This is a genomic window from Marinibaculum pumilum, from assembly GCF_042646425.1.
In the GTDB taxonomy this organism is placed as follows: Bacteria; Pseudomonadota; Alphaproteobacteria; order Ferrovibrionales; family Ferrovibrionaceae; genus Marinibaculum; species Marinibaculum pumilum.
This window is the reverse complement of sequence record NZ_JBHRTR010000025.1, coordinates 47,990-97,160: the sequence shown is the minus strand read 5'-3', so window position 1 is coordinate 97,160 and position 49,171 is coordinate 47,990. Positions and strand designations below refer to the sequence as shown.

The 49,171-nt window shown below is 70.0% G+C and carries 46 protein-coding genes and 1 tRNA gene; 20 read left to right on the top strand and 27 right to left on the bottom strand.

What is annotated here, in order from left to right:
• From ACFOGJ_RS11020 to ACFOGJ_RS10960, 13 genes are all read right to left on the bottom strand, one after another.
• The coding region (locus ACFOGJ_RS11020; protein ID WP_379900219.1) for a hypothetical protein at nucleotides 1-405 on the bottom strand (405 nt) is incomplete at its 3' end.
• A gap of 56 nt (nucleotides 406-461) precedes the next feature.
• The gene (locus ACFOGJ_RS11015; RefSeq protein WP_379900217.1) at nucleotides 462-1,367 is read right to left on the bottom strand and encodes a MinD/ParA family protein; all 906 of its coding nucleotides are present in this window, start codon (nucleotides 1,365-1,367) and stop codon (nucleotides 462-464) included.
• A 137-nt stretch (nucleotides 1,368-1,504) separates the two neighbouring features.
• On the bottom strand, nucleotides 1,505-2,629 hold the full coding sequence (locus ACFOGJ_RS11010) for a flagellar biosynthesis protein FlhF (RefSeq protein WP_379900215.1): 1,125 nt from the start codon (nucleotides 2,627-2,629) through the stop codon (nucleotides 1,505-1,507).
• A gap of 19 nt (nucleotides 2,630-2,648) precedes the next feature.
• A complete protein-coding gene (gene flhA, locus ACFOGJ_RS11005) occupies nucleotides 2,649-4,781 on the bottom strand; it encodes a flagellar biosynthesis protein FlhA (RefSeq protein ID WP_379900213.1) in 2,133 nt (710 codons plus the stop codon).
• Nucleotides 4,782-4,951: 170 nt separating this feature from the next.
• Nucleotides 4,952-6,397: a sigma-54-dependent transcriptional regulator FlbD gene (gene flbD / locus ACFOGJ_RS11000; RefSeq protein WP_379900211.1), complete on the bottom strand. Its 1,446-nt coding sequence runs from the start codon at nucleotides 6,395-6,397 to the stop codon at nucleotides 4,952-4,954.
• A 74-nt stretch (nucleotides 6,398-6,471) separates the two neighbouring features.
• Nucleotides 6,472-7,305: a motility protein A gene (locus ACFOGJ_RS10995; protein ID WP_379900209.1), complete on the bottom strand. Its 834-nt coding sequence runs from the start codon at nucleotides 7,303-7,305 to the stop codon at nucleotides 6,472-6,474.
• Between the two features lie 58 nt (nucleotides 7,306-7,363).
• Nucleotides 7,364-7,723, bottom strand: a complete 360-nt coding sequence (gene fliN, locus ACFOGJ_RS10990) for a flagellar motor switch protein FliN (RefSeq protein ID WP_379900207.1) — start codon at nucleotides 7,721-7,723, stop codon at nucleotides 7,364-7,366.
• A 113-nt stretch (nucleotides 7,724-7,836) separates the two neighbouring features.
• Nucleotides 7,837-8,571: a hypothetical protein gene (locus tag ACFOGJ_RS10985; RefSeq protein ID WP_379900205.1), complete on the bottom strand. Its 735-nt coding sequence runs from the start codon at nucleotides 8,569-8,571 to the stop codon at nucleotides 7,837-7,839.
• A 74-nt stretch (nucleotides 8,572-8,645) separates the two neighbouring features.
• Nucleotides 8,646-9,686, bottom strand: coding sequence for a flagellar motor switch protein FliG (gene fliG / locus ACFOGJ_RS10980; protein ID WP_379900203.1), 1,041 nt, complete (start codon nucleotides 9,684-9,686; stop codon nucleotides 8,646-8,648).
• Between the two features lie 155 nt (nucleotides 9,687-9,841).
• Nucleotides 9,842-11,506 (bottom strand): flagellar basal-body MS-ring/collar protein FliF, encoded by a 1,665-nt coding sequence (gene fliF, locus ACFOGJ_RS10975; protein WP_379900201.1) that lies wholly within the window; start codon nucleotides 11,504-11,506, stop codon nucleotides 9,842-9,844.
• A gap of 481 nt (nucleotides 11,507-11,987) precedes the next feature.
• A complete protein-coding gene (gene flgE / locus ACFOGJ_RS10970; RefSeq protein WP_379900199.1) occupies nucleotides 11,988-13,253 on the bottom strand; it encodes a flagellar hook protein FlgE in 1,266 nt (421 codons plus the stop codon).
• 51 nt (nucleotides 13,254-13,304) lie between these two features.
• Nucleotides 13,305-13,988 (bottom strand): flagellar hook assembly protein FlgD, encoded by a 684-nt coding sequence (locus ACFOGJ_RS10965; protein ID WP_379900197.1) that lies wholly within the window; start codon nucleotides 13,986-13,988, stop codon nucleotides 13,305-13,307.
• A gap of 34 nt (nucleotides 13,989-14,022) precedes the next feature.
• The gene (locus tag ACFOGJ_RS10960; RefSeq protein WP_379900195.1) at nucleotides 14,023-15,528 is read right to left on the bottom strand and encodes a flagellar hook-length control protein FliK; all 1,506 of its coding nucleotides are present in this window, start codon (nucleotides 15,526-15,528) and stop codon (nucleotides 14,023-14,025) included.
• Between the two features lie 355 nt (nucleotides 15,529-15,883).
• Here ACFOGJ_RS10960 and mnmA point away from each other — a divergent pair, with 355 nt between their 5' ends.
• Complete coding sequence (gene mnmA, locus ACFOGJ_RS10955) at nucleotides 15,884-17,056, top strand: tRNA 2-thiouridine(34) synthase MnmA (protein ID WP_379900193.1); 1,173 nt, start codon at nucleotides 15,884-15,886, stop codon at nucleotides 17,054-17,056.
• Between the two features lie 7 nt (nucleotides 17,057-17,063).
• Here mnmA and ACFOGJ_RS10950 read toward each other — a convergent pair whose 3' ends face one another.
• Nucleotides 17,064-17,597, bottom strand: coding sequence for a DUF3016 domain-containing protein (locus tag ACFOGJ_RS10950; RefSeq protein ID WP_379900191.1), 534 nt, complete (start codon nucleotides 17,595-17,597; stop codon nucleotides 17,064-17,066).
• Nucleotides 17,598-17,864: 267 nt separating this feature from the next.
• On the opposite strand from ACFOGJ_RS10950, the gene ACFOGJ_RS10945 reads away from it, so the two are divergent.
• Nucleotides 17,865-19,127: an LLM class flavin-dependent oxidoreductase gene (locus tag ACFOGJ_RS10945; protein WP_379900189.1), complete on the top strand. Its 1,263-nt coding sequence runs from the start codon at nucleotides 17,865-17,867 to the stop codon at nucleotides 19,125-19,127.
• Between the two features lie 11 nt (nucleotides 19,128-19,138).
• Complete coding sequence (locus tag ACFOGJ_RS10940) at nucleotides 19,139-19,924, top strand: alpha/beta fold hydrolase (RefSeq protein WP_379900187.1); 786 nt, start codon at nucleotides 19,139-19,141, stop codon at nucleotides 19,922-19,924.
• Nucleotides 19,925-19,967: 43 nt separating this feature from the next.
• Here ACFOGJ_RS10940 and ACFOGJ_RS10935 read toward each other — a convergent pair whose 3' ends face one another.
• Both ACFOGJ_RS10935 and ACFOGJ_RS10930 read right to left on the bottom strand, forming a co-directional pair.
• Nucleotides 19,968-20,378, bottom strand: coding sequence for a type II toxin-antitoxin system VapC family toxin (locus ACFOGJ_RS10935; RefSeq protein WP_379900460.1), 411 nt, complete (start codon nucleotides 20,376-20,378; stop codon nucleotides 19,968-19,970).
• A complete protein-coding gene (locus ACFOGJ_RS10930; protein WP_379900185.1) occupies nucleotides 20,378-20,626 on the bottom strand; it encodes a type II toxin-antitoxin system VapB family antitoxin in 249 nt (82 codons plus the stop codon). Before ACFOGJ_RS10930 ends, ACFOGJ_RS10935 begins: the two co-directional genes overlap by 1 nt.
• Before the next feature lie 214 nt (nucleotides 20,627-20,840).
• Between ACFOGJ_RS10930 and ACFOGJ_RS10925 the strand changes: the two genes are divergently transcribed.
• Nucleotides 20,841-20,917: transfer RNA gene (locus ACFOGJ_RS10925), tRNA-Met, on the top strand.
• 31 nt (nucleotides 20,918-20,948) lie between these two features.
• Nucleotides 20,949-21,314, top strand: a complete 366-nt coding sequence (locus tag ACFOGJ_RS10920) for a nucleotidyltransferase family protein (protein ID WP_379900183.1) — start codon at nucleotides 20,949-20,951, stop codon at nucleotides 21,312-21,314.
• Between the two features lie 104 nt (nucleotides 21,315-21,418).
• Here the strand turns inward: ACFOGJ_RS10920 and ACFOGJ_RS10915 are convergent, their stop codons facing one another.
• Together ACFOGJ_RS10915 and ACFOGJ_RS10910 are read right to left on the bottom strand one after the other, a co-directional pair.
• Nucleotides 21,419-23,785, bottom strand: coding sequence for a YbcC family protein (locus ACFOGJ_RS10915; RefSeq protein ID WP_379900181.1), 2,367 nt, complete (start codon nucleotides 23,783-23,785; stop codon nucleotides 21,419-21,421).
• Between the two features lie 16 nt (nucleotides 23,786-23,801).
• The gene (locus tag ACFOGJ_RS10910) at nucleotides 23,802-25,379 is read right to left on the bottom strand and encodes a proton-conducting transporter transmembrane domain-containing protein (RefSeq protein ID WP_379900179.1); all 1,578 of its coding nucleotides are present in this window, start codon (nucleotides 25,377-25,379) and stop codon (nucleotides 23,802-23,804) included.
• A gap of 104 nt (nucleotides 25,380-25,483) precedes the next feature.
• Between ACFOGJ_RS10910 and ACFOGJ_RS10905 the strand changes: the two genes are divergently transcribed.
• Both ACFOGJ_RS10905 and ACFOGJ_RS10900 read left to right on the top strand, forming a co-directional pair.
• Nucleotides 25,484-26,377 carry a LysR family transcriptional regulator gene (locus tag ACFOGJ_RS10905; RefSeq protein ID WP_379900177.1) on the top strand — a complete coding sequence of 298 codons (894 nt, stop codon included), beginning with the start codon at nucleotides 25,484-25,486 and terminating at the stop codon, nucleotides 26,375-26,377.
• A 99-nt stretch (nucleotides 26,378-26,476) separates the two neighbouring features.
• Entirely contained in the window at nucleotides 26,477-26,761 is a 285-nt protein-coding gene (locus tag ACFOGJ_RS10900) for a DUF1330 domain-containing protein (RefSeq protein ID WP_379900175.1), read from the top strand.
• Between the two features lie 170 nt (nucleotides 26,762-26,931).
• On the opposite strand, the gene ACFOGJ_RS10895 is transcribed toward ACFOGJ_RS10900, so the two are convergent.
• A complete protein-coding gene (locus ACFOGJ_RS10895; protein WP_379900173.1) occupies nucleotides 26,932-28,833 on the bottom strand; it encodes a hypothetical protein in 1,902 nt (633 codons plus the stop codon).
• Between the two features lie 173 nt (nucleotides 28,834-29,006).
• A complete protein-coding gene (locus tag ACFOGJ_RS10890) occupies nucleotides 29,007-29,600 on the bottom strand; it encodes a vWA domain-containing protein (RefSeq protein ID WP_379900171.1) in 594 nt (197 codons plus the stop codon).
• Between the two features lie 139 nt (nucleotides 29,601-29,739).
• Between ACFOGJ_RS10890 and ACFOGJ_RS10885 the strand changes: the two genes are divergently transcribed.
• The 6 genes from ACFOGJ_RS10885 (at nucleotide 29,740) to ACFOGJ_RS10860 (ending at nucleotide 34,970) form a co-directional block, all read left to right on the top strand.
• The gene (locus ACFOGJ_RS10885) at nucleotides 29,740-30,447 is read left to right on the top strand and encodes an SDR family oxidoreductase (RefSeq protein ID WP_379900169.1); all 708 of its coding nucleotides are present in this window, start codon (nucleotides 29,740-29,742) and stop codon (nucleotides 30,445-30,447) included.
• A 27-nt stretch (nucleotides 30,448-30,474) separates the two neighbouring features.
• Nucleotides 30,475-31,416, top strand: coding sequence for a Gfo/Idh/MocA family protein (locus tag ACFOGJ_RS10880; protein WP_379900167.1), 942 nt, complete (start codon nucleotides 30,475-30,477; stop codon nucleotides 31,414-31,416).
• A 95-nt stretch (nucleotides 31,417-31,511) separates the two neighbouring features.
• Nucleotides 31,512-32,504: an AraD1 family protein gene (gene araD1, locus ACFOGJ_RS10875; RefSeq protein WP_379900165.1), complete on the top strand. Its 993-nt coding sequence runs from the start codon at nucleotides 31,512-31,514 to the stop codon at nucleotides 32,502-32,504.
• 9 nt (nucleotides 32,505-32,513) lie between these two features.
• A complete protein-coding gene (locus tag ACFOGJ_RS10870; RefSeq protein WP_379900163.1) occupies nucleotides 32,514-33,380 on the top strand; it encodes an SMP-30/gluconolactonase/LRE family protein in 867 nt (288 codons plus the stop codon).
• Entirely contained in the window at nucleotides 33,377-34,384 is a 1,008-nt protein-coding gene (locus ACFOGJ_RS10865) for an aldose epimerase family protein (RefSeq protein ID WP_379900161.1), read from the top strand. The genes ACFOGJ_RS10870 and ACFOGJ_RS10865 overlap by 4 nt, the downstream gene beginning before the upstream one ends.
• A gap of 19 nt (nucleotides 34,385-34,403) precedes the next feature.
• Complete coding sequence (locus ACFOGJ_RS10860; protein ID WP_379900159.1) at nucleotides 34,404-34,970, top strand: alpha-ketoglutarate-dependent dioxygenase AlkB; 567 nt, start codon at nucleotides 34,404-34,406, stop codon at nucleotides 34,968-34,970.
• Nucleotides 34,971-34,980: 10 nt separating this feature from the next.
• Here the strand turns inward: ACFOGJ_RS10860 and ACFOGJ_RS10855 are convergent, their stop codons facing one another.
• The 4 genes from ACFOGJ_RS10855 to ACFOGJ_RS10840 all read right to left on the bottom strand — a co-directional run bounded on the left by ACFOGJ_RS10855 (nucleotide 34,981) and on the right by ACFOGJ_RS10840 (nucleotide 37,875).
• Entirely contained in the window at nucleotides 34,981-35,448 is a 468-nt protein-coding gene (locus ACFOGJ_RS10855; RefSeq protein WP_379900157.1) for a DUF3237 domain-containing protein, read from the bottom strand.
• A 13-nt stretch (nucleotides 35,449-35,461) separates the two neighbouring features.
• Complete coding sequence (locus ACFOGJ_RS10850) at nucleotides 35,462-36,184, bottom strand: aspartate/glutamate racemase family protein (RefSeq protein ID WP_379900155.1); 723 nt, start codon at nucleotides 36,182-36,184, stop codon at nucleotides 35,462-35,464.
• Nucleotides 36,185-36,271: 87 nt separating this feature from the next.
• Nucleotides 36,272-37,210, bottom strand: a complete 939-nt coding sequence (locus tag ACFOGJ_RS10845; protein ID WP_379900154.1) for an alpha/beta hydrolase — start codon at nucleotides 37,208-37,210, stop codon at nucleotides 36,272-36,274.
• Nucleotides 37,207-37,875 carry a TetR/AcrR family transcriptional regulator gene (locus ACFOGJ_RS10840; protein WP_379900152.1) on the bottom strand — a complete coding sequence of 223 codons (669 nt, stop codon included), beginning with the start codon at nucleotides 37,873-37,875 and terminating at the stop codon, nucleotides 37,207-37,209. Before ACFOGJ_RS10840 ends, ACFOGJ_RS10845 begins: the two co-directional genes overlap by 4 nt.
• Before the next feature lie 168 nt (nucleotides 37,876-38,043).
• Between ACFOGJ_RS10840 and ACFOGJ_RS10835 the strand changes: the two genes are divergently transcribed.
• The 6 genes from ACFOGJ_RS10835 (at nucleotide 38,044) to ACFOGJ_RS10810 (ending at nucleotide 44,292) form a co-directional block, all read left to right on the top strand.
• Nucleotides 38,044-38,943, top strand: coding sequence for a shikimate dehydrogenase (locus ACFOGJ_RS10835; protein WP_379900150.1), 900 nt, complete (start codon nucleotides 38,044-38,046; stop codon nucleotides 38,941-38,943).
• A gap of 47 nt (nucleotides 38,944-38,990) precedes the next feature.
• Nucleotides 38,991-39,983 (top strand): TRAP transporter substrate-binding protein DctP, encoded by a 993-nt coding sequence (gene dctP / locus ACFOGJ_RS10830; protein WP_379900148.1) that lies wholly within the window; start codon nucleotides 38,991-38,993, stop codon nucleotides 39,981-39,983.
• 63 nt (nucleotides 39,984-40,046) lie between these two features.
• A complete protein-coding gene (locus tag ACFOGJ_RS10825) occupies nucleotides 40,047-40,562 on the top strand; it encodes a TRAP transporter small permease (RefSeq protein WP_379900146.1) in 516 nt (171 codons plus the stop codon).
• A complete protein-coding gene (locus tag ACFOGJ_RS10820) occupies nucleotides 40,555-41,850 on the top strand; it encodes a TRAP transporter large permease (RefSeq protein WP_379900144.1) in 1,296 nt (431 codons plus the stop codon). The genes ACFOGJ_RS10825 and ACFOGJ_RS10820 overlap by 8 nt, the downstream gene beginning before the upstream one ends.
• Before the next feature lie 19 nt (nucleotides 41,851-41,869).
• Nucleotides 41,870-43,756: a bifunctional sugar phosphate isomerase/epimerase/4-hydroxyphenylpyruvate dioxygenase family protein gene (locus ACFOGJ_RS10815; RefSeq protein ID WP_379900142.1), complete on the top strand. Its 1,887-nt coding sequence runs from the start codon at nucleotides 41,870-41,872 to the stop codon at nucleotides 43,754-43,756.
• A 98-nt stretch (nucleotides 43,757-43,854) separates the two neighbouring features.
• The gene (locus tag ACFOGJ_RS10810) at nucleotides 43,855-44,292 is read left to right on the top strand and encodes a hypothetical protein (RefSeq protein WP_379900140.1); all 438 of its coding nucleotides are present in this window, start codon (nucleotides 43,855-43,857) and stop codon (nucleotides 44,290-44,292) included.
• A 10-nt stretch (nucleotides 44,293-44,302) separates the two neighbouring features.
• Here ACFOGJ_RS10810 and ACFOGJ_RS10805 read toward each other — a convergent pair whose 3' ends face one another.
• From ACFOGJ_RS10805 to ACFOGJ_RS10795, 3 genes are read right to left on the bottom strand one after another with little or no spacing between them, the layout of a single operon-like run.
• The gene (locus tag ACFOGJ_RS10805; protein ID WP_379900138.1) at nucleotides 44,303-45,646 is read right to left on the bottom strand and encodes an FAD-dependent oxidoreductase; all 1,344 of its coding nucleotides are present in this window, start codon (nucleotides 45,644-45,646) and stop codon (nucleotides 44,303-44,305) included.
• A gap of 28 nt (nucleotides 45,647-45,674) precedes the next feature.
• On the bottom strand, nucleotides 45,675-46,667 hold the full coding sequence (locus ACFOGJ_RS10800) for an alpha/beta fold hydrolase (RefSeq protein ID WP_379900136.1): 993 nt from the start codon (nucleotides 46,665-46,667) through the stop codon (nucleotides 45,675-45,677).
• Nucleotides 46,664-47,905 (bottom strand): ROK family transcriptional regulator, encoded by a 1,242-nt coding sequence (locus tag ACFOGJ_RS10795; RefSeq protein WP_379900134.1) that lies wholly within the window; start codon nucleotides 47,903-47,905, stop codon nucleotides 46,664-46,666. Before ACFOGJ_RS10795 ends, ACFOGJ_RS10800 begins: the two co-directional genes overlap by 4 nt.
• 182 nt (nucleotides 47,906-48,087) lie before the next feature.
• Between ACFOGJ_RS10795 and ACFOGJ_RS10790 the strand changes: the two genes are divergently transcribed.
• The gene (locus ACFOGJ_RS10790) at nucleotides 48,088-49,152 is read left to right on the top strand and encodes an ABC transporter substrate-binding protein (RefSeq protein ID WP_379900131.1); all 1,065 of its coding nucleotides are present in this window, start codon (nucleotides 48,088-48,090) and stop codon (nucleotides 49,150-49,152) included.
• The last annotated feature ends 19 nt before the right edge of the window (nucleotides 49,153-49,171 follow it).

Below are 49,171 nucleotides of genomic sequence, written 5' to 3'. Positions count from 1 at the left end.
TTTGCCGCCGGCGGCAGCCTGGCCGGCGCGGGCGGCCTGGGCGGATTCTGGACGGGCAGAGGAATCGGTGCGGCCGCTGCGGCTGCTCTGGGCCGCCTTCTGACTGGCGGCGGCCTGGGCGCCCTGGTTCTGCGACTGGGTCTGTGCCTGCTGGGCGGCGCCCTGCTGGGCGGCCGCCTGGCTGCCGGACGGCGCACTGGCCGGGGGCTGGCTGGTGACCGGCTGGCCGGCCCCGGCCCCGGCGCCGCCGCCCGGTTGGCCCTGGCCGGGCTGTCCCTGGCCGGGCTGTCCCTGGCCGGGCCCGGTCCCGCCGCGTCCGCCTGCGCCCTGGCTGCCGCTTCCCTGGCTGCGACCGCTTCCGGGTGGCGGGGCAGGGGGCAGGGCGCCGCCGTCGATCCCGCTCATGACCGGCCGTGCTCCTGCCTGCCGCCCGTCATCTGCCGCCCGTCATCCGGCGCCTGTCAGCCGCCGCTGTCGGGCAGCGGCAGGGGCGGGCTGCCCGCCGGGGTGCGCACCAGCGCGCTGCGCAGCACCTCGATGTCCAGGGTGGCGACGCTGTTGGGATGCCGCGCCAGGATCGGCTGCTGGTGGCGGATCGATTCCGCCACATGCGGGTCGTCGTGCACGATGCCGGCCAGCCGCGGCGAGATCTTCAGGAACGAGGCGCAGGCCCGGTTCAGCTTGTCGTAGGTGCGCCGCCCCTCCTGCTGGTTCTTTGCCTGGTTGATCACCAGCCGGATGTCGATCTTCGGATCCTTCGCCGTGGCCAGCTTGATGTAGGCATAGGCGTCGGTCATGGAGGTCGGCTCGTCGGTGGTCACCACAAGGTTCAGTCCTGCCATCGCCGACAGCAGGCGCACCGGCATGTCCAGGCCGGCCCCCAGGTCCAGAATCACCCGGTCGTAGTGGGTGGACAGTTCCGCGATCTCGTCCCGCAGCGATTCCAGCCGGTTGCGCGGCAGGCCCGCCAGGGAGCCGGAACCGGACTTGCCGGCGACCACGTCGAAGCCGCCCTCCTCGTAGGGGGTGATCGCCTCGTTCAGGCGGCGCCGCCCCTGTAGCACCTCGCCGAGGTCGCGGCGCGGCATCAGGCCCAGCTGGATGTCGACATTCGCCAGGCCGATATCGCCGTCGAACAGCAGCACCTTCTCGCCCTTCTTGGCAAAGGTCAGTGCCAGGGTGACGGACAGCCAGGTCTTGCCGACACCACCCTTGCCGGAGGCGACCGAGATCACGTTGGTCAGCCGTGCCAGGCTGGCAGCGTGGCGCGCCGGCCGGACGCCACGCGGGTCCTTTGCCGCGGCCCCGGTTGCTGGTCCGGTTGCCGCGCCAGTCGCGGATGGTGCCGCGGTCCGCTTCTGCGGCACCTGACCGCCTTCTCCGCCCTGTGCCGGGCTGCCCGGCCTCGGGGTGTCCTGTTTGGGGGCAGTCGGCTTCCTGGCTGCGGGCTTTGCCTGGCCGTCGGTGGCACGCTGCGGCCGGCCGGTGCCAGCTCGGGACTCGTTCATGCAATTGCCTTCTCGAATGCGGCCTGGATCTCCCGGTCCTCGGGATCGCGCAGCAAGAGTCGCGCCAGGGCGCGCGCCGTGGCCGGTTCCAGGCCATCGGCGACATAGGGATGGACGGACAGGTTGGCCAGCCGCAGCCGGCCATCCTCGGCGGCGGCCAGCAGCCCGCCATAGCGGCGGGAGCCGTCCAGCCGGGTGCCGATCAGCTGCCGTGCGCCGGCCTCGGCAAAGACCGACGCGATCTCTCCGGCTTCCGCCGGATCGCCGCCGGCGGACATCACCAGCACCGCGTCGCCATGGGCGGCGGCCACCAGTTCGCTCATCGACGCGACTTCCGCCGCATCGAACGGGTTGATGCCCGGCGTGTCGATGAAGACCGGCCCGCTGTCGCGCGCGGTATCGACCGCGCGGGCCAGCTCATGCGGCGATTCCACTGTCACCATGGGCTGACGCAGCAGGTCGACGAAGGTCGACAGCTGCGCCACCGCGCCGGAGCGGACCGTATCGGCGGAGATCACCGTGACCTTGATGCCGGCGAGGACCGCCCGCGCCGCCAGCTTGGCACAGGCCAGGGTCTTGCCCGCGCCCTGCATGCCGACAAGCACGACCGGCCGTTTGGGTGCCGGCGGCAGCGGCACGAAGCGGAAGCATTCGTCCAGCGCCCGGGCCAGCGCGCCCTGGGGGTCGCCCAGGCCGTGGCCGGCCGCCGACAGGGTCAGCCGTTCATTCAGGCGGACCGGCACGCCATGCCATGCCAGGATGCGGGCCATCTCTTCGGCAGCCGCGACCAGCTGGTCCTGACTGAGGCCGGCGGTGCCGGCCACCGCAGGTGCCTGGTCCAGAGCCGCATTGAGCACCTGGTCGAAGGCAAGCGGATCCGGCATCTCGTCGGGGGAGGCCGGGCGCCCGTCGCTGGCCGCCGGTCCGGGGCGCACCGGCAGGGTGCGGGGGGGCGGGGTCTGCGGGTCGGCGGCCAGCGGGTCGCGCTCGAAGGCCGCGGTGACCTGCACGCCGCCGCCGGTGCCGCGCTGCAGGCTGGAAATGATGATCGCATCCTCGCCGAATTCGTCGCGGACCTTGCGGATCGCCTCCGACATGTTCGGCGCGGTGAAGTTGCGCATGCGCATGATCGGGCCGCGGTCAGATCTGCGCCAGGGTGCGCAGACGCACCTTCGGGTGCACCTCGTTCTGCGACATCACCGCGGTGGCGGGGCGGAAGCGCTCGATGATCGAGCGCACGAAGGGACGCACGGCCGGGCTGGTCAGCAGCACCGGCATATGGCCCTCCTGGGCCATGCGGTCATAGACGTCGCGCACCCGGTGGATGAACTCCTGCAGCATCGACGGCGGCATTGCCAGCTGCCGGTCGTCGCCCTGGCCGACGAGGGATTCCGCGAAGTTCTGCTCCCATTCCGGCGACAGGGTGACGAGCGGGATATAGCCGTCGAAATTCACGAAGGAATGGCTGATCTGCCGCGCCAGGCGGGAGCGCACATGCTCGGTGATCTGGGTGATGTTGTGGGTATAGCCGCAGGCTTCCGAGATCGCCTCCAGGATCGACGGCAGGTCGCGTATCGACACCCGCTCCGCCAGCAGGTTCTGGAGCACCCGCTGCACGCCGTTCACCGAGATCCGGCTGGGGATCAGGTCGCCGACCAGCTTCTGGTTCAGGTCCGGCAGTTCGTCCAGCAGCTTCTGCGTCTCCGCATAGGAGAGCAGGTCCGCCATATTGTCCTTCAGCACCTCCGTCAGGTGCGTGGTGATCACCGTGCCCGGGTCGACGACGGTATAGCCGCGGAACATCGCCTCCTCGCGCAGGCTCTCGTCCACCCACATCGCCGGCAGGCCGAAGGTGGGCTCCACCGTCTCCTCGCCCGGCAGGTCGATCTTCGAACCGTTCGGGTCCATCACCAGCAGGTGGTTGACCTTCAGCTCGCCACGGCCGGCCTCCACCTCCTTCACCCGGATCGTGTAGCCGTTCGACGACAGCTGCATATTGTCCAGGATCCGCACGCTGGGCATGATGAAGCCCATGTCCGTCGCCAGCTGGCGGCGCAGCGCCTTGATCTGGTCGGTCAGGCGCACCCCCTGCACCGCATTGATCAGCGGCAGCAGGCCATAGCCGAGTTCCAGTCGCAGATCGTCGATCTGCAGCGCGGTGGAGATCGGCTCCTCCGCCGGCACGGCGGTCTTCTGCGCCTCCTGCTCGGCGACCTCCTCGACCGCCGCCCGCTGGTGCTTCTTGCTTGTGTACCAGGCCAGCCCGCCTGTCGCCGCCGCCAGCAGCAGGAACGGGATCATCGGGATGCCCGGCAGCACCGCCAGGGCCAGCATCAGGAAGGAGGTGACCCCCAGCGCCTTGGGATAGCCGCCGAGCTGGCCGAACAGGGCCTTCTCCGTCGACCCTTCGACACCGCCTTTGGAGACCATCAGGCCCGCCGCGGTGGAGACGATCAGTGCCGGGATCTGCGAAACCAGGCCGTCGCCCACCGTCAGCACAGTGTAGTTGTTCAGCGCATCGGAGAAGCTCATGTCCTTCTGCGCGACGCCGATGATCATGCCGCCAATGATGTTGATGAAGGTGATCAGCAGGCCGGCGACGGCGTCGCCGCGCACGAACTTCGCGGCGCCGTCCATGGCGCCGAAGAAGTTGCTCTCCTCCTCCAGGGTCTTGCGTCGCTTGCGCGCCTCGGTCTCGTCGATCAGGCCGGAGGACAGGTCGGCGTCGATCGCCATCTGCTTGCCGGGCATGGAATCCAGGGTGAAGCGGGCAGCGACCTCCGCAATGCGGCCCGAACCCTTGGTGATCACGACGAAGTTCACGATCACCAGGATGCCGAAGACGATCAGGCCGATGACGAAATTGCCGCCCATGACGAAGTCGCCGAAGGCCTGGATCACCTGCCCGGCAGCGTCGGTGCCCTTGTCGCCCTCGCCCAGGATCAGGCGGGTGGAGGCGAGGTTCAGCGACAGCCGCAGCATCGTCGCGATCAGCAGCACCGTCGGAAAGGAGTTGAATTCCAGCGGCTTCTGGATGAACAGGCAGGTCATCAGCACGATGACCGAGAAGGTGATGGAGATCGCCAGGCTGATGTCGAGCAGCCAGGTCGGCATCGGCAGGATCAGCACCACCAGGATGGCGACGACGCCGAGCGCCAGGCCGACATCCGCCGTCAGGCCCAGGCTGCGCATGCGCGCGACAAGCGCGTCGACGCCGAGCTGTCCGCCCGACGGGCCGCCGCCGCCCGAACCCTGACCTTGCGCCTCGCTCATCCCGTCACGCTTTCCCGGCGGCTCTCGCCACGCCGGCCTTGTCCTGCGGCCGCCGGCTCACCGGCAGCCAGAATCCACATCAAAAGGGACCCCACACCAACAGCGACGATGGGGCCTGTCCATGGCCTGGCGGCCGTGGCGGCCCGGCCGTCGCATCCGGTTCCCGGCAATCAGTAGGCGGCGCGCTGACCCTCGCCCGGCATCGGCACCTGCACGCCTTCGTCGGAATACTGCTTCAGCTTGTTGCGCAGGGTCCGGATCGAGATCCCGAGAATGTTGGCGGCATGGGTGCGATTGCCCAGGCAATGGTTCAGGGTGTCGATGATCAGGGTCCGTTCCACATCGGCGACCGTCTGGCCGACCAGCCTGGCGCCCGTCGTTTCCGTCCCCGGCTCCAGCGGGCCCGCCTCGCCGCCGGCCGATTCTGCCGGCTTCGCGGCGGGCGGCGCCTCGCCTGCGGGAGCGGCGGTGCCGGGGCCGGGCGAAGCGGCCGGCCGCGCAGAGGCCGCCAGCGGCGAGCCGTCCGGCAGGCGCATCGCCGCCTCGCCGATCTCCGGCCCCTGCGCCAGCAGCACTGCGCGGTGCATGGTGTTCTCCAGCTCCCGCACATTTCCCTGCCAGCGATAGGCCTGGGCCATCTTCAGGGCGCCGGCCGACAGCGGCCGCGGCGGCAGGCCGTTGGCCTTGGCATATTTGTCGGCGAAATGCTTCGCCAGGACCTCGATATCCTCCGGCCGCTCGCGCAGCGGCGGCAGCTTCAGGTTCACCACGTTGAGGCGGAAGAACAGGTCCTCGCGGAACTGGCCCTCCGCCACCGCCTTGGCCAGGTCGCGGTTTGAGGTGGCGATCACCCGCAGGTCGACCTGCACCGGCCGCCCGCCGCCGACCCGGTCGATTTCCCGTTCCTGGATCGCGCGCAGCAGCTTCGCCTGCAGGCGCACGTCCATCTCGGTGACCTCGTCCAGCAGCAGGGTGCCGCCATGGGCCTCTTCGAACTTGCCGATGCGCCGGGCCACGGCACCTGTGAAGGCGCCCTTCTCATGACCGAACAGCTCCGATTCCAGCAGGTTGTCCGGGATCGCCGCGCAGTTGACCGAGATGAAGGCATTGCCCGACCGGTCGCTCTTGCCGTGGATGTAGCGCGCCAGCACCTCCTTGCCGGTGCCGCTCTCGCCGGTGATCAGGATCGATGCCGTCGACTTCGCCACCTGGTCGGCCAGTTCCAGCACCTGCCGGATCGCCGGGTCGCGGTAGATCAGCTGGTGGCTTTCCTCGGCGACCGCCTCAAGCACCGCGGCGATCAGTTCCGCCTCCGGCGGCAGCGGCAGGTATTCCTTCGCACCGGCGCGGATCGCGTCCACCGCGGCGCGACTGTCATTGCCGATGCCGCAGGCCACCACCGGCAGGGAGAAGCGCTCCTGCGCCAGCTGCCCGACCAGGCGTCGGATATCCTCGTGCACGTCGACCAGCGCCAGGTCGGCGCCCTGACCGCGGCGGAGCTGCTCCATCGCCGCGTCGATCGTGTCCACCTGGGTCACCTTGGCGCCCCGGTCCATCGCGATCTTGCTGGCGGCGCCGATCTGCCCGTTCAGTGTGCCGATGATGATCAAACGCATGATGACATCCTCAGATCGTCAATTGGGTCCCGCCCGCGCGCCACCCGGCAGCGCCGACGGTCGTTCTTGCCGGCTCAGCCGTACAGGCTCACCCGCTCCGCCGGCGGCAGCAGCGTGTTCAACAGCGTCTCCAGCCGGCGCGGATTCTCCTGCCGGGCGATCGAGACCGCCGCGATCAGGATGATGTTGTGCAGGAGCATCAGCTCCTCCGCGTTGCGCTCCAGCTTCGATGCGATCGGCGCGAAGAACACGTTCGCCATGATCGCGCCGTAGAAGGTGGTCAGCAGGGCGACCGCCATGCCCGGGCCGATCGATTCCGGCGTCGACAGGTTGCCCAGCATCTGTACCAGGCCCACCAGGGTGCCGATCAGGCCCATCGCCGGCGCGACCTCGGAGGCCCGCCGCAGCACCGCGACCGACTTCATCGTCCGCTGGCTGATCGAGTTCATCTCCCGTCGCAGGACCCGCTCGATCTCGTCCGGCGGCACCGTGTCGACCACCATCTGCAGGGCCTGGAACAGGTATTCCTCCTCGTCCAGCTGGTCGAGGATCGACTGCAGCGACAGCGGGCTGTCGCGCCGTGCCTTGTCGGACAGCCGCAGCATCATCAGGGTCATGTCCGACGGCTGTTCCAGCCGCCGGAAGAAAGCCTGCGCGACCACCCGCTGTGCAGCAAACACGTCGCGGGCCGAAAAGCTGACCATCGTGACGGCATAGGTGCCCAGGATCACGATCATGATCGCGGGCACGTCGAAGAACGAGCCCGGCGAGCCGCCCAGGACGATCGCCGCGACGATCAGGAAGACCGCGCCGGTCAGGCCCAGGACGGTCGCAAGGTCGAGCCCGCGGAACCGCGGTTCCGCTTCCTCCTCCGCTACACCCTGTCCGGCCTCTTCATACTCCGCCACGCGGCTCTCCTGCCCGGCCGGGACCGGGCGCAGGCCCGGACCCAGGTCGTTCCCGCCCTCAGTGCTGGGCGCTCTTGATGATTTCCGTCATGGTGATGCCCAGGCGATCCTCGACCACCACGACCTCGCCGCGGGCGACCAGCCGGTTGTTGACGTAGATGTCGATCGCCTCGCCCACCTTGCGGTCCAGCTCCACCACCGCGCCGCGGCCGAGCTTCAGCAACTGGCTGACCTGCATGCTGGATTTCCCCAGCACCGCGGAGACCTGCACCGGGATGTCGAACACCGCCTCCAGGTCGCCGGCGGTGCGCGCCTGCGGTTCCTCGATCGCCGGGCCCTCGTCGCCGCCATCGCCGGCATCGGCCATCGGCTGGCTCTTGTCCAGTTCGTCCAGCTTGAACTCGTTGTCGTCAGCCATGTCCTACATTCCCGCCGGCGACCGGCCTGTCCCGGTCTCCGGCTTCCAGGTGACGATCCCGCCGGCGGTCCCCGCCGGCGGCCATGCCGCGGTCGTGCCGGTGCCCGTCCGCCTCATTCCGCCGCCGCCAGGCCGCGGCCCTGCAGATAGCGCCCGACCGCGGCGTCGATCTCCTGCATGACCTCGCTCTCGCTGCGCATGGCCTCGCCCTCGGACCAGACCAGGCGGGCGTCCGTCGGCTGCAGCCCCGGCTCCGGCTTCACGATCAGCTTGCCGGCGAAGCCGCGCGCGGTCGCCAGCTCCTGCAGGCGGTCCTGTACAGCCTCCGCGATCTCGGGCGCCAGGCTCACCACGACCTGCGGCTCGTCGCGCAGCTGGCCGATACAGTCGGCAACCAGCGCCTCCACCTCCGCCTCGGGCTGGCTCTCCATCAGCCGTGCCGCCAGCTGGCCGCCGACGGCGCGGGCGATGCCGATCGACTGCCGTGTCAGCATATGGCCTGTGGCCTGCTCCGACGGGCCGAGCTCCGCCAGACCGGCGCCGATCCGGTCCAGCGCCTCGGCGATGGCGGCGTTGATCTCCGCCCGCGCCTCCGCCAGCCCGGCCTCGTGCCCGGCGGCGTAGCCCTGTTCGCGCACCTCCGCCATCTCGGCCTGTCGCCGCCGCTCGGTCTCGTCGCGCTGCGGCGAGCGATAGGCCTCCACCGCTTCCGCCGAGGGGTCGAACTGCTCGCCGAAGGTGAACTTGCGGACATTGGCCGCCTTCTTCCCGCCGGGCGCCACGACCTGCGGGCCGTCGGGCGGCGGCCGGCGCGTGCCCGGCGCGGTGTTGCCCGATTCATTGGCCATGGCGGACCCCTCCGGTCAGACGCACCACTCTGGTCGGGGCCGGCGATGCGGCGGACGGGCAGGCGATCGGCGCCTCAGTAGACCAGCTCATCCTCGCCCTTGTTGTCGGCCAGGATGATCTCGCCCTTGGTGGCCAGGTCCTTGGCGATGTTGACCATCGCCATCTGCGCCTCGTCGACGTCACGCAGGCGGACAGGGCCCATCGCCTCCATGTCCTCGCGCAGGATCTTGCCCGCGCGCTCCGACATGTTGGAGAAGAACAGGTCGCGCAGCGCGTCGGAGGCGCCCTTCAGCGCCAGCGCCAGCTTGTCCTTGTCGACCGCGCGCAGCAGGGTCTGCACACCCGACGGGTCGAGCTTGATCAGGTCCTCGAAGGTGAACATCAGCGCCTTGATGCGCTCCGCGGCGTCGCGGTTGCGCTCCTCCAGGGAGGCGATGAAGCGGTTCTCCGTGTTGCGGTCCAGGTTGTTGAAAATCTCCGCCATCATTTCGTGGCTGTCGCGCCGGGCGGTGCGCGCCAGGTTCGACATGAACTCCACGCGCAGAGTCTGCTCGACCTTGTCCAGGACCTCTTTCTGGACGGATTCCATGCGCAGCATGCGCATGATGACTTCCATCGCGAATTCTTCCGGCAGCGCGGCGAGCACCCGGCTGGCATGGTCGGAGCGGATCTTCGACAGCACCACGGCGACGGTCTGCGGATATTCGTTCTTCAGGTAGTTGGCGAGCACCGTCTCGTTCACGTTGCCCAGCTTGTCCCACATGGTGCGGCCGGCGGGACCGCGGATCTCCTCCATGATCAGGTCGACCCGGTCCTGCGGCAGGGCCTTGGCCAGCAGGCGCTCGGTGCTCTCGAACGTGCCCATCAGCGAGCCGGTGGTGGAGAACTGGTTGGCGAACTCCACGAACAGCTTCTCGACCGCCTCGGAGGAGACATTGCCCAGATTGGCCATCTCCTGGGAGATCTCCTTGATCTCCTCGTCGTCCAGCAGCGGCCACAGGTGCTGGCCGAACTCCTCGCCCAATGCCAGCATCATCAGCGCGGCCTTCTGCGGCCCGCGCATCGAGCTGGTGGTCATCATCGTCCGCCGACCGGGACCGTCACGTCCGGACATCGATGCTCTCCTTCGTCACTCCGGACCGGCAGGCGGTCCCCCCGGACATCCTGTTCCGGACCGTCCGCCGCATCGCCTCGATGGGCCGCAGCGGGCGCATTGTCTCATGCCGCGGGGGGCGGAAGCCAGACGCCCCGGAACAGGTCATGCGCCTATCAGCCGCCCTGGTAGAGCCAGTTGCGCATGATCGCGACCGCCTCGTTCGGATTGCGCTCCACGATCTCGCCGATCTTGCTCAGGGACGACGCCTTCACCTGGCCCTCGATGCGGGCGATGTCGATCATCTCCTCGATGCCGGAGCGCGGCCGCGCGAGCTGTGCCAGGTCCGCGCCCTGTGGCAGGTCGCCGCCATCGCCGCGCGGCTGCGCCGCGATCACGTCGGGCCCGGTCAGGCGGCCGGCGGTCCCGGCCGCCGCCAGGGCATGGCCGCCGGACGGCGCGCCGCGCACGATGCGGTTGACGATCGGGCGGACCACGAACAGCATCGCCAGCAGGCCGAGGATCGCCAGGATGCCGATCTCGCCGATGCGGAACAGCTCCGCCCGGCTCATGCCCAGCAGCAGGCCTTCCTCTGGCGGCGGACCCAGCTGCTCGTTCACCGTGAAGGGCAGGCTGACCAGCTGCAGCTCGTCGCCGCGCGTCTCGTCGAAGCCCATCGCCGTGCGCACCAGCTGTTCCAACTGCTGCAGCTGCTCGGGTGGGCGCGGCTGGAAGGTCACTTCGCCGTCGGTACCGGTCACCGGCACCTGGTTCACCAGGACCGCGACCGACAGCCGGCGCACCTGACCCGCCTCGCGGATCTGGGTGGTGACGGTGCGCGAGATCTCGAAGTTCGTGGTTTCCTCGGAGCGCTGGCTGGCCTGCTGGTTGCGGGCGCCGCCGGTCTGCTCCTCCTGCGGGATGTTGTTGGCGATGCTGACATTGTCGGCATTGCCCTGGCTGGAATTCTCGTTCTCCGTCACGCTCTGGACGGAGCGGGCGACCTGGCCGTCGGGGTCGTACTGCTCGATGTTCGAGGTGACCCGGTCGAAATCCATGTCGGCATTGACCTCGGCCCGGACATTGCCGATGCCGACGGAGCGCTCCAGCAGTCCCTCGATGGAGGCGCGCAGCCGCTCCTCGTAGTTGCGTCTTGCGTCGATGGATTCCGAGCCGGCTGCCGCCTTGGTCGGGTCGTCGGAGCCGCTGGCCAGCAGCTCGCCCTTGTCGTCGACGATGGAGATGCGGCCGGTCTGCAGATCGGGCACCGCGGCTGCGACCAGGTTCTGGATCGCGCGCACCTGCTCGCGGTCCAGGGTGCGGGTCAGCCGCAGGATGATCGAGGCGGAGGCTTCCTGCGTCTGGTTCTCGAAGACGCCGCGCCGCGGCAGCACCAGGTGGACGCGGGCGTTGCTGACGCCGTTGATGGTGCGGATCGACCGTGCCAGCTCGCCTTCCAGCGCGCGGGTGCGGTTCAGGTTCTGCACGAAGCTGGTGGCGCCGAAATTGTCGGTGCGGTCGAAAAGCTCGTAGCCCAGCGAGCCGCCGGACGGCAGGCCCTGCTGCGCCAGCGACATGCGGGCGCGCAGCACCTCGTCCTGGGGGACGTAGATCTGGCTGCCGTCGCCGCGCAGCTCGTAAGGCATGTTCATCGCCTCGAGCTGGCTGGTGATCGCGCCGGCCTCCGTGATGTTCAGGTCGCTGTACAGCAGCCCCATCGCGGGCTGCGACACGCGCATGATCAGGAAGGCAAAGAACGCGATCAGGCCGGCGGTGACGCCGAGGATCATCGCGATACGTGCGACCCCCAGGCCGCGGAGGGTATTCAGTAAGTTTTCCACAACAGAACGCCCTGTCTGACCCCGCCTCCGGTCACCCTGACCCCGCCTCCGGTCACCCTGACCCCGCCTCCGTCAGTCCCGGTCTTCCGGAGGTGGTGACTGTCCTACGCCGAAAGTATGAACAACGCCTCAACGCCGCTGCGCCTGTGGACCGCTGCGCCTGTGGACCGCTGCGCCAGAAGCCCCGTTCTCCGGTCCCCGCAGCCGCAGTCGGTGCCGGTTTCCGCACGCAATATCGCCCGCGTCGACTGCCCTTCAATATCTGCGGGGCGGGACCGGGCAAAAATTACCTAGTCGGACGATACATGAAAATCGCCGGAATGAACACGGGAATTCAAGGTTGGCCGGTCAAGCATCTGATATCGCAGGCGAAAGGGCAGGCGGGGGTCGCCCGGCCGAAACGCGAACGGCGCCCCGGGGGAAGCCGGGGCGCCGTGGCGAAGCAGGGGGCGCAGGATGCGCTGCCGGAACCGGCTCAGGATCACCGCTTCAGGCGGATGATCTCCTCCAGCATCTCGTCGCTGGTGGTGATGATCTTGCCGGAGGCCGAATAGGCCCGCTGGGTGACGATCATGTCGGCGAACTCGGTGGCCAGATCGGTGGTCGACTGTTCCAGGGAGTTCGGCGAGACATTGCCGGAGCGGCCGGTGCCCGCCCAGTTCTCCAGGGCATTGCCGGAGGCCACGGTTTCGCGGAACACGTTGCCGGTTTCCGACGACAGGCCGTTGGCGTTCTGGAAGGCGACGATCGGCACGCGGTAGATCTTCTGCGTCTGGCCGTTGTCGAACTGGGCGGAGACGACGCCGTCGGTGCCGATCGCCATGCCGGTGAAGTTGCCCGACTTGTAGCCGTCCTGGGTATAGGCGGAAACGGAGAAGCTCTCGCCGTAGTTGGTCAGGCCGTCGGTATCGCCGACTGTGCCGATGTCCAGGTCGACGGTGCTGTCGGTGGTCGAGTTGTCCCAGTCGATCGCCAGTGCGGAGAAATCGGGCAGGGCCGACGGCGCGCCGGTCGCCGCAAACGTCGCGGTGCCGGTGTTCGGCGTGATCGTACCGTTGGCCGTGCCGTCGGACGCCAGGGTCGGGTTGCCGATATCGATCGTCCACTCGTTGGCGGTCGCCGTCTTGGTGAAGGTCAGCTGCATGTTGTTGGCCAGCCCCTTCTGGTCGAACACCTGGATCGTGGTGGTGTAGGTGTCGCCGTTCACGGCATTGGCCGGCAGGTTGGCATTCAGGTCGGCGGTGGTCGTCGCCTGCGCGGTGCCGGTGAAGTTGGAAATCCGGACCGGGGTCAGGTTCGCCACCTCGGGTACGCTCAGTGCGTTGATCTGCGCGTCCGTCAGGCCCTGGCTGAGCTGCAGGCCCAGCAGGTTGTAGCCGGCGGTGTTCTTCAGATAGCCGTCGGCGTCCAGCTTGAACTCGCCCGCCCGGGTGAACAGCCGGTCGTTGGACGTTGCCGTCGGCGCCACCGGGAAGAAGCCCTGGCCGTTGATGCCGATGTCTGTTGCCGAGGTGGAGGCCTGCAGCAGGCCCTGCTCGTCGATATTGGCGATCGGCTTCACCCGCACGCCGCCGGCCGAATAGGCGTCGCTGCGTCCGGCATTGGTCACCAGTGTCTGGAAGGCCGAGGAACTGGTCTTGTAGCCCACCGTCTGCACGTTGGTGATGTTGTCGGAGATGATCGCCATCGCCGTGCTCTGTGAGTTCATTCCGGTCACGCCGGAGAACAGGGCGGAGAAAAGGCTCATCTCGGGGCTCTCCTCATGTCATAGGGCTGCAGCGGGGCGGGCGGCCCGGGCTCAGCTCTCGCTCTTCGTTGCGGGCGCGCGCACGCCCAGAATGTCGTCGACGCTGATCAGCACATTGCCCATCGCCAGGCTGGTGACGCCTTCGACCGTCTCCACGCCGGTCACCTTGCCGGTCACCGTCATGCCGACGTCGATCGGCTTGTCGGTCTTGTCGAAGGCGGAGACGACCAGGGTGTAGGCGCCGTCCGGCAGCTCGACCCCGGAATTGCTCTTGCCGTCCCAGGTCAGCGCATGGTTGCCGGCGTCGCGCACCGCTTCGCCGAAGGCGACCACCTTGCCGGCGGAATCGGCGATCGCGTATTCGGCCCGCTCCGCCGAGACCGGCAGGGTGTAATTCCAGCGCGCCTGGCCATCCGACAGCATCGTCGTGGACCCGGAGGCTTCCACGTCCTCGCCCAGATAGTTGAGGTAGGTGGCGTTCTGGCCGCGGCGGACATCGGCGATCAGGGTGTCGAAGTTCTTGTTCGCGAGGATCGACTGCTCGACCTGGCTGAACTGCACCAGCTGCTGGGTGAATTGCGCGGAATCCAGCGGGTCCAGCGGATCCTGGTTGCGCAGCTGCGTGGTCAGCAGGGTCAGGAAGGTGTCGAAATTCTCCGCCAGCTTCGCCTCGGCCTTGTCCGGGCTGGTCAGCTGGCCGTTCGACGCGCCTGCAAGTGCGGTTTCCCCGATCATCGGTTCAGGTCCTCAAGCTCTCGTGCCGGCACGATCACGCCACGATGTCGAGCGCGCGGTCGCTCTTCCACTGCTGCGCCTCGACCGCAGCGGCCTCTGCGCTCAGCAGGCCCTCGCCATCCTCGCCGCCCTTGTCGCGGCCGGCGAAGTCGCGCCCGCCATTGCCGTCATCTGTGGGCGCGCCGCGTCCATCGTCGCGCAGGCTGAAGTTCAGCCCGTCGCTGTTGGTCTTCAGGCCGGCATCCTGAAGCGCCTGCTGCAGGGAACGGCTGTCGCGCTGCAGCAGGTCCAGGGTGTCCTGGTTGTCCGCCATCACGGTCGCGGTGACGGCACCGTCCTGCATGTGCAGCCGGACATCGACCCGGCCCAGATCGGCGGGTTCGAGCTGGATGCGGATCTGGTCCATGCCGTCCTTCGCCATGCTGGCGATGCGGACGGCGACCTGGTCCACCGGCGGCTGCGGCAGCGGCGCGCGGGACTGCTGCGGCGCCTGCTGTGCCTGGGTCTGCGCCGATTTGTGCGCCTGGTCGGCCTGCTGCGCGAGCTGCGTTGCTGTCGGCTGGCCGTTGGTCGCCTGCGCGGACTGCGCCGCGCTCTGGCCCGATGCCTGTGAGGCGGTGCCGGCGGCTTCCGCACGCAGCGCCTCGGCCCCGGCCGCCTGGCCGGCACGGCCCGCCATCTCGCGGCCGGTTGCCTGGCCTGCACCCTGGCCGTTGAGGGCGGCGGCGAACTGTTCCGCGCGTGCCTGCATGGCGGCGGGATCGGCCTGCGCCTGCAGCGGCTGGGTGGGCAATTGGGTCGGGGACTGGCCGTTCTGGCCCCCCAGGTTGGACTGAGAGCCGGAGTTCCCGTTCTGGCCCTGTCCGCCGACCTGCCCGCCGGCTGCGAGAATGAGGCTGCCCGGGTTGGTGCCCTTGCCGAACACCGCGCCCAGGGATGTCGCGCCGGCCGCGGCCGGCTGCACCAGGGCCTCGCGCTTGTCGCCGCGGCGCACGGCGGCTTCCGCCATCGCGTCCTGGCGCCAGGCGGCCCGGTTGTTGATGGTGGCGAGGCCGGCCTGCAGCTCGGCACCCGGGACCATGTCGCCCTGCGGCACTGCGGCCTGCTGCGGGGCGGCCTGGGCCTGGGCCGGTCCGGCCACCGCCTGCGCGGCGGTGGAGGCCAGCAGCTGCTGCTGCAGCTCGCCCTGGCCCTGGCCGCCTTCGCCCTGCAGCTGCGGACGGAACTGGAAGGGGAGGAACTCGGTGACCGTTGCGCGCCCGTCCTGCGCCGGCCTGTCGCTCTCCGCCCGTTCCTTCTCTTCCTCCGCCTCGCGGAGCAGGCTTTCCTCTTCCAGTTCGTCCAGGCCGCTGTCGTCGAAGGCCTGCTGATAGGCCTCGTCCTTGCGTCGGGCGGACTCGGAGGCGGCGAGGATATCCGCGAAGGACTCGAATCCGGGGCGTGTCTCCACCCCGCGGCCTGCCTGGTCGGCGCCGTTGAACGCGCCCTTCGCCAGTGCGGCCGGATCGGCCCTCAATGCGATCTGTTCCATGGTGGCCATGGCGACCTCATTCCTTCAAGCGGCTCCTGCCGCGTCCGAGCTCCCGTGCGGCATTTGCTGCCGCGTGGACCGATACGGAGGCACCTTGTTGTCCGGTGCCCGTTGCACCCGTCGGTTTCGGGCGATGGGTTTGCAAGGCATGGGCCAGTTTTTCGGCCGGGCTGAATCCGTTGAAGATTCAACCGCTTGCCCGAAGCGGACCGATCCCGGGGCGGGGCAGCGGCAGGATTTGCCATTCCGGTCGCGGCAGGCTTTGCCGATCCGGCAGGAAGAGTCGACCGGCCGGGCAGGGGGGCACAAAGCCGCCGGTTGCCCCGGCGATTGCCCCGGCGACGCGGCTGCATATATTGCCGGCATGTCCGCAACCGATCCGAACATTCCCGATCCCGGCCTGCCTGACCTCGGTCTTCCGGGCCCGCGCTGGTCGAACCGCGTCGTGGTCGCCATGTCCGGCGGCGTGGACTCCTCCGTCACCGCCGCCCTGCTGGCGGAGGCGGGCTATGACGTGGTCGGCATCACCCTGCAGCTCTACGACCATGGCGCGGCAGTACAGAAGAAGGGCGCCTGCTGCGCCGGCCAGGACATCCACGATGCAGGCCAGGTAGCGGCAAGGATCGGCATCCCGCACTACGTGCTGGACTATGAGAGCCGCTTCCGCGACGCGGTGATGGAGGATTTCGCCGACACCTACCTGGCGGGCGCGACGCCGATCCCCTGCATCCGCTGCAACGAGCGGGTGAAGTTCCGCGACCTGCTGGAGACCGCCCGCGACCTGGGGGCGGCGGCGCTGGCCACCGGACATTACGTGCGCCGCGCGGACGGACCGGACGGCCCGTGCATGCTGCGCGGCCGCGATCCGGGCCGCGACCAGAGCTATTTCCTGTTCTCCACCACCGCCGAACAGCTCGCCTTCCTGCGCTTCCCGCTGGGCGGGATGGAGAAGTCGGAGGTGCGCGCCCATGCCGCCCGGCTCGGCCTGCCGGTGGCGGAGAAGCCGGACAGCCAGGACATCTGCTTCGTGCCGCAGGGCCGCTACACCGACGTGATCGAGCAGCTGCGCCCCGGCGCCGCGCAGCCCGGCGAGATCGTCGACCTGGACGGGCGGGTGCTGGGCCGGCATGACGGCATCCTGCGTTTCACCATCGGCCAGCGCCGCGGCATCGGCATCGCCGCGGCGGAACCGCTGTTCGTCGTCCGCCTGGACGCCGACCGGGCGCAGGTGGTCGTCGGCCCGCGCGAGGCGCTGCTTTGCGGCGGCCTGACCCTGCGGGAGTGCAACTGGCTGGCGCCTGTGGACGACGCCTTCGAAGCCGGCATCCGGGTGCGGTCGACCCGGCCGCCGGTGCCGGCGACGATCCTGCCGGGCCCGGACGGCGTGGCGGAGGTCCGCTTCGCGGAGCCGCAGGAAGGCGTGGCACCCGGCCAGGCCGGCGTCGTCTATGACGGCGAGCGGGTGCTGGGCGGCGGCTGGATTGCCGCGACCCGGCCGCTGCAGGTCTCAGCGGACGGTTGCGCCAGCGCCGCCTGACCGGACCTCATGCCGGCGGCGGCCGGTCCTCCACGAAACGGCTGTGGAACCAGCGATCCAGCATGAACTTCTCGAACGGCATCGGGCGGCTGCGATAGCGCCAGGCGGGACCGGTCAGGTAGCTCATGTCCCTGACTTCCTCTTCGGCCTGCCGGAGCAGGGTGCCGTCTTCCCGCAGGCGGTAGCGAAGGCTGATCCGCGGCCAGGTGATGTCCCGCATGAAGCGGACGTCATGCGCCCGCAGGTGCCAGGGTTCGATCCGACCCGCCAGGTCGAGGTCCAGCACTTCCACCTCCAGCACCTGGCCGGGCGGCAGGAAGCGGCCGCCCAGCGCCTCCAGGTGGATGCGAAGCCCGTCCAGCGCCGGCGCCAGCGCATCCGGCCCATGGCCGCCACGCAGGCGGGCGTCGGTGAAGTCGGCCGGGTCCACATAGGTGACATCGACCCGGCCGCCGCCGGCTTCCGACTGCAGCTGCGCCGCAGCCGCCGGGCCGGCCGCGGGCAGGGTCAGCAGAAGGGCCAGGATCGTCCGGGCAGCCATGGCGGGTCCCTCCGTGCGGTCGGTCGTTGCGAACGGCTCGCATTATCCCCCGGAAACGCGCCATTGCACAGCCCGTCCGGGCCCTGGCTCTTGTTGGGCACCACTTGTCCGGCCACCCTTGCCCGGCAGCCCGCGCCCGGCCGATACTTGTTCGTGCCGAACACCGCTGCCCTGTGACCGGCGGTTGCGGTTGCGGCGACGGGCGACAAGCCGGGCGGCGGAAGCCGGAACCGGCGGCAGCGCGCGATCGGGGGAAGGGAGGCGCCGATGAAGTTCACCTGGTTCAACCTGATGCCATGGCCGTACCTGCCGGACGATTTCCGGCAGGCGCACCGCTCGGTCTGGGTCGACATCCCGCCGCGGCTCTATGACCCGGAGAAGGGGCACCACCTCTACCACCGCTATCTGGACCAGCTGGAATATGCGGAGAGCCTGGGCTTCGACGGCATCGGGGTGAACGAGCATCACGCCAATGCCTATGGCCTGATGCCCTCCCCCAACATCATGGCGGCGACCCTGTCGCGGCGGACCTCGCGGTCGGCGCTGGTGGTGCTGGGCAATTCCATCGCGCTGTACAACCCGCCGATCCGGGTGGCGGAGGAATTCGCCATGCTGGACGTGCTGTCCGGCGGCCGGCTGGTGGCGGGCTTTCCCGTCGGCACCTCGATGGACACCAACTATGCCTACGGCACGGTGCCGGCCCTGACCCGGGAGAGATATGCCGAGGCGCATGAGCTGATCATGCGCGCCTGGGCGGCGGACGAGCCTTTCGCCTTCAACGGCCGCTATACCCAGCTGCGCTATGCCAATTGCTGGCCGAAGCCGGTGCAGCGGCCGCGGCCGCCGGTCTTCATTCCCGGCGGCGGTTCGGTGGAGACCTACGACTTCTGCCTCGATAACGACTATGCCTATTCCTACCTCTCCTTCACCGGCTACAAGCGGGCGCAGAAGCTGATGGACGGCTTCTGGGCGCAGGTCGACGCCCGCGGCCTGGACCCCTCGCCCTATCGCGCCGGCTTCGCGCAGACGATCTGCGTGGGGGAGACGGATGCGGAGGCCGAGCGGCTCTACGCCGACCATGTCTCCTACTTCTACAACCGCTGCCTGCACGTCTTCCCCGGCTTCGCCGACGCGCCCGGCTACCGCACGGTCAAGACCCTGCAGGCGCAGGCCCTGTCGCAGCTGACCCGCGCCAGCCTGAACGAGCTCGCCTCGCTGTCCTGGGGCGACCTGGTGGAGGGCGGCCATATCATCGCCGGCAGCCCCGACACGGTGGCGGAACGGATGGAGGCGCTGATCCGGGGCCTGCGGGTCGGCAACATCTTCTGCCTGATCCATGTCGGCGACATGCCGGACGAGAAGGTGCGCCACTCCACCCGCCTGTTCGCGGAGAAGGTGATGCCGCGCCTGCGCAACCTCTGGCCCGAATTCGGCAATCACGACGACCGGTTCTGGATCCACCCGATGCCGGACCGGGCGGTGCCGGCGCCGGCCGTTCCCCAGGCGACTGACAGTCAGGCTGCCGAGTGATGGGGGCGGCAATGCAGGCACACCATGTCGAGACGGCGAACGGCCGCTGCCGGGTGCGGGTCTATCAGGGCGGCGCCGGGCCGGACCTGCTCTACCTGCACGGCGCCGGCGGGCTGTTCCCGGACGATCCCTTCCTGGCGGCGCTGGCCGGCCGGTACCGGGTGCATGCGCCGCTGCTGCCGGGCTATGAGGACAGCGAGGGCGCGGAGCATCTGCGCACCATGCTCGACGTCACCCTGCACGGCTTCGACGTGATGGAGGCGCTGGGGCTGGAGCGACCGCTGCTGGCCGGCCATTCCATGGGCGGCATGATCGCGGCGGAGATGGCGGCGGTGGCGCCGATGGCGGTCGACCGGCTGGTCCTGCTCTGCCCGGCCGGGCTGTGGTACGACCGCGCGCCGATGCCCGACATCTTCGCCAAGCTGCCGTTCGAGCTGCCCGGCCTGCTGTTCCACGACGCCGCGATGGGCTCGACGATGCTGACCGCCGGCCTGGACCTGGACGACCCGGCCTTCCTGTCGGAGTTCATGATCGGCAATGCCCGCCGCCTGGGCATGGCCGGCAAGCTCTTGTTCCCGATCCCCGACCGCGGCCTGAAGGACCGGCTCTACCGCATCCGCGCCCGCACCGCCCTGGTCTGGGGCGCGGAGGACCGGCTGATCCCGCAGGACCCCTATGCCGCCGGCTTCGCCAATGGCATCAGGGGCGCCACCCTGACGGCGATCCCGCAGGCCGGCCATATGGTGCAGTATGAGCGGCCGGAAGAAACCCTGGCGGCGATCGCGGCGATCGCCTGAAAGGCGCGGCACGCGATGCGACGACCGATCCGTAGGTGCCTCTTCAGAAGGTCCAGGGTGAAACAAGCTTGAGATCGGCAGGTTCGAAATCGGCCAGGTTGCGGGTGGCAAGCCGTCCGCCATGGACTCTTGCGATTGCCGCGATCATGCCGTCAGGGGCCGACATCGTGCGCCCCTGACGGATGGCTTTGGCCATGATCTCGCCATAGGCAAGGGCGGCTTCCTCCGTCAGGCCGTAGATCCGGTCCGAGAAGCGTCGCCGCCAGTCGGCAAGTCCCCGGGCGAGACGCGTCGCGCGCTGGTCCGGCCGGATCTTCGCGATGCCGAAAGCCATCTCGGCAATGACAATTGTCGAAAGGGCCAGTTCGGCATCGTGCCGTACGAGCCAGGCAACGACCGCTCCATCGGGCGATTTCCGCAGGGTTTCCGAAACGACATTCGTATCGAGAAAAATCAGAGTTCCGGCCCCTCATGGGGCGAGCGGCTTTCCCGGATGACAGAGTCGAGATCGATATCGGTTCCGCAGGTTTCTGTGATCCGCGCATAGAACGTGGCCGCAGGCTCGCGCCCGGTCTGGCGGGTTTCGTAGGCCTCGAGCGCCCGCACGACGATCTCGGCGATCGAGCGGTTTTCCCGCCGTGCAAGACGATGCGCGAGATCGCGCGCCCTTGCACTGCGGACGGACAGTTGCGGTTCGGCCATGGGCACCTCTTTGACTGACGAGATATGGACGCGATCAGGCCTGCCATCAAGATGGCACTTGATGCCATGATGGCAGGCCTGATCGTGCAGGATCGCGGCGGCGCTTTCCCGAAGGGCCCATTATTCATGTTGACACCGGCCCCCCGGCCCGGTATCTGCCCCGGCCTGACCCGTTCCGCGCCGCCGCAGGGGCAGCAGGCGAACGGGATCGTGTGGCGGAGTAGCTCAGTTGGTTAGAGCAGCGGAATCATAATCCGCGTGTCGGGGGTTCGAGTCCCTCCTCCGCTACCACTCTTTCCGTGTCGGCCCGGGAGCACGCGACATGGTGGATCGAGGCCAGGCGGCTGACGCTGCGCTCCCGACCGGCAACGCACCGGTGGTGCGGGACGGGTTGTCACGGTCCGGCATTCTCAACACACTCCGCAGCAATCGCGCGCTTCTCGACCACTTTTCTGTGCACCAGATTGCGCTGTTCGGCTCCCATGCCACCGACCAGCCCCGTCCCGACAGCGACATCGACCTGTATGTCGAATTCGACGCGCCGACCTATGCCAACTATCTGGGCCTGGCCGAAGCGCTCGAGGATCTGTTCGGGCGCAAGGTGGACCTGATGACCGGGGCGGGCCTGGACGGCATCCGCGTCCCCGAGGTCGCTGCGAGAATTCGCAGGTCGCTGGTCTTTATCTGACCGGGGCGAATGCGGTTCGGCGCTGGGGTACTTGCAGCAAGACGCTGGGCGTGGCGCCGCCCTGCATGCGGGAAAGACGCCGCCGCCGCCTCCCCCGCATGCATTCATGCCGCCAGTTCGACCGCCGGCGCTTCCGCCCAGGTCAGGCCGGCCTGGTAGCGCGCGGCGATGCGGCCCTGCCGCAGCGCCAGCAGGTGCAGCCAGCCATTGTCGAACAGGGCGCGGACCTGCGGATGGCGGTCCAGGATGTCGAGGATCGCGTGCTGCGGCGCTTCCACCAGCACGCTCAGGCGCAGCGGGGTATGCACCGGCGCCGCGCCGTCGCTGACCGCCTGCCAGGGCAGGCCGGGCCGCAGGGTGCCGCCATTGCCCTCCACCACGCCGATGCCGCCGGTCACGTTGTGCAGCAGCTTGTTGCCGCCGCCGAAGGCCTGCGGGGCGACGGTCGAGCCGTAGTATTGCAGGCTGATCCAGCTGGCGACGACCACCGGCGCGGTCAGAATCAGCTCCAGGGTGGCAAAGCCCTCGTCCGTCTCCCAGTCGTAGCTGTGCAGGAAGGTGCGGCCGTCGAATGACGCGCCGGCGGTGACGCTGCGCGGCGCCGCGATGAAGGCGGCGCAGTCCGCCAGCCCCCATTCGGGCCGCACCTCCGCCCAGTTCAGGGCCCGCGCTGCGACAGTGCCGGCGGTCGCCCCGGGCAGCCGCAGCGCGCGCTCCGCCCGGGCCCGGGCACCGGCCGCCGACAGCCAGTCCCGTGCCTGCGTCAGGTCGCCTGCGCCTTCCGTGTCGTACAGCATCACCTGATCCGTTGTGGTGTCGTGCAGGCCCGCCAGGAAGCGGGTGTCCGCCGGCAGAGCGATGCCGTGGGCGGGCAGGCCGGCCCGCGCATCCGGGTCGTTCAGCAGCAGGGCGAGCAGGCGGGCGGAGACCTCGCCGGTATGACCGCCGCAGGCGCCGCAATGATAGGCGCTCTCATGCGGGTTGTTGGTGACCTGCGCGCCATGGCCCAGCAGGAGGACCAGCGGCGCATGGCCGGCGGTCAGGCCCATCGCCTTGAGCACCGTGGCGGCGGTCCGGGCCTTCGCTTCCGGCGACAGCGCCGGGTCCAGCCGTGGCGCCGGCTGCGCCTTCTCGCGCCGATGGCCGAGCCCCAGCGCATCAGCGACCAGCTTCGCGCCGTAGAACGGGCCGGCCGCCTCGACGAAGGCGAATGAGGAAACGGCGGCCTGCCGGAAGCGGCCCCAGGCGCGCAGCGTGCGGGCCGCGATCCGGGTCGCACGCTCGGCCGCCTCTGGGGCGCTGCTTTCGGAATGCAGCGCCGGCTGCAGCAGGACCGGCAGATGCGCCTCCTCCAGCTCCGAGCCGTGCGGGCGGTGGGCCAGCGGCAGGCCGAAGAAGCCGGCGAAGCCGATCGTGTCGATCCCGGGGTCCTGCGCCTCCAGCGCCCGCCGGAAGACCTCCGACCGCACGTCGATGCAGAAGGCCGCCTGAAGCGCCGGCCGGGAGTGCCGAGGCACCGGCGCCGCCAGGGCGTCGTCCAACCGGTGCTGGTAGGCCCGTTCCGCCGCCGTCTGAAGGATCTCGTCGACGACATGGTCGGCGTTCGGCACCACCGGTGCCGCATGGCCGGCAAGCGCCCCGGTCCAGTCCGCCGCCGCCTGCGGCACCGCCGCCAGAAGCGCCTCCTCCCAGACCAGCCGGGCGGCCAGCAGGCCGGCGATGGCGGTATCGCTGCCCGCCGCCTGCTCGGCCCGCCAGAGCAGCCAGCGGGCATGCTGCGCCCAGCCGCCGAGCTCCATCAGCAGCCGGTGGAACACCGTCTCCGCCGCCGCCTCGTCGATCCCCAGCCGCTCCGCGGCCCGCAGGATCGCCCGTTCCGGCGTGTCGGGGGCGGCGGCCACATGGGCGCAGAAGCCGTCCAGGCCGGCGATCTCCGGCGTCAGGTCGACGCTCGCCCAGGCCTGCCAGGCGGCATAGGAATCCTGTCCCGGGGCCGGCGACCAGAGCGCCTGGCCGCGGTCGAAATGCCCGGCCGCCCACAGGCCGAAGCTCTTCGCGATCACCGACGGCCAGTCGGTGCCGGAGGCACCTGCGGCCAGTTCTGCCACGGTCGGCAGCGCCTGCACCGGCGGATGTGGGGCGGAAGCGGCGGCCTTCAGTGCGGCCACGCTTGCCGGCCGCAGCGGCGAGGTGCAGGCGGCCAGGGCCTCCGACAGGTCGTCGTCGGAGATCCGGCCCGCCGCGATCTCGGCGAGAAAAGCCGCGCGCGGCCGGGTCAGGGCGACGCCGGCGACCCGGCCCAGCCGGGCGGCGGCGGTGGCGAGGTCTTCGTCCGCCTGGCCCACGAAGGGGTTGACCGCGACGGTCGCGTCCAGCGGGAAGGCCGGGGGAATGGCATGCGCGGCGCGTTCCGCCGCGGCCAGGATGCCGGAGGCCCGGGCCGGCGCGATCTGCATCTTGTTCTGGAACATCGCTTTCTCCTCCGGTTCAGTTCGGCTTCGCGGTCCGGAAGCCGCCGATCAGGCGGTCCAGGACGGCATTCAGGTAGAGGCCGTTGGCCAGGTGGACCCGCAGGCCGGCGCTGGCCGGGTGATGGGCCCAGTGGGGGATCAGGGTCTGCGCCACCGCCACCGCGGCGAAGGACAGCACCGCCAGCACGATCAGCGCCCATTCCAGCGGGCCGGGCAGGGGCGGCGCCGGCAGGTGCGGCCCCCAGAGCGCGTCCGCTGCCAGCTGGAAGACGAAGTAGCCGGCGGCGGCGCCCAGGGCGGCGATGGCGGTGCGGCGGGTCAGCGCCGCCGGCGCCGCATCGGCCAGGCCCTGCGCCACCAGGTAGGCGGTGCCCAGGATCAGCATCGTGCCCAGCGCCAGGGCCTGCAGCGGCTTCGGCCCGGTGAAGGTGGTGAAGATCGCCGCCACGGCGGCATAGAGCAGCACCGCCAGGGCGAAGGACTTCAGCACCGCGGCGAGGTTCGGCACCGCCACCGGCCCGGGCCGCCGGATGGCGGCGACCGCCCGCACCGCGCTGCCGGAGCCCAGGAAGGCATGCGCCTTGTAGAGCGAATGGGCGACCAGGTGCAGCAGCGCCAGCGCCCAGAGCCCCAGCCCGCATTGCAGCAGCATGAAGCCCATCTGCGCGACCGTGGACCAGGCCAGGGCGGTCTTCACCGCGCTCTGGGTCAGCATCACCAGGGAGCCGAACAGGGCGGTCAGGCCGCCCAGGATCACCAGGGCGCCCATCGCGCCCGGGCTGGCCTGCACCAGCTCCGCGGAGCGGATCAGCAGCAGCCCGCCGGCATTGATGATCCCGGCATGCAGCAGGGCGGAGACCGGGGTCGGTGCCTCCATCACCTCGGTCAGCCAGCCGTGCAGCGGGAAGGCCGCGGTCTTCAGCGCCGCCGCCAGGACGATCAGCGCGACCGCGACATGGGCGGCCACCGGCAGGCCGGCACCGGCGCCTGCGATCCCGGCCAGGGCGGCCAGGTCGGCGGTGCCGAGGCCGAGCCACAGCAGCAGGGCGGCAGCGGCCAGCGCGACGTCGCCGGCATGCCAGACCAGCGCGAACTTGGTCGCCGCCCGCCGCGCCTGCGGCCGTTCGGCATAGAACAGCAGCAGCCGCCGCAGACAGAGCCCGACCGCCACCAGGGCCGCGAGCATCAGCCACAGGCTGCCGGCCTGGGCGAGGACCAGCACCGCCGCCAGGGCGGCCAGCATCAGGCCGTGGAAGCGTCCCTCCCGCGCCTCGCCGTCCAGATAGGTCCGGGCATAGCGCATCACGATCCAGCCGATGAAGGCGACCAGCAGGGTGAGTGTGGCGCCGACAGCGTCCAGTTGCAGTGCGGGCGCCTGCAGGGTGGAGGGGCCCGACGGACCGAAGGCCAGCAGTTGCGCAAGGCCGGCGCCGGCCAGGGCCAGCGCGGCGAGGGCGGCGCCTTCGGACAGGCGCGGCAGGCGCCCCGGCCGCCGCCCCGGCCGGGCGATGGCCAGCGCCGCCACCGCGAGCAGGACGAGTGGTGCCAGGAAGGAAAGCGGCGGCAGGATCGAAAGGGTCAGGATCGCGGTCATCGCACGGCTCCGGTGTCGGCTATTTCTCCGGGGCAGCTGATACAGGCTGTGCGAATATCAAAAAATTACATATTATATTCGAGATCATTCTATCTGATAGAACTATGGCGATCCTGAACCTGCATCATCTCCGCCTGTTCCGTGCCGTGGCGCGGGACGGCACCCTGACCGGCGCGGCGCGGGCGCTGAACCTGTCGCAATCGGCCCTGTCGACCCAGATCAAGGCGCTGGAGGCGGCGCTGGGCCATGCCCTGTTCGAGCGGCGGGGGCGCGGCTTGGTGCTGACCGAGGCCGGGCGGATCGCGCTGGATCATGCGGAGACGATCTTCCGCACCTCCGAGGACCTGCTGGCCACCCTGCGGGGCAGCGGCGGCGGCCGCCGGGCGCTGCGGGTCGGCGCCCTGGCCACCCTGTCGCGGAACTTCCAGATCGCCTTCCTGCGCCCCGTCGTCGGCCGCGCCGATGTCGAGGTCGTGCTGCGCTCCGGCGCGCAGGCGGAACTGCTGCGCGGCCTGGACGCGCTGTCCCTGGACGTGGTGCTGACCAACCTCGCCCCGGCGCGGGATGCGGCCAGCCCCTACCTGATCCGGCGCCTGGCGGAGCAGCCGGTCAGCCTGGTCGGCACGGCGGACCGCATTGGCCGCCCGGAGCGGCCGCTGGCCGACCTGCTGGCGGCGGAGCCGCTGATCCTGCCGACGCCGGAGACCGCCCTGCGGGCGGCGTTCGATGCGCTCGCCGCCGGCCTGTCGGTCACCCCGCAGATCGCGGCGGAGGCCGACGACATGGCGATGCTGCGCCTGCTGGCACGCCAGGATGCCGGGCTGGCGGTGATCCCGCCGATCGTGGTGCGCGACGAGCTTCTGTCCGGCAGCCTGGTGGAGGCGGCGCAGCTGGACGGCATCGCGGAATCCTTCTTCGCGGTGACCCTGCAGCGCCGCTTCCCCAACCCGCTGCTGGCGGAGCTGCTGGCGCGGTCGCCGGACGCCGCTGTGCCATAGACGGCCCCGGCATTGTCTTTGCTCCGGCAAGGCCGTAGACCCGCAGCGGTCCGGGTGCAGGCGCTATCCCGGCAGCACCGTCGAACAGGGAGGATGCGCATGCCCAAGGGCTATCTGGTCGTCTGCTATCGCGAGACGCCGAAGGACGAGAACCTGGCCACCTATGCCGCGGGGGCGAAGACGGCGATCGAGGCGGCGGGGGGCCGCTTCATCGCGCGCGGCGCCCCGGTGAAGACCTTCGAGGCCGGCCTGCAGGAACGCACCGTCGTCATCGAGTTCGAAAGCACGGACGCGGCGATCCGGTCCTATGAGAGCGAGGCCTATCAGAAGCTGCTGCCGGGCCTTGGCGTGCTGCGCGACATGCGGGTGGTCGAGGGCGTGTAGGGGATTCCCGACCTCTGATCGACCCGAGGCCCAGGTGACGTTTTGTACCGGAGACATGGGTAACACCTCCGGGATGCCGACTGCGGATATGGTGCCGCTTCCATTCTTTCGGAAATGTGCGAGGCCGGGCGCCGCCCGTGGCCGCTATTCCAGCACCTGGATCGCCCGGGTCAGGTAGCGCCGGGCCAGGGTCGGGGAGAGGCGTTCCGACCGTTCCACCGGGTCCGACATCTCCGGCGTGCCGCCGGCTTCCAGGCGCGGCTCGACGGTGCCGTCCGGCAGGCGGTAGTGCCGGCGCCAAAGCGGCAGCTCCGGGTCGGCCTCCAGCGCCGCATCGAGGGCGAGCAGCCTGTCGAGTTCGCTTGCGGGCGCGGGCGCGGGCGCGGGCGCGGGGGGCGGCGGCGGAGAAGCCGCCTCCGGCTGCCGCTCCGGCGATGCGGGCCGGTCGTCCGTCTCGACCGGGATGCGGGCGGTGAGGTCCAGCCGTTTCGTCCCGCCGTCGTCGTCGGACGCTGCGGCATCCGTGCCGGCCGGCCGGCCGATGCATCCGGATCGTCGCCGGACCTGTCCGCAGTTTCCGGTTCCGGCCGGTCCGCATTCAGGTCGATGCGCCAGGCGTCGCGCGCCTTCTGGACGGCGACCAGCAGCGCCGGGTCCTTGTCCTGCAGGTCCCGGTCGATGACCAGGCTCCTCCGTTGCGATGGCGCAGGGCCGGGCCGCGGTGTCGGCGCGTCGGGCAGGTCCATGAAGTCGCGGATCGCGGATGCGATGTCCCGGGCATTCGACGCCGCGTAGTACTTGCCCCGGCCGATCCCCGCCAGCACCGTGAAGCTCAGGCTCTGGCTTGTATCGATGCCGAGGATCGAGAACGGTGCCTTTGCAGCCCCGCCGGTCGCGGCCGCATCGAAGTAGCGGGGGGTCAGTTCCAGGGCGCGCACCGGGTTCGCGCCGCCGACCCACTCCGCCTGCAGGTTGAGCAGGTAGCGGCCGGACACCGGCACATCCATGAAGATCGTGCCATGGGCGACCTGGATCTGGACATGCCGGATGCCGGCCCCCTCGGGTCCGCGGGCCCACACCGAGATCCGGGCGCCGCGGATGAGGTTGCCGGCCGGGTCGTAGTCCGGCTGCGGCAGTCCGGCCAAAGCGATCGCGACCACGCCCTTGCGCGGCAGGTCGAGGCTGAACCAGTCCTGGTCCCTGTCGGGATAGAAGCTGACCTGCTTCGCGATGCCGTCCTCCAGCGGGCAGGCGGTCTCCATGCTGTCGTTCGGTTCGCAAGTGTCCCAGTCCGGCGCGAAGGAGAGGGTCAGGCCGGCCGGCAGCACGAAGGGGCGGTCGGCCATCAGGCGGAATCTGTGGCTGCCGGCCGCCAGCCGCAGGCTGCGGCCCTTGTCGAGGCGCGTCCGATCGTCATTGTCGGCCTGCAGCCAGAGGTCGAGATCCGGGTCGTGCAGTTCGGTGACGGCGAACCCGGCCGTCAGCCAGTCCGGTCTGTCCATTTCGATCAGATAGGGGTCGCTGTCGTTCCGGGGGTAAAGGGAGACCGGGCCCCCGGCCCTCGGCGAGTCCGGGCCCGGGGCGAAGCGGGTCCGTGTCGCTTCCCCGTCATTGGGCTCGAACGCGTCCGTGTCGGGATCCCAGAGGTTGAGGGAGGTCGTGCCGTTCCCGTCCCAGCGGCTCATGCCGAACGCGTCGTCGACGCCCGCGCGCCGGCGGATCGTGACCGTGTAGGCGCCGGGCGTGGCGAGACGGGCCCCGAGATCGCCGATCACCCGGCCGTCGTCATCGGTCACTGCCGCGTCAATACGGTCCATGGTCTCGAAATCGGTTTCGACCGCCAGCAGGCCCGGCTCGGGCACGAAGACCCGCCATGCCGCTTCCGCCTTGGGTTCGTCGAGCGCGAACGATATGTCGGTGTCCACCGCGACATCGACCGGGCCAGCGGCCCGGGCAGCGAAGGGCACGGCCAGGATGGACAGGGCCAGGATGGACAGGGCCAGGATGGACAGGGCCAGGAGGGGCAGGGCCGCAACCGGCCGCAGTCCGGCGATGCCCCGACGCGCGGTCATGGCGCCTGCAGCGCGACCGCGCCGGGTCCGATCAGGCGCTGTACCTGGTCCGCCAGATCGTCGCGGGAGGTGGTGCCGGCCCGCATGCCCTCGGCCCGCTGGTGCAGCGCCGCGACGGCGGGCCCGGTTTCGGCCGTCCGCTCGCGGACCCAGCCGCCCGACCAGTTGATCGATCAGACCGTGCGTCCGCGCGACGAGACGTAGGCGACCGGGTGGCGCCGGACGGTCAATGCGGCGCTGTCCCGGGCCGGATCGTCGAAATCGCTCTCGCGATACTCGATCACATCGACCCAGTAGTTCGCCATATAGGGGCTGTCGTCTGTGCCGGCACGATAGGCGCTCCAGCCGATCTCGCGCGGCCGTTCCTCCTCTTCGGGGGCCTCCTCCGCCGCCGGTTCCTCCGGCTCGTCCGGCGCGATCTCGGCGACGGCCGTGGTGGCGCCCGCGCCGCAGGTCGTCTCCCTGTCCGAGAAGGTCAGCAGTTTGCGCTCCTGGTAGCGGGCATTGTCGGAAAGGTAGCGATTCGCGAACCGGATGCCGTCCCCCAGCGGGGTGCCGCCGCTGGGGGCGATGCCGGCCAGTCCCTCCAGGATCTCTTCCGGATCGTCGGTGAAGGGCACGACGACCCGGATGTCGCCGCAGGTGAAGAAGACGATGAGGGCCGCCTCGTCGTTCGGCTGCAGGCTCCGCACCGCTTCCGAGATGCCGCCCTTGGCCTCGCCTATCCGGTTGTCGTCGCCCATCGACCCGGAGGCATCCAGCAGCATGACGAACGACCGCCCGGCGGCGTTATCGACTGGGTCAGCATCGAGGCGCTGGAATAGCCCGGCCGGGCGATCCCGGGCCATCCCAACAGGCAGGATGACGGAGGCTGGACAGGCCGTGCCGGATGCCTAGCCTTCGGGCATGACCCGAACCCATGCACAGCATGCCATCGTCACCGGCGGTGCCGGCCTGATCGGCATAGGCATCTGCGCTGCCCTGGCGGATGCGGGCTGGGAGATCGCATCCCTTGACCTGGAAACGGGGCCGGACGGTGTCCGCCACCTCGCCTGCGACGTAACCGACGAGGCTTCCGTGGCCGGCGCCTTTGCGGCGTTGGGCTGGGATGGCCTCGACCTGCTGGTGAACAATGCCGGCATTGCCGGCGCCCATGGCCGGCCGCTGGCGGAGATGACCTTGGCGGAATGGCGGCGGGTGACCGACAGCCACCTGACCGGGACCTTCCTGATGAGCCGGGCGGCCCTGCCGCTGCTGCGGGCGGGTAGTGCAGAGGTGGCCAGCAGCATCGTGAACATCGCCTCCACCCGCGCCTTCATGTCGGAGCCGCATTCGGAGGCCTATGCCGCGGCGAAGGGCGGCGTCGTGGCGCTGACCCACGCCATGGCCATCAGCCTCGGCCCGAAGATCCGGGTCAATGCCATCGCGCCGGGCTGGATCTCCGGCGAGGCGGATCTGTCGCCTGCGGACCATGACCAGCATCCGGCGGGCCGGGTCGGTCGGCCGGCCGACATCGCGGGAGCGGTGCTGTACCTGGCCGGCGCCGGCTTCGTCACCGGGCAGGTGCTGACCGTCGACGGCGGCATGACGCGTAAGATGATCTACGAAGAATGAGCGGCGCAGCGGATGAAGGAGAACGCCATGGCGCGCAGCCTGGCGATCGGCATTGCCGGTCTGGGAAAGATCGCCCGCGATCAGCATCTGCCGGCGATCGCGGCGCATGACGGCTTCCATCTGGCCGCGACGGCGGACCCGGCGGGCGGCATCGACGGCGTGGAGCATCACGACAGCCTCGATGCGCTGCTCGCCGCGCGGCCCGACGTGGCGGCAGTGGCGCTCTGCGTGCCGCCACAGCTGCGCTACGGCCTGGCGCGGACAGCGCTGCTCGCCGGCCGGCATGTCCTGCTGGAGAAGCCGCCCGGTGTGACGGTGGCGGAGGTGCTGGCGCTGGACCGGCTGGCTGCGGAGCGCAACCTGAGCCTGTTCGCGACCTGGCATTCCCGCCATGCGCTGGGCGTCGCACCGGCAAAGGCATGGTGCGCGGCGAACCGGCCCCGCAGGGTGCGGGTCGACTGGCGGGAGGATGTGCGCTGGTCGCATCCGGGACAGCAGTGGATCTGGCAGCCCGGCGGCTTCGGCGCGTTCGACTTTGCCATCAACGCGCTGTCGATCCTGACGGAGATCCTGCCCGCCCCGCTGCGGGTCACGCGGTCGGCGCTCGACTTTCCGGCCAACCGGGAGACGCCGATCGCCGCCAGGCTGGAGCTGGCGGGGGAACTGCCGGGCGAGGCCGGGCTCCAGGTCGAGGCGGTGATCGACTGGCGCAGCGAGGGCGACCCGGTCTGGGACATCCTGGTCGAGGGGGCCGGAGGTCGTCTGGCGCTGACGGCGGGCGGCGCCGAACTGGCAATCGACGGTGCGGCGCAGCGCCTTCAGGGACCGGGAGAATATGCCGATATCTACGACCGTTTCGCCGCCCTGGTGGCGGCCGGCGAACGGGACGTGGACCCGGCGCCGCAGATCCTGACCGCCGACGCCTTCCTGCTGGGCCGCATCCGCCGGGTGGGGCCGTTCGAGGATTGATCGATCCCGCCCGGATGCCGGTTTGATCTGCGGGCCGTCCGGCCCGACACTGTCGGGCGGAACCTGGCCGGGGCCACAACCGGGGGAGGAAGGTCATGCTGCTGTCGCAGGTACAGCGGGCGGATGGCGGCGTGCAGGCCGTTGTCCGCGACGGCGCGGAGGCTTTCGAAGTCGCCGGCGGTGCCCCGCTCTACGACATCGCAATGGATTGCATCGCCGCCGGGCGGGGCCTTCGCGACGGCATCGCCGCGCGGGGCCGGGGCGCCGCTGTGGATCTGGCGCGCATGGAGGCGGAGGGACGGCTGCTGCCGCCGCTGCTGCACCCCGACCCGGCGCATCTGCACCTGACCGGCACCGGCCTGACCCATCTGGGTTCTGCGGCCACCCGCGACGCCATGCATGCTGCCGGCGGCGGCGATGAGCCGGTGACGGACTCGATGAAGATGTTCCGGATGGGGGTGGAAGGCGGCAAGCCGGACGGCGATGCGGCCGGCGTGCAGCCGGAATGGTTCTACAAGGGCAATGGCTCGGTGCTGGCGGCGCCCGGCGCGGCGCTGCCGATGCCCGGCTTTGCTGAGGATGGCGGCGAGGAGCCGGAGATCGCGGGTGTCTACATCATCGCGCCCGACGGCACGCCCTGCCGGCTGGGCTTCGCGCTGGCCAACGAATTCTCCGACCATGTGATGGAGCGGCGCAACTACCTCTACCTCGCCCATTCCAAGCTGCGCCCGGCCGCCTTCGGCCCGGAACTGCTGGTCGGCGACCTGCCGGCGCATGTGGAGGGCATCTCCCGCATCCGGCGCGGCAATGCGACCCTCTTCGAACAGCCCTTCCTGTCGGGAGAGGCGAACATGTCGCACAGCATCGCCAACCTGGAGCATCACCACTTCAAGTACGGCCTGTTCCGCCAGCCGGGTGACGTGCATGTCCACATGTTCGGCACCGCCACCCTGTCCTTCGCCGCCGGCCTGGCCTGCGCCGACGGCGACATTTTCGAGATCGAGGCGGCGCCCTTCGGCCTGCCGCTGCGCAATGTGCTGCGCTCCGCCCCGGCCGGCGCCGGGCGGGTCGCTGTGCGCCAGCTCTGAGGGGGAGCCATGACGACCACCACCGCCAGCCTGTTCGACGCCCGGCACTGCTTTCTGGGCGAAGGGCCGCTCTGGCATCCGGAGCGCGGGCAGTTCTTCTGGTTCGACATCATCGGCAACCGCCTGCTCAGTCGTGCAGGCGACGCGGCGCAGGAATGGCGGTTCGAGGAGCATGCCTCTGCAGCCGGCTGGATCGACGCGGACAGCCTGCTGGTGGCGACCGAAAGCGGCGTGCGGCGGCTGAACCTCGCCGACGGCAGCCACGAGCCGCTGGCCGCGATCGAGGCGGACGAGCCTGCCACACGCTCCAACGACGGCCGCGCCGACCCGCAGGGCGGCTTCTGGATCGGCACCATGGGCAAGAAGCAGGAGCGGGGGCTGGGCTGCATCTACCGCTACTACCGCGGCGCGGTGGAGCTGCTCTACCGTGGGATCTCCATCCCCAACGCGATCTGCTTCGCGCCGGGCGGCCGGCTGGCCTATTTCGCCGACACGCCGACCCGCCGGATCATGGCGCAGCCCCTGGATGCCTCCGGCTGGCCGGATGGGCCGGCCGAGGTCTTCGTCGACCTGTCGGCGGAGAAGCTGAACCCCGACGGCGCCGTGGTCGATGCCGGAGGCGGCCTGTGGAACGCCCAGTGGGGCGCGGCGCGGGTGGCCCGCTACACCCCGGACGGCCGTTTCGACCGCGCGGTCGCGGTGCCGGGACGCCATGCCTCCTGCCCGGCCTTCGGCGGCCCGGGCCTGACGCAGATGCTGGTCACCACCGCGCGGGAAGGGATGGACGATCCCGATGACGACCAGGGCCGCACCTACCTGGCCGATCCCGGCATCGCCGGCCAGGCCGAGCACCGGGTCGTGCCGGGCCCGTCGTGACAGCGGGTCCCGCGCCGTTCGGGCGGATGCCCGACGGCCGCGCCGTGGAGCGGTTCCGGATCGCCGGCGGTCGCCTGACCGCCGACATCCTGACCTACGGCGCGACGGTGCAGGATCTGCGCCTGGACGGCATCGGCCATCCGCTGGTGCTGGGCGCGCCGGAGCTGGCGCCCTATCTGCAGCGCATGCCCTATTTCGGCGCCATCGTCGGCCGCTTCGCCAACCGCATCGCCGGCGGCCGTTTCCGCCTGGACGGCCGGGACTGCCGGACCGACCGCAACTTCCGCGGCCGCCACACCCTGCACGGCGGCAGCATCGGCACCGGGCAGCGGCTCTGGCAGTTGCAGGCGCTGCGCGACGACAGCGCGACCCTGGCGCTGGACCTGGCGGATGGCGAGATGGGCTTTCCCGGCGCCATGCAGGTGACCGCGACCTATACCCTGACGGCGGACGATGCCCTGCAGGTGGAGATCGCGGCGGAAACGGATGCCGCCACCCCCTGCAGCTTCGCCCATCACAGCTACTTCAACCTGGACGGCGGTGCCGATATCTGCGGGCACCGCCTGCGGGTCGATGCGGACCGCTACCTGCCGGTCGACGCGGACCTGATTCCGGCGGGCCAGCCCGCGCCGGTGGCCGGCACCCCCTTCGACTTCCGAACCCCCCGGCCGATCGGACGGCACGGCATCGACCACAATTTCTGCCTGTCGGACGTCGCCCCGGCCGCCGACGCCCCGCTGCGTACGGTGGCGAGACTGTCGGGCACGGCCGGCGGCCTGCATATGGACATCGAGACGGCGCAGCCCGGCCTGCAGGCCTATGACGGCGCGCAGTTCGACGGCCTGCCCGGCCTGGAGGGGCGGCGCTACGGCGCCTTTGCCGGCATCACCCTGGAAAGCCAGGCCTGGCCGGACGCGCCGAACCGGCCGGACTTCCCCGCCGCGATCCTGCGCCCCGGGCAGCGCTACCGGAACCTGACCCGTTATGTCTTTGGCCGCGACTGACGACCGGTCAGCATTGCGGATGCATCGGCTGGACGATGCGCATGCGGTGCAGCTCGGCCGCCTGCCGGACAGGCTGCTGCCGGATGCGGCCGGCTTCGACGCGCTCTGGGGGCTGCACCCGCCGGAGCCGCCCCGCATCCACCTGCATGGCCGCCGGGTGGCGCTGCCACGCTGGCAGGAGGCCTATGGCCGGGACTACCACTTCTCCGGCGCGACCAAGGCGGCGCAGCCGGTGCCCGGCCTGCTGCAGCCGCATCTGGACTGGGCGCGGGACACGATCGACCGCCGGCTGAACGGCCTGCTGCTGAACTGGTACGACGGCGCGTTGGGCCATTATATCGGCGCGCACCGGGATTCCCGCCGCGACATGGTCGAGGGCGCGCCCATTGTCACCCTGTCATTCGGCGAGGCGCGGGTGATGCGCTTCCGCCGCTGGAAGGGAACGGAACGGCACGATCTGCCGCTGGCCCATGGCAGCGTGCTGGTCCTGCCCTATGCGGCGAACCTGGTCTGGACGCATGAGATCGTGAAATCGGCGCGGGCGCGCGGCCGGCGGATCTCGGTCACCCTGCGGGCCTTTGTTTGAGAGGCGTTGGTCAGGACACCATGTAGACGTCGATCGCGATCGTGCTGCCGCTCAGCAGCAGGGAGCAGACGAAGATCCGCTCGCGCAGCCAGGCATGCGGGCCGTCGGCCACGTCGAAGACCGGCGCGCCGCGCATGTAGAATTCCTCCGGCGGCACCGCCTCGCCGCGGCGCAGCGCCTCTGCAATCTCCGGCGTGGAGACGCGCAGGCCGCGATTGTGGACGTAGATCAGGGTGCCGTCGGCGGCTTCGACCGTGTAATGCGCCTCGATCCGGGAATGGCCATCCGGCGTGATCACCGGCCAGTCCGACCCGCCGGGCAGGATGCGCCCCGACAGCCGCGGGCCGGAGACGCGGCCGCCCAGGATCTCGATATGCAGACGCTCGCCCATCGGGCCGGCGCCGAAGAAGCGGGGCGGGCCAAGCTCCGCCTCGATGGTGAAGACATAGGTCAGGCCGGGCTGCGCCGGTTTGGTCATCGTGGTTTCCCCCTCATGGCTTTGCGAATTCTCCCGGCAGGATGCCGTCGATCGCCGCCTGTAGCGCACGCTGCGCCAGCAGGCGGGTGGAATCCAGTGCCGGCAGGCCGGCATTGCCATCGTCGAGCACCAGCGGCAGTTCGGTGCAGCCCAGCACCACCGCGTCGCAGCCGGCGGTGCGGAAGCCGGCGATCGCGGCCTGCAGGGCGGCCAGCGAGGCCGGCTCCTGCCGGTCGTTGACCAGCTCCTCCATGATGATCCGGTCGATGGCGGCGATCTCCGCCTGCGGCGGGCGCTGCCAGGCGATGCCGCGCGCGTCGAGGATGCCGGGATAGACTTGGCTCTCTACCAGCCAGCGGGTTCCCATCAGGCCGAGCCGGCCGAAACCGCGCGCCTGCGCCGCCTCGGCCACCACCTCTGCGATGTGCAGCCAGGGCAGGGGACTGTGCGGCGCGACCAGGTCGAAGGCGGCGTGGATGGTGTTGTCGGGGCAGATCAGGAAATCCGCCCCGGCATCGGCCAGCCGCCAGGCCGAGGCCAGCATCAGCGCCGCCACCCCGGTCATGTCGCCGGCCTGCAGCCGGTCGACATAGTCCGCCAGCGACAGGCCGTGCAGGGACACCTCCGGATGCGCATGGGCCTGGTCCAGCAGGGCGGGCGCGCGGGTGCAGATCGTGCGGTAGCAGAGCGCCGCGCCCTCCGCAGAGCAGGCGACGATGCCGATATGCAGGGCCATGGGCCGGGCCTTTCCGGACAGTTCCGCACCGAACCTTCTCGGTAGAGCCGCCGGCCGCCGGCCGCAAGCGCGTTGGCGGGCAGGCTGCTATGCGGATCTGTCGCTGTATGCCGCCGCCAGCCAGTCGGCCATCCGCTGCAGCGCGGCGCGGCTGTCGGCGCAATGGCCCATGGCGCGCAGATAGCCGTGGATCAGGCCCGGGCCGCGGTCCAGGGTGACCGGCACCCCGGCGGCCTGCAGCGCATCGGCATAGGCCAGCCCGCTGTCGCGCAGCGGGTCGAATTCCGCGACGGCGATATAGGTTGGCGGCAGGCCGCCATGGTCGGCGGCCAGCAGCGGCGCCGCGCGCGGGTTGCGCAGGTCGGCCGGGTCCGGGCAATAGGCGGCGTTCACCGCCGCCATATGCGCCACCCTCACGATCGGGCCGTCGGCATTCTCCGCATAGGAGCGGCGGCTGCCGTCGAAATCGCAGGCCGGATAGATCAGCAGCTGCGCCATCGGCGCGGCGTCGCTGCCGCGCAGGTCCAGGCAGGTCGCGGCGGCCAGGTTGCCGCCGGCACTGTCGCCGCCGACCGCGACCCGTGCCGGGTCGATCCCCAGCCCGGCCGCCTGGTCGCGGACATGGCGCACCACCGCCAGGCACTGTTCCAGCGCGGCGGGGAAGGGATGCTCCGGCGCCTTGGCATAGTCGACGCTGACCACGGTCTGCCGGTTCCAGGCGGCGATCCGCGCGGTGATGTCCCAGTGGGTTTCCGGGCTGCCCTGCATCCAGGCGCCGCCATGCAGGTAGACCAGGCAGGGCTGCGTGCCGCCGTCGCGGTGGCGAAAGATCCGTACCCGTACCGGCCCCGCCGGGCTGTCGATCCAGCGCACGGTGTCGCAGTCGACGCCGTCCGGTGTCGGCAGGCGCATCTCCGCGGCGATCACCTCGAAGAAGGCGCGGCGTTCCGCCGGCGTGGCCTCGGCCTTCAGGCGCGCCCATTTCCCGTCCCAGGTCTCCAGGAACGGCAGCAGTGCGGGGTTCATCGTCGGGGATCTCCGTCGCGTTTCCGGACATGGCCCAGGATCATGTCGACGACCTGCTCGCGCAGGGCCTCCTGCGCCGGCCGGGCATAGATGCCGGCGCCGAACAGGACGGAGAAGGTCGGCCTGTTGGAGACATTGAAGAAGGACAGGGCGCTGATCTTCCAGTGCAGTTCCACCGGGTCCAGGCCGGGGCGGAAGGCACCCTCCGCCTCGCCGCGGACGATGATGTCGGCAAGCCGTTCGATCGCACCGACGTTCAGGTCCCGGATGACGGCGGAGGTCTTCAGGAACTCCGCATGGTGGATGTTCTCGATCATCACCATGCGGATGAAGTCGGGGTTGCGGCGGTGATGGTCGAAGGTGAAGGCGACCAGCCGCGCGAGTGCCTCCAGCGGCGGCAGGTGCGCCAGGTCGAGCCTGCCCTCCCCCTCGCGCACCTTGGCATAGGCGGCCTCCAGCGCGCGGGCATAGAGCCCCTCCTTGTCGCCGAAATAGTAGTAGATCATCCGCTTCGAGGTCTTGGTCTTCGCCGCGATCTCGTCGATGCGGGCGCCCGACAGGCCGTTCGTCGCGAACTCCGAGGTGGCGACGCGCAGGATGTCGCGCTTCACCGCCTCCGGGTTCTGCTTCCAGCCCTGCTTCGGGGCATCCTTCTTCCTTTTCACGGGCTTGTCCAAGCGCCGGCTCCCCCTATCCGCAGCCGTCCTACCACGTTCCAATTGTACCGGCCAGTACATTGCAATTGACTCATTTAACCAGTTCGTACATTTTGGATGGCAGCCGCGACAGACGGACGAAGGGCGCTACGCCCTGGAAGCGGGGGGAACGAGGGAATGGCCCTGAGCCTGGATGCCGACGATCCGGTGGCCGCCGACAGCGGCGCCGCCGGCCGCCCGCGCCTGCGGGTGGGCCTGGTCGGCCAGGGCATCGGGCCGTCGCGCACCCCGGCGATGCACGAGGCGGAGGGTGCGGCCCATGGCCTCGACTATCGCTATCGCCTGCTCGATCCCGCCGCCATGGCGCCGTCGCCGGACCTGGGCGAGCTGCTCGATGCGGCCGAACGCGCCGGCTATGCCGGGCTGAACGTCACCTATCCCTATAAGACGGCCGTGATCGACCTGCTGGACGAGCTGTCGGATGCCGCCCGCATGGTGGGGGCGGTCAACACGGTGGTGTTCCGCGACGGGCGCCGGCGCGGCCACAACACCGACTTCTGGGGCTTCGCGGAAAGCGTACGCCGCTTCCTGCCGGACGCACCGCTGGACGATGTGCTTCTGGTCGGTGCCGGTGGCGCCGGCGCGGCCGTCGCGCATGCCCTGCGCACCTTGGGGGTGCGCCGCCTGCTGATCGCCGATGCGGAGCCGCAGGTGGCGGAACGGCTGGTGGACCGGGTGAGTGCCGCCGCCGGCGCTGCCCTGGCGCGGCCCGTCACCGACATGGCCGCCGCCGCGGCCGACGTGAATGGCATCGTCAACGCCACCCCGGTCGGCATGGCGAAACTGCCGGGCACGGCGATCGAACCCGACCTGCTGGCGCCGCGCCACTGGGTGGCGGACATCGTCTATTTCCCGCTGGAAACCGAGCTCCTGCGTGCCGCGCGGGCGCGGGGCTGCCGCTGCCTGGACGGCTCCGGCATGGCGGTGTTCCAGGCGGTGCGCGCCTTCGAACTGTTCACCGGGCTGACGCCCGACAGCGATCGGATGCGGGCCACGTTCGAGGCCCTCTCCGGATGAGCGGCCGCCCGGTGCGGGCGGCCGGATAAGACGAAAGGGAGGACATCATGCGTATCGGATTGACAGCGACGGCGCTGGGCGCCGGCCTGGCGGGCCTCGTCCTGGCCATGGCGCCGGCGCCCGTGCCCGCGCAGGACAAGGTCGAACTGATCTATTCCGACACGGTGCCGGAGGCCGACATCCGCACCAAGACCCTGCGCAGCGCCTTCGGCGACTGCCTGGGGGACGGCTTCGACTTCAAGTCCTATCACGGTGCCACCTTGTTCAAGCAGGGCACGGAGCTGACCGCGATGCAGCGCGGCAACCTGGACATGGGCAACCTGGCGATCTTCGACTTCTACAACCAGGTGCCCTCGACCTCCGTCCTCGGCACGCCGTTCCTGTTCCGCGACTATGACCATATGCGCGCCGTCTACGACAGCGACGTCCTGGACCCGCTCCTGAAGGAGATCGAGGAAAAGGCCAAGGTGAAGATCCTGGCCTTCCCTTACATCGGCGCACGGCACCTGGGCTATAAAGCCGACAAGCGGGTGATGAGTCCGGCCGATCTGGACGGCATGAAGCTGCGCATGCCGCCGGGCGAGGGCTGGCAGTTCGTCGGCGAGGCGATGGGTGCGACCCCGGTGCCGGTGCCCTTCACCGAGGTCTATACCGCCCTGCAGACCGGCGCGATCGATGGCCAGGACAACGGCTTCCCGGCGACCCGGTCGATGAAGTTCGACGAGATCCTGACCCATATCGGCAAGACCAGCCATCTGATCGCCGCCAACGAGTTCACCATCGGTCTGGACAAGTGGAATTCCATGACCCCGGCGCAGCAGGCGAAGGTGCAGGAATGCGCCGACAAGTTCGAGGCGGCGCTGGACGCGGTCACGATCGCGCAGGAGACCGAGCTGGAAGGGTCGATGAAGGCGAACGGCATCGACGTCTACATGCCCGACAATGCCTCCTTCCGCGAACATGTGCTGCAGGTCTACCGCGACTCCAAGTATTCCGCGGACTGGCCGGACGGCCTGGTGGAGGCGATCAGCGCGAAGTAACGGCAGTGGGACGGGCGGGCAGGCGATGGTCGGTCGCCTGCCCGCCCCGACCCTGCGCAGACCATGGACCGCCTTACCGATATCGGCCTCTGGCTCGGCCGCCGCGCGGAGAATGTCTGCGCGGTCCTGCTGGCCAGCATGTTCGTCACCTTCCTGCTGCAGGTCCTGTTCCGCTATTTCCTGAACCTGCCCGTGGGCTGGACGGTGGAATGGGTCACCATCGCCTGGCTGTGGGGGATCCTGTTCGGCTATGCCTTCGTGGTGCGGGAGGTGGACGTGATCCGCCTCGACCTGGTCTACGGCATCGTGCCGCCCTGGCTGCGGCGCGGCTTCGACCTGGTCTCCGGTCTGACGGTGGCGCTGGTCTTCGCCTGGACCCTGCCGCAGGCCTGGGACTATGTCGCCTTCATGTCGATCGAACGCACGGCCTATATCCGGCTGCCGTTCAGCATCGTCTTCGCCATCTACATCCCCTTCGCCGTGGCGGTGATCCTGCGCTCCCTGGCCACTGCCTGGGCGGCCCTGCGGGGCGCGCCGAGTAAGGTGTTCGGCGACCATTCCGGTCATGCCTATGACTGACCCCTTCACCCTGGCGATGATCCTGATCGTCGCGCTGTCGATCATGGGCGCCTCGATCGGGGTGGCGATGATCGCCGGGTCGATGGTCTATCTGCTGCTGAAAGGGTTCGACAGCTCTCTGGCACCGGAGACCCTGCTGCAGGGGCTGTTCAACAGCTACACCCTGCTGGCGATCCCGCTGTTCGTCCTGGCCGCCGACATCATGAATGTCGGCAGCCTGGCCGACCGGCTGCTGCGCTTCAGCCAGGCGCTGGTGGGGCGCTTCCGCGGCGGGCTGGGCCAGGTCAACGTCGTGTCCTCGCTGATCTTCTCCGGCATGTCCGGCTCCGCCGTGGCGGACGCGGTCGGCATGGGCAAGATCATCATCGGCATGATGACCCGCGACGGGAAGTACAGCCCCGCCTATGCCGCTGCGATCACCGCGGCCACCGCGACGATCGGGCCGATCATCCCGCCGTCGATCCCGATGGTGCTCTATGCCCTGGTGGCGGACCAGTCGATCGGCTACCTGTTCGCCGCCGGCCTGCTGCCGGGCCTGCTGATGGCGTTCGCGATGGGCGCGATGAACTACGGCATCGCGCGTATCCGCGGCTTTCCCACCGACGAGCGGGTGCCGCTGCGCGCGCTGCCCGGCATCACCGGCCGCGCCATCCCCGCCCTGATGCTGCCGGTGATCCTGCTGGGCGGGATCTATTCCGGCATCATGACGCCGACGGAATCCGCCGCCGTCGCCGCCGCCTATGCGCTGGCGGTGTCGGTGCTGTTCTACCGCTCCGTCAGCGGCGGCCAGCTCTACGACGCGCTGGCCTCGAGCGCGCGATCCACCGCCGCCGTCGGCGTGCTGGTCGCCGGCGCGATCACCTTCAACTACGTCATCGCGCGCGAGAACGTGCCCGACGATATCGCCGCCTTCCTGGACCGGTTCGAGCTGGGGCGGATCGGCTTCCTGCTGGCGATCAACCTGCTGCTGCTGGCGCTGGGCTGCGTGCTGGAAGGCGGCGCGATCCTGCTGATCGTGGTGCCGATCCTGATCCCGGCGGTGCAGGCGATGGGCATCGACCTGGTGCATTTCGGCGTCATCGCCGTGGTCAACGCGATGCTCGGCCTGATCACCCCGCCCTACGGGCTGCTGCTGTTCATCACCGGCAATATCACGCGGCAGCCGCTCGCCCGGATCATCGCCGAGATCTGGCCGTTCATCCTGGCGCTGGTGCTGGCGCTGGCGGTGATCACCTTCGTGCCCGGCTTCGTGCTCTTCCTGCCGCGGCTGCTCGGCTACCAGGGATAGGCCAGGAGGGAATGCCGGCATGAAGACCTCGATCGCCACCGTCTCGATCTCCGGCAGCTTCCGGGAGAAGCTGGCGGCGATCGCCGCCGCCGGCTTCGACGGGCTGGAGATCTTCGAGCAGGACTTCATCGCCCATGACGGCAGCCCGAGCGACGTGGCGGCGATGGTCCGCGACCACGGGCTGGAGATCCTGCTGTTCCAGCCGCTGCGGGATTTCGAGGGGCTGCCGGAGCCGCTGCGCGCCAAGGCGTTCGACCGGGCGGAACGCAAGTTCGACCTGATGCAGGAGCTGGGCACCGACCTGGTGCTGATCTGCTCGTCGGTGCATCCGCAGGCGCTGGGCGGCATCGACCGCGCCGCCGCCGACTTCCGCGACCTGGGCGAGCGGGCGGTACGGCGCGGCCTGCGGGTGGGTTACGAGGCGCTGGCCTGGGGACGCCATGTCAGCGACCATCGCGATGCCTGGGAGGTGGTGCGCCGCGCCGACCATCCCAATGTCGGCCTGATCCTGGACAGCTTCCACACCCTGGGCCGCGGCATCGACCCGGACACGATCCGGTCGATCCCCGGCGATCGCATCTTCTTCGTCCAGCTGGCCGACGCGCCGCGGATCGCCATGGACCTGCTGTACTGGTCGCGGCATTTCCGCTGCATGCCGGCGGAAGGCGATCTGGACGTCACCGGCTTCATGCGGGCGGTTGCGGCCGCCGGCTATCGCGGCCCGGCCAGCCTGGAGATCTTCAACGACCAGTTCCGCGGCGCCAACCCGCTGCAGCTGGCGCGCGACGGCCACCGGGCGCTCGTCGCGCTGCTGGACGATGTCCGACGGCTGGAACCGGACTCAGGCATCGACATCGCGCCGTTCCCGGCCCGGATCGCGACCGAGGGGGTCAGCTTCATCGAGTTCGCCACGCGGGGCGAGGAGGCGCAGGCGCTGGCGACGCTGCTGGACAGCCTGGGCTTCGCCCGCGCCGGCCGGCACCGCAACAAGCATCTGGATCTGTGGTGCCAAGGCGACATCCGCATCGTCCTGAACCAGGAGCTGGCGGGCCATGCCGCCCATGCCTGGAACGCGCGCGGCACCAATGTCTGCGATATCGGCCTGCAGGTCGCCTCTGCCGCCGACGCGCTCGACCGTGCCGCGGCACTGGGGGCAGAACCGTTCCGGCAGCCGCTGGGGCCGGGCGAACTCGACATCCCGGCGATCCGTGGCCTGTCCGGCAGCGTGCTGCACTTCATCGACCGCGGCTCCGGCCTGGACCGGGTCTGGGAGGTCGAATTCGACACCGCGGCAAATGCCGAGGCCGGCGCCGGCCTGACCCGCATCGATCATCTGGCCCAGACCATGAGCTATGACGAGATGCTGAGCTGGACCCTGTTCTACACCTCCATCTTCGCCATGCGGAAGGCGCCGGTGGTCGACGTAATCGACCCCGACGGGCTGGTCCGCAGCCAGGCGGTGGAGAGCCCCGACGGCGCCCTGCGGATCACCCTCAACGGCGCCGATTCCCACCGCACCCTGGCCGGCCGCTTCCTGTCGGAGAGCTTCGGCGCCTCGGTCCAGCATGTGGCGCTGGCGACGGACGACATCTTCGCGACCATGGAGGTGCTGGCCGCCCGCGGCTTCGCGGCCCTGCCGGTCCCGGACAACTATTATGCCGACCTGGCGGCCCGCTTCGACCTGCCGCCCGGCCTGCGGGAGCGGATGCAGCGCTGGAACATGCTGTACGACTGCGAAGGCGATGCCGGCTTCTTCCAGGTCTATTCCCGTGCCTTCGCCGGCGGCCTGTTCTTCGAGATCGTGCAGCGCGCCCCCGGCTATCGCGGATTCGGTGCCCCCAACGCGCCGTTCCGCATCGCCGCTCAAAAGCGGCTTCATCGCAGTGGCGCGGCCCTGCCCGCTTAATTCCCTCGCCGCATGACCGGACTTTCGTCCGGTTGCCATGCGCGCCTCGTCTGCCTACCAAAGAGGCGGCTTGCGGCAGACCGGCGTGGGGACAGGGCGTGGGGCAGGGAGAGTTCGAGTACAGCGCATCCGTGGATCATCGGGGCGTAGTCATCGTCAAGGTCGCTGGCCTGTTCGACGCGCAGGCCTGGCTCAAGCGGCAAAAGGAATTGCTGGCTTCGGCCGATCCGCCGCCCCTGCACGAGGGCCGCCCGACCATCGTCGACCTGACAGGTTTCGTCCCCACGGAATCCGACTGGGCGGGAGAGGCCGATATCGTCTTCGGTTTTCTGAAGCGCATGGGGCACCGGCCGGGCCGGCGGGCGATGATCGTCGGCGAGAACCAGTCGGCGGGATACGCGCTCCGCTTCTACGACGCCCTGGCAAGCGCCCTTCTGGACGTGCAGGGAGAGATGCGGCTGTTCCGCAATTTTGCCGAAGGCTATGCCTGGGTGACGGCGGCGGAGACGGCGTCTGCCGGTGGCGGCACCGACTGAGCCGCCGGGGTCAATACTTCGCGACCGCCGGCCCGGCATCCGCGGCCCAGCGGTAGTGCCGGCGGTCCACATTGTCGGCGACCCGCGTGGCCATCGCCGCCGGGTCGATCTGCTGCACACTCCCGCTGCCGGCCAGGTCGAGGGCATGGGCCGCCGCCATGCCCATGGCGATGCAGGGACCCATCACCCGCACGCTGGACAGGGCCGAGACGTCGGCATCGATACAGCGGCCGGCGGCGACGACGTTCTGCGCCTCCGCCGGCACCAGGCTGCCCAGCGGCACATAGTGGACATGGTCCTCGTCGAACAGGATCCAGTGATGGCCGTCGCCATGGTCGTGCAGCTCGATCGGCCAGGCGGTGCGTGCCACCGCATCGTCGAAACGGGTGCCGGCGCGGATCTCGTCGACGGTCAGGTGGTGGCGGCCGACGATCCAACGGGTCTGCCGGATGCCCGGGGTGCCGAAGGAGCGGATCTTCGCCTGCCCGAAGCAGTCCGGGAATTCGGCCCTCAGGAATTCCACCGCGCGCAGCGCCTGCTCGCGGCCGTCCAGCGCCTTCGCCGATGCCTCCACCGGGTCCAGCGGCGTCTCGATATGGGTCATGTTCATCGCCGCGATGCCGCGCCCCGGGATGGTGAAGCCCAGCCCCTCGCGCCGCAGCAGGCCATAGGCATCGCCGTGTTCCCGCAGCCGCTCCGCGATCTCCACCTTGGTCGGCTGGTGCGCCTCCACGATATGCTCCAGCACCACCATCTGGGTGCCGAACACGCCCTTCGTCTCCGGCACCCGGCAGGGGAAGCCGGCCGCCCAGGCGAGCGCGGCATCGCCGCTCGCCTCCACCCAGCCCTGCGCCTCGATCCGCACCGGGCCGTAGCGGGTCATGAAATCCGCCGCCTCGATCCGGCCGTCCGCGGCCTGTGCGGCCATCAGCTGCGCGCCCAGCACCACGGTGATGCCGGCCTCGCGGATGCGGCTTTCCACCCAGCGCCCCAGCGCCACCTCGTCGTAGTAGACGACGGTGGTGTTGGGGCCGTGGCGGTAGTGGATCGCCTTGTCCTCCGCCTCCAGCCAGGCCAGCAGGTCGTCGGCGATGCCGTGGGTGAACTGGTAGCCATGCGTGCCGTTGGAGAACAGGCCGCAGAAGGTGGCGATGATCGAATTCACCGCCTGGCCGCCCAGCACCGGCTGGCCGTCGACCAGGACGACCTTCCGCCCCAGCCGGGCCGCCTGCAGCGCCGCGGAGACGCCGGAAATGCCGGCGCCGACGACGCAGATCTCCGCCGCCACCCGGCGCGGCGGCTCGTCGCCCTGTCGGCGGACGATGCGGGTCGCGGTGCTGGGGTTCGAATGCATGCCGATAGTCGCTCCCGGTTTCCGGCCGTCAGGCGTCGTGGTACACGAGCACCCGCCGGACGGCGCGTCGCCGCGCGCCCGCCGTGCCGGGATCCGCGCCGGCGGCGCGCTGCTGCAGGCTGGCCTGCAGCCAGGCAAGCAGGTCGCCCAGCACCTCCTCCCGGTTGGTCTCGTTCAGCACCTCGTGCCGGGCGCCCGGATAGACCCGCGCCGTCAGATTGCGCAGGCCGGCACTGCGATAGCGTTCGATCTGGGCGCCGAAATGGTGCAGGAAGCCGTTGATCGGGTCCCGTTCGCCACTGAGCATCAGCACCGGCAGGTCCGGCCGGATCCGCTGCAGTTCGGTCGGGTCGCGCAGCCGCGGCCCGGCGGCATAGAAGCTGTCGCGCGATGCCGGCGCCACGGCGAAGCCGCAAAGCGGGTCGTCGAGATAGCGGTCGACAACCGCGGGATCGCGGCTGAGCCACTGGAAAGGGGCGTCGGCGGCGGAGAAGGTCGCATCGCGGCTGATCTCCTCCGGATCCTTCTTGCCGACAGACTGGTGCAGCAGATCGAGGGCGGAACCGCCGGACATCACGATGCCGCTGACCGCATGGCTGTTCTCGATCGCGAACAGCTGCGCGGCGAAGGCGCCCATGCTGTGACCGAGCAGGAAGATCGGCGTGCCGGGGTTTTCCGTGGCTGCCAGCCACACCACCTGGCGCAGATCCTCCACCAGGCCGGCGAAGCCGCCTCGGCCGAAATCGCCGAGCTGTCCCTGTGCCGCCGCCTGGCCATGGCCGCGATGGTCGTTGGCATAGACGGCGCAGCCGCGGCTCGCCAGGTTCGTGGCGGTCCAGCGATAGCGCAGCGCATGTTCCGCCAGGCCGTGCGAGACGATGACGATCGCCTGCGGGCTGCCGCGCGGCAGCCAGCGATGGACGGGAATCGTGGCGCCGTCGGAGGCCAGGATGCCGAAACTCTCCTGCCAGAGGCCGAGGGTCCGGGGCGCGACGCCCGCCATCCGCTGCAGGCCGCTCATGTCCGGCCACCCCGCGACGGTGCGGATGGGGGGCCGCCGGATTGTGCGCCGCCCCCCTCCGGGCCCTGCCGGGTCAGCCGGTCCAGGCGCGGCGCGAAGCGTTCATGCAGCGCGACTGCCGCCGCCGCGCCGGCCAGGGAGCCGGGCTGCGGCTTGAGCCGGCGGATCGCGGGCACCGCCAGCCCCAGGGACGGCAGGCGGGCGAGGCCGTCGCGCAGCCGCGCCTCGATGCGGTCGCCGAAGGCGTTCGGCGGATCGACCTGCAGCACCACCGCTTCCAGGTCGAGGCAGGCCTGTACCGCCTGCACCCCGGCCAGCACGGCATCGGCAGCGGCGCGGCTCCAGGCGGCGACCAGCTTCGGCTGCTCGTTCATGGCCCGGTACAGGTCGTCGAGGTCCGCCGCCGGGCTGCCGGCCGCTGTCAGCCTTCCCCGAAGCGCCGCAAAGCCGGCCACCGCGCCCACCGTCAGGCCGGAGGGTGCCGGCAGCGCGGCGAAGCGGCCGGCACGGCCCTGTGCGCCGCCATGCGGGGCGCCGCCCAGGACCAGGCAGGAATCAACCGTATCGCCGATGGCCAGGTACAGATAGTCGCGGATCCGCGGCATCTCCACCTGCATCGCCATGGCCAGCGCACCCACCGCGGCACCGCGGTGCAGGTGGACCGGCAGGCCGTCGAACTCCGGCAGGACCCGGTCCAGGGACAGGCCGCGCCACTGCGCGGCGGCCTCTTCCAATGCGCCTGCCGTGGCGGCGGGCTCGGCGATGAAGGCGGGTTCCGCGACCCCGATGCCGGCAATGCGGGCGCGGTCGATGCCGGCCTCCCGCACATGGGCGAGCACCGCTGCCACCCCCTCGGCGAAGGCGGCACGCAGGGTGGCCGGATCGGGCCGGTCGAAGTCGGTCAGCGCGCGATAGGCCACCGCCCCGGTGAAATCCACCAGAACCGCCTCCAGGAAGCGGGGGCCGATATCGATGCCGATCGCAAAGGCGCCGTCGGGGCAGAGCGCGTAGAGGGTGGAAGGATGGCCGACCGCGCCGGCGCGGCGGCCGCCCTCGCGGATCAGGCCCTGCTGCAGCAGTTTCTCGAAAATGCCGTTCACCGCCTGCGGCGAGAGAGCGATCTGCCGTGCCACCTCCGGTTTGGAGGCGGTGCCGGCGCGACGCAGCGCGGCCAGGATCGCACGCTCGTTATGGCGGCGGGCGTCGCGCGCGGTGGTCGCTCTCGAACTGGCGGTCATCGACTGGCCTGGCTGCGATGCGGGATCGGTTGGCGCCGGAAGTGTAGCGGCCCAGGCGGCCGGAGCAATCACGGTTGATTGGGTTTGTCAATTTATCAAGTAAATTGACAAACAAACTTCCAGCGTGATCTGGTTGCCGAAACACGGGAGCCAGATTGCTGGCCGCATATGGGAGGAAGGCTGTGAGACCGATCGTTTCTGCCCTCGGGCTGTCCCTGCTGATCGCGACCGCCGCGCCGGTACTGGCGGCGGATGAGGTGGAACTGCTGCCCGACGGGCTGATGACGCCGACCACCGAAGAGATGGTCCCCGCCGACAAGTACAAGAAGGACCCGCCCTGGACGATCGGCATGTCGTTCGGCGGTGTCGGCAACAGCTGGATCGTGCAGATGATCCAGGAAGCCAAGTACGTTGCGGCGCAGAACCCGAAGATCGGCGAGTTCATCTTCGTCGAGGCGAACTGGCAGCCGGCGAAGCAGGTCTCCGACATGGAGGACCTGATCACCCGTAAGGTCGACGCCCTGATCGTTGGCCCGATCGCCTTTCCGCTGGTGAAGACCCAGGTCGATGCGGCGATTGCCGCCGGCATTCCGGTCATCACCTTCGGCGTCAGCGACGGCGAGCTGAACTCCACCACCGAGATCATGGGCGGCGGCGAAGAGTTCGGCCGGGTCGGCGGCGAGTTCCTGCGCGACAAGCTGGGCGGCGAGGGCACCGTCTGGGCCTTCCGCGGCGTCGCCGGCGTGGGCGAGGAGACCCTGCGCTACAACGGCTTCGTGAAATCGCTGGAAGGCTCCGACATCAAGATCGGCGCCGAGGTGTTCGGCGACTGGAACTATGCCAAGGGCAAGCAGCTCTGCGAGAACCTGGTCCTCTCCGGCCAGCCGGTCGACGGCATCTGGTTCTCGGGCGCGGAGATGACGCGGGCCTGCATCGACGTTTTCCAGGACACCGGCAAGCCGATGGTGCCGATGACCGGCGAGGGCAATAACGGCTTCCTCAAGGTCTGGAGCGAGTCCGGCATCGACAGCGTCGCACCGGTCTTCACCCCGGGCCTGGGCCCGGCCGTGGTGCGGGCGGCCGTCGCGCTGCTGGAGGGCAAGCCGGTCTACAAGACCTACTTTTCCTCGCCGCCGCCGATCACCAATGCCAACCTGTCGGACTATGTCCGCGACGACCTGAACGATGCCTTCTGGGTGCCGTCCACCCTCCCGGAGGACGAAATCCAGAAGACCTTCAAGCGCTGACCTCGGGTCCTGTCCCGGC

Excerpts from the sequence above, each read along its gene's own strand:
- ACFOGJ_RS10945 (WP_379900189.1), top strand. The coding sequence starts at position 17,865 with ATGAAGTTCACCTGGTTCAACCTGATGCCATGGCCGTACCTGCCGGAC.
- ACFOGJ_RS10950 (WP_379900191.1), bottom strand. The coding sequence starts at position 17,597 with ATGGCTGCCCGGACGATCCTGGCCCTTCTGCTGACCCTGCCCGCGGCC.
- ACFOGJ_RS10850 (WP_379900155.1), bottom strand. The coding sequence starts at position 36,184 with ATGGCCCTGCATATCGGCATCGTCGCCTGCTCTGCGGAGGGCGCGGCG.
- flhA (WP_379900213.1), bottom strand. The coding sequence starts at position 4,781 with ATGAGCGAGGCGCAAGGTCAGGGTTCGGGCGGCGGCGGCCCGTCGGGC.
- ACFOGJ_RS11010 (WP_379900215.1), bottom strand. The coding sequence starts at position 2,629 with ATGCGCAACTTCACCGCGCCGAACATGTCGGAGGCGATCCGCAAGGTC.
- ACFOGJ_RS10895 (WP_379900173.1), bottom strand. The coding sequence starts at position 28,833 with ATGACCGCGCGTCGGGGCATCGCCGGACTGCGGCCGGTTGCGGCCCTG.
- dctP (WP_379900148.1), top strand. The coding sequence starts at position 38,991 with ATGCGTATCGGATTGACAGCGACGGCGCTGGGCGCCGGCCTGGCGGGC.
- ACFOGJ_RS10825 (WP_379900146.1), top strand. The coding sequence starts at position 40,047 with ATGGACCGCCTTACCGATATCGGCCTCTGGCTCGGCCGCCGCGCGGAG.
- ACFOGJ_RS10985 (WP_379900205.1), bottom strand. The coding sequence starts at position 8,571 with ATGGCCAATGAATCGGGCAACACCGCGCCGGGCACGCGCCGGCCGCCG.
- ACFOGJ_RS10965 (WP_379900197.1), bottom strand. The coding sequence starts at position 13,988 with ATGATCGGGGAAACCGCACTTGCAGGCGCGTCGAACGGCCAGCTGACC.
- flbD (WP_379900211.1), bottom strand. The coding sequence starts at position 6,397 with ATGCGTTTGATCATCATCGGCACACTGAACGGGCAGATCGGCGCCGCC.
- ACFOGJ_RS10905 (WP_379900177.1), top strand. The coding sequence starts at position 25,484 with ATGGCGATCCTGAACCTGCATCATCTCCGCCTGTTCCGTGCCGTGGCG.
- araD1 (WP_379900165.1), top strand. The coding sequence starts at position 31,512 with ATGCTGCTGTCGCAGGTACAGCGGGCGGATGGCGGCGTGCAGGCCGTT.
- ACFOGJ_RS10820 (WP_379900144.1), top strand. The coding sequence starts at position 40,555 with ATGACTGACCCCTTCACCCTGGCGATGATCCTGATCGTCGCGCTGTCG.
- ACFOGJ_RS10910 (WP_379900179.1), bottom strand. The coding sequence starts at position 25,379 with ATGACCGCGATCCTGACCCTTTCGATCCTGCCGCCGCTTTCCTTCCTG.
- ACFOGJ_RS10960 (WP_379900195.1), bottom strand. The coding sequence starts at position 15,528 with ATGGCCACCATGGAACAGATCGCATTGAGGGCCGATCCGGCCGCACTG.
- ACFOGJ_RS10800 (WP_379900136.1), bottom strand. The coding sequence starts at position 46,667 with ATGAGCGGCCTGCAGCGGATGGCGGGCGTCGCGCCCCGGACCCTCGGC.
- ACFOGJ_RS10855 (WP_379900157.1), bottom strand. The coding sequence starts at position 35,448 with ATGACCAAACCGGCGCAGCCCGGCCTGACCTATGTCTTCACCATCGAG.
- fliN (WP_379900207.1), bottom strand. The coding sequence starts at position 7,723 with ATGGCTGACGACAACGAGTTCAAGCTGGACGAACTGGACAAGAGCCAG.
- ACFOGJ_RS10860 (WP_379900159.1), top strand. The coding sequence starts at position 34,404 with ATGCATCGGCTGGACGATGCGCATGCGGTGCAGCTCGGCCGCCTGCCG.
- ACFOGJ_RS10880 (WP_379900167.1), top strand. The coding sequence starts at position 30,475 with ATGGCGCGCAGCCTGGCGATCGGCATTGCCGGTCTGGGAAAGATCGCC.
- ACFOGJ_RS10920 (WP_379900183.1), top strand. The coding sequence starts at position 20,949 with ATGGTGGATCGAGGCCAGGCGGCTGACGCTGCGCTCCCGACCGGCAAC.
- fliG (WP_379900203.1), bottom strand. The coding sequence starts at position 9,686 with ATGTCCGGACGTGACGGTCCCGGTCGGCGGACGATGATGACCACCAGC.
- ACFOGJ_RS10930 (WP_379900185.1), bottom strand. The coding sequence starts at position 20,626 with ATGGCCGAACCGCAACTGTCCGTCCGCAGTGCAAGGGCGCGCGATCTC.
- ACFOGJ_RS10870 (WP_379900163.1), top strand. The coding sequence starts at position 32,514 with ATGACGACCACCACCGCCAGCCTGTTCGACGCCCGGCACTGCTTTCTG.
- mnmA (WP_379900193.1), top strand. The coding sequence starts at position 15,884 with ATGTCCGCAACCGATCCGAACATTCCCGATCCCGGCCTGCCTGACCTC.
- ACFOGJ_RS10815 (WP_379900142.1), top strand. The coding sequence starts at position 41,870 with ATGAAGACCTCGATCGCCACCGTCTCGATCTCCGGCAGCTTCCGGGAG.
- ACFOGJ_RS10805 (WP_379900138.1), bottom strand. The coding sequence starts at position 45,646 with ATGCATTCGAACCCCAGCACCGCGACCCGCATCGTCCGCCGACAGGGC.
- ACFOGJ_RS10835 (WP_379900150.1), top strand. The coding sequence starts at position 38,044 with ATGGCCCTGAGCCTGGATGCCGACGATCCGGTGGCCGCCGACAGCGGC.
- ACFOGJ_RS10890 (WP_379900171.1), bottom strand. The coding sequence starts at position 29,600 with ATGCTGCTGGATGCCTCCGGGTCGATGGGCGACGACAACCGGATAGGC.
- ACFOGJ_RS10885 (WP_379900169.1), top strand. The coding sequence starts at position 29,740 with ATGACCCGAACCCATGCACAGCATGCCATCGTCACCGGCGGTGCCGGC.
- ACFOGJ_RS10915 (WP_379900181.1), bottom strand. The coding sequence starts at position 23,785 with ATGTTCCAGAACAAGATGCAGATCGCGCCGGCCCGGGCCTCCGGCATC.
- ACFOGJ_RS10795 (WP_379900134.1), bottom strand. The coding sequence starts at position 47,905 with ATGACCGCCAGTTCGAGAGCGACCACCGCGCGCGACGCCCGCCGCCAT.
- ACFOGJ_RS10845 (WP_379900154.1), bottom strand. The coding sequence starts at position 37,210 with ATGAACCCCGCACTGCTGCCGTTCCTGGAGACCTGGGACGGGAAATGG.
- ACFOGJ_RS10900 (WP_379900175.1), top strand. The coding sequence starts at position 26,477 with ATGCCCAAGGGCTATCTGGTCGTCTGCTATCGCGAGACGCCGAAGGAC.
- ACFOGJ_RS10940 (WP_379900187.1), top strand. The coding sequence starts at position 19,139 with ATGCAGGCACACCATGTCGAGACGGCGAACGGCCGCTGCCGGGTGCGG.
- flgE (WP_379900199.1), bottom strand. The coding sequence starts at position 13,253 with ATGAGCCTTTTCTCCGCCCTGTTCTCCGGCGTGACCGGAATGAACTCA.